At 50.7% G+C, this 57,671-nt stretch carries 41 protein-coding genes and 1 pseudogene (1 of these 42 running past the window's edge); 9 read left to right on the top strand and 33 right to left on the bottom strand.

Annotated features, from left to right (window positions below; translation table 11 throughout):
* Both BWI97_RS22275 and BWI97_RS22270 read right to left on the bottom strand, forming a co-directional pair.
* On the bottom strand, positions 1-521 hold the start of the coding sequence (locus BWI97_RS22275) for a sensor histidine kinase (protein ID WP_102202866.1). It extends 1,210 nt beyond the left edge of the window; the window shows 521 of its 1,731 coding nt (coding positions 1-521); the start codon lies at positions 519-521; the stop codon falls past the left edge of the window.
* A 42-nt stretch (positions 522-563) separates the two neighbouring features.
* On the bottom strand, positions 564-1,199 hold the full coding sequence (locus tag BWI97_RS22270) for a response regulator transcription factor (RefSeq protein ID WP_094814722.1): 636 nt from the start codon (positions 1,197-1,199) through the stop codon (positions 564-566).
* 322 nt (positions 1,200-1,521) lie between these two features.
* On the opposite strand from BWI97_RS22270, the gene BWI97_RS22265 reads away from it, so the two are divergent.
* A complete protein-coding gene (locus BWI97_RS22265) occupies positions 1,522-2,709 on the top strand; it encodes a substrate-binding domain-containing protein (protein WP_102202865.1) in 1,188 nt (395 codons plus the stop codon).
* A 335-nt stretch (positions 2,710-3,044) separates the two neighbouring features.
* Here the strand turns inward: BWI97_RS22265 and BWI97_RS22260 are convergent, their stop codons facing one another.
* The 16 genes from BWI97_RS22260 to BWI97_RS22185 form a co-directional block, all read right to left on the bottom strand.
* On the bottom strand, positions 3,045-5,003 hold the full coding sequence (locus tag BWI97_RS22260) for a sialate O-acetylesterase (protein WP_102202864.1): 1,959 nt from the start codon (positions 5,001-5,003) through the stop codon (positions 3,045-3,047).
* Positions 5,004-5,014: 11 nt separating this feature from the next.
* The gene (locus tag BWI97_RS22255; protein ID WP_102202863.1) at positions 5,015-6,373 is read right to left on the bottom strand and encodes a glycoside hydrolase family 140 protein; all 1,359 of its coding nucleotides are present in this window, start codon (positions 6,371-6,373) and stop codon (positions 5,015-5,017) included.
* A gap of 79 nt (positions 6,374-6,452) precedes the next feature.
* Complete coding sequence (locus tag BWI97_RS22250; RefSeq protein WP_102202862.1) at positions 6,453-7,349, bottom strand: sugar phosphate isomerase/epimerase; 897 nt, start codon at positions 7,347-7,349, stop codon at positions 6,453-6,455.
* An 18-nt stretch (positions 7,350-7,367) separates the two neighbouring features.
* Positions 7,368-8,261 carry a phytanoyl-CoA dioxygenase family protein gene (locus BWI97_RS22245; protein ID WP_102202861.1) on the bottom strand — a complete coding sequence of 298 codons (894 nt, stop codon included), beginning with the start codon at positions 8,259-8,261 and terminating at the stop codon, positions 7,368-7,370.
* 16 nt (positions 8,262-8,277) lie between these two features.
* The gene (locus tag BWI97_RS22240) at positions 8,278-9,438 is read right to left on the bottom strand and encodes a Gfo/Idh/MocA family protein (RefSeq protein ID WP_102202860.1); all 1,161 of its coding nucleotides are present in this window, start codon (positions 9,436-9,438) and stop codon (positions 8,278-8,280) included.
* 3 nt (positions 9,439-9,441) lie between these two features.
* Positions 9,442-10,299 (bottom strand): sugar phosphate isomerase/epimerase, encoded by an 858-nt coding sequence (locus BWI97_RS22235; protein ID WP_102202859.1) that lies wholly within the window; start codon positions 10,297-10,299, stop codon positions 9,442-9,444.
* 168 nt (positions 10,300-10,467) lie between these two features.
* Positions 10,468-11,733: a RagB/SusD family nutrient uptake outer membrane protein gene (locus tag BWI97_RS22230; protein WP_102202858.1), complete on the bottom strand. Its 1,266-nt coding sequence runs from the start codon at positions 11,731-11,733 to the stop codon at positions 10,468-10,470.
* Complete coding sequence (locus BWI97_RS22225; RefSeq protein WP_102202857.1) at positions 11,673-12,152, bottom strand: RagB/SusD family nutrient uptake outer membrane protein; 480 nt, start codon at positions 12,150-12,152, stop codon at positions 11,673-11,675. The genes BWI97_RS22230 and BWI97_RS22225 overlap by 61 nt, the downstream gene beginning before the upstream one ends.
* Positions 12,153-12,276: 124 nt before the next feature.
* Entirely contained in the window at positions 12,277-15,360 is a 3,084-nt protein-coding gene (locus BWI97_RS22220; RefSeq protein ID WP_199182061.1) for a TonB-dependent receptor, read from the bottom strand.
* A 53-nt stretch (positions 15,361-15,413) separates the two neighbouring features.
* Entirely contained in the window at positions 15,414-16,421 is a 1,008-nt protein-coding gene (locus tag BWI97_RS22215; protein WP_102202856.1) for a glycoside hydrolase family 5 protein, read from the bottom strand.
* A 417-nt stretch (positions 16,422-16,838) separates the two neighbouring features.
* Entirely contained in the window at positions 16,839-18,980 is a 2,142-nt protein-coding gene (locus tag BWI97_RS22210; protein ID WP_102202855.1) for a PQQ-binding-like beta-propeller repeat protein, read from the bottom strand.
* A 172-nt stretch (positions 18,981-19,152) separates the two neighbouring features.
* Positions 19,153-19,563, bottom strand: coding sequence for a GNAT family N-acetyltransferase (locus tag BWI97_RS22205; RefSeq protein ID WP_233207954.1), 411 nt, complete (start codon positions 19,561-19,563; stop codon positions 19,153-19,155).
* 170 nt (positions 19,564-19,733) lie between these two features.
* Positions 19,734-20,675: a bifunctional helix-turn-helix transcriptional regulator/GNAT family N-acetyltransferase gene (locus tag BWI97_RS22200; RefSeq protein WP_102202854.1), complete on the bottom strand. Its 942-nt coding sequence runs from the start codon at positions 20,673-20,675 to the stop codon at positions 19,734-19,736.
* Between the two features lie 989 nt (positions 20,676-21,664).
* Positions 21,665-22,624 carry a kelch repeat-containing protein gene (locus tag BWI97_RS22195; protein ID WP_102202853.1) on the bottom strand — a complete coding sequence of 320 codons (960 nt, stop codon included), beginning with the start codon at positions 22,622-22,624 and terminating at the stop codon, positions 21,665-21,667.
* Positions 22,625-22,657: 33 nt separating this feature from the next.
* Entirely contained in the window at positions 22,658-23,341 is a 684-nt protein-coding gene (locus BWI97_RS22190; RefSeq protein ID WP_094814166.1) for a DUF1080 domain-containing protein, read from the bottom strand.
* A 43-nt stretch (positions 23,342-23,384) separates the two neighbouring features.
* On the bottom strand, positions 23,385-24,155 hold the full coding sequence (locus BWI97_RS22185) for a DUF72 domain-containing protein (RefSeq protein ID WP_233207953.1): 771 nt from the start codon (positions 24,153-24,155) through the stop codon (positions 23,385-23,387).
* Positions 24,156-24,292: 137 nt separating this feature from the next.
* Here BWI97_RS22185 and BWI97_RS22180 point away from each other — a divergent pair, with 137 nt between their 5' ends.
* A complete protein-coding gene (locus tag BWI97_RS22180; protein WP_102202852.1) occupies positions 24,293-26,746 on the top strand; it encodes a phosphocholine-specific phospholipase C in 2,454 nt (817 codons plus the stop codon).
* Between the two features lie 310 nt (positions 26,747-27,056).
* Positions 27,057-27,881: a helix-turn-helix domain-containing protein gene (locus BWI97_RS22175; protein ID WP_102202851.1), complete on the top strand. Its 825-nt coding sequence runs from the start codon at positions 27,057-27,059 to the stop codon at positions 27,879-27,881.
* A 371-nt stretch (positions 27,882-28,252) separates the two neighbouring features.
* On the opposite strand, the gene BWI97_RS22170 is transcribed toward BWI97_RS22175, so the two are convergent.
* From BWI97_RS22170 to BWI97_RS28450, 9 genes are all read right to left on the bottom strand, one after another.
* A complete protein-coding gene (locus tag BWI97_RS22170; RefSeq protein WP_102202850.1) occupies positions 28,253-31,018 on the bottom strand; it encodes a M14 metallopeptidase family protein in 2,766 nt (921 codons plus the stop codon).
* A 69-nt stretch (positions 31,019-31,087) separates the two neighbouring features.
* Positions 31,088-31,711 carry a hypothetical protein gene (locus tag BWI97_RS22165; protein ID WP_102202849.1) on the bottom strand — a complete coding sequence of 208 codons (624 nt, stop codon included), beginning with the start codon at positions 31,709-31,711 and terminating at the stop codon, positions 31,088-31,090.
* A gap of 621 nt (positions 31,712-32,332) precedes the next feature.
* A complete protein-coding gene (locus BWI97_RS28990) occupies positions 32,333-33,247 on the bottom strand; it encodes a SusD/RagB family nutrient-binding outer membrane lipoprotein (protein WP_255403170.1) in 915 nt (304 codons plus the stop codon).
* Complete coding sequence (locus BWI97_RS28985; protein ID WP_255403169.1) at positions 33,244-33,933, bottom strand: SusD/RagB family nutrient-binding outer membrane lipoprotein; 690 nt, start codon at positions 33,931-33,933, stop codon at positions 33,244-33,246. Before BWI97_RS28985 ends, BWI97_RS28990 begins: the two co-directional genes overlap by 4 nt.
* A gap of 22 nt (positions 33,934-33,955) precedes the next feature.
* Complete coding sequence (locus BWI97_RS22150; protein ID WP_102202847.1) at positions 33,956-37,486, bottom strand: SusC/RagA family TonB-linked outer membrane protein; 3,531 nt, start codon at positions 37,484-37,486, stop codon at positions 33,956-33,958.
* Positions 37,487-37,739: 253 nt separating this feature from the next.
* On the bottom strand, positions 37,740-38,678 hold the full coding sequence (locus BWI97_RS22145; protein WP_102202846.1) for a FecR family protein: 939 nt from the start codon (positions 38,676-38,678) through the stop codon (positions 37,740-37,742).
* 117 nt (positions 38,679-38,795) lie between these two features.
* Positions 38,796-39,383 (bottom strand): RNA polymerase sigma factor, encoded by a 588-nt coding sequence (locus tag BWI97_RS22140; protein ID WP_102202845.1) that lies wholly within the window; start codon positions 39,381-39,383, stop codon positions 38,796-38,798.
* A 457-nt stretch (positions 39,384-39,840) separates the two neighbouring features.
* A complete protein-coding gene (locus tag BWI97_RS28455; protein WP_233207952.1) occupies positions 39,841-40,113 on the bottom strand; it encodes a hypothetical protein in 273 nt (90 codons plus the stop codon).
* Positions 40,113-40,268, bottom strand: coding sequence for a hypothetical protein (locus BWI97_RS28450; protein WP_233207951.1), 156 nt, complete (start codon positions 40,266-40,268; stop codon positions 40,113-40,115). The genes BWI97_RS28455 and BWI97_RS28450 overlap by 1 nt, the downstream gene beginning before the upstream one ends.
* A 216-nt stretch (positions 40,269-40,484) precedes the next feature.
* Between BWI97_RS28450 and BWI97_RS22130 the strand changes: the two genes are divergently transcribed.
* Entirely contained in the window at positions 40,485-41,465 is a 981-nt protein-coding gene (locus BWI97_RS22130; protein ID WP_102202844.1) for a GlxA family transcriptional regulator, read from the top strand.
* Between the two features lie 60 nt (positions 41,466-41,525).
* Here BWI97_RS22130 and BWI97_RS28980 read toward each other — a convergent pair whose 3' ends face one another.
* The 3 genes from BWI97_RS28980 to BWI97_RS22115 all read right to left on the bottom strand — a co-directional run bounded on the left by BWI97_RS28980 (position 41,526) and on the right by BWI97_RS22115 (position 43,755).
* Positions 41,526-42,374, bottom strand: a complete 849-nt coding sequence (locus tag BWI97_RS28980; RefSeq protein WP_255403185.1) for a carbohydrate-binding domain-containing protein — start codon at positions 42,372-42,374, stop codon at positions 41,526-41,528.
* Positions 42,375-42,411: 37 nt separating this feature from the next.
* Complete coding sequence (locus BWI97_RS28975; protein WP_102202842.1) at positions 42,412-43,053, bottom strand: carbohydrate-binding domain-containing protein; 642 nt, start codon at positions 43,051-43,053, stop codon at positions 42,412-42,414.
* A gap of 165 nt (positions 43,054-43,218) precedes the next feature.
* A complete protein-coding gene (locus tag BWI97_RS22115; protein ID WP_094814184.1) occupies positions 43,219-43,755 on the bottom strand; it encodes a pyridoxamine 5'-phosphate oxidase family protein in 537 nt (178 codons plus the stop codon).
* A gap of 847 nt (positions 43,756-44,602) precedes the next feature.
* On the opposite strand from BWI97_RS22115, the gene uvrA reads away from it, so the two are divergent.
* Positions 44,603-47,134 carry an excinuclease ABC subunit UvrA gene (uvrA, locus tag BWI97_RS22110; protein ID WP_102202841.1) on the top strand — a complete coding sequence of 844 codons (2,532 nt, stop codon included), beginning with the start codon at positions 44,603-44,605 and terminating at the stop codon, positions 47,132-47,134.
* Positions 47,135-47,796: 662 nt separating this feature from the next.
* Positions 47,797-48,704: pseudogene (locus BWI97_RS22105) on the top strand (SDR family oxidoreductase).
* 223 nt (positions 48,705-48,927) lie between these two features.
* Here BWI97_RS22105 and BWI97_RS22100 read toward each other — a convergent pair.
* Entirely contained in the window at positions 48,928-50,043 is a 1,116-nt protein-coding gene (locus BWI97_RS22100) for a hypothetical protein (protein ID WP_102202840.1), read from the bottom strand.
* 1,098 nt (positions 50,044-51,141) lie between these two features.
* Between BWI97_RS22100 and BWI97_RS22095 the strand changes: the two genes are divergently transcribed.
* Positions 51,142-51,501 (top strand): hypothetical protein, encoded by a 360-nt coding sequence (locus BWI97_RS22095; protein ID WP_102202839.1) that lies wholly within the window; start codon positions 51,142-51,144, stop codon positions 51,499-51,501.
* 610 nt (positions 51,502-52,111) lie between these two features.
* On the top strand, positions 52,112-55,879 hold the full coding sequence (locus tag BWI97_RS22090) for a DUF6055 domain-containing protein (RefSeq protein ID WP_158242818.1): 3,768 nt from the start codon (positions 52,112-52,114) through the stop codon (positions 55,877-55,879).
* Positions 55,880-55,996: 117 nt separating this feature from the next.
* Here BWI97_RS22090 and BWI97_RS22085 read toward each other — a convergent pair whose 3' ends face one another.
* Positions 55,997-56,368 carry a helix-turn-helix domain-containing protein gene (locus BWI97_RS22085; protein ID WP_102202837.1) on the bottom strand — a complete coding sequence of 124 codons (372 nt, stop codon included), beginning with the start codon at positions 56,366-56,368 and terminating at the stop codon, positions 55,997-55,999.
* A 78-nt stretch (positions 56,369-56,446) separates the two neighbouring features.
* Here BWI97_RS22085 and BWI97_RS22080 point away from each other — a divergent pair, with 78 nt between their 5' ends.
* Complete coding sequence (locus BWI97_RS22080) at positions 56,447-57,340, top strand: NAD(P)H-binding protein (RefSeq protein WP_102202836.1); 894 nt, start codon at positions 56,447-56,449, stop codon at positions 57,338-57,340.
* A gap of 133 nt (positions 57,341-57,473) precedes the next feature.
* On the opposite strand, the gene BWI97_RS22075 is transcribed toward BWI97_RS22080, so the two are convergent.
* On the bottom strand, positions 57,474-57,671 hold a 198-nt coding region (locus BWI97_RS22075; protein ID WP_146011000.1), incomplete at its 5' end, for a RagB/SusD family nutrient uptake outer membrane protein.

The raw sequence follows: 57,671 nt of genomic DNA, 5'->3' as shown, positions 1-57,671 counted from the left end.
GCTTGAAAATAGGCTTGTTTGGTTTGCTCGCTCAGTCGTTCCGTCCGGCGTAACTCGGTAAACAGTGCTTTCGGAATCGGTTCCTTATTTTGGATGATATTGGCCAAATCCAGGTGACACTCAATAATTTTGGTGATATTCTTCGTTCGCTCAAAAAAACGCAGGGCTCGTTTCAGGTACTGTTCCGCGTGATTTTGCATGAAATAATCATGCGTATAGTAATCACCGATCAAAATATGTACATTGTAATATCCTACAGAATCTCCTACCCGGTGGTAGTACTTCAGGCTGTTAAAATACGCTTCGATGGTATACTGATTGTAACCGTACTGTTGGTGGTACAAGCTCCCAATGCGTTCACTAACCTGAGCAGCAGCTTTCCAGTGTTGCCGCTCCACCAGTGCCCGAACCCGCTGGTTCAAACTGTCGATCACGGGTGTTTCGGCCAGTGCCCAGACCTTCGCTACAGGGCCTAGTAAAGTGACCCAAGCCAGTAAGAACGTTACCCGAAACGATTTCATTTGCGTTAATAAAGCGGCTTCAACACTTCTATTTTTCGTATATCAATCAATATACTGCATTTCCATCGCCGTTTTAATCAGCAACGCCGTATTGGGCACCTCAAACTTAAGCAATAAGCTACTTCGGTGAAACTCAACCGCTTTAACGCTGACAAACAGCTGGGTAGCCATTTGTTGAGTCGTCAGTCCCTGAGCAATGAGAGCCAGTACTTCCGACTCGCGGGGGGTCAGGTTCAGGCGTGCACTGCCGGCTTTTCGGGTCTTGCCGTTGGTCAGTAAAATCTGGGTAATGGTATCGTTAAAGTATTGCTTTCCCTGGTACACGCGTTCAATCGCTTCGAGCAATTCCAACTTGGTTGTGTTTTTTAAGAGGTATCCCCGGGCTCCTTTCTTGACTACTCGCTTGATCAGGCTGGCATCATCGTGCATCGTCAGTGCAATCACCTGACACGCTGGATACTGTCGCGTAATGGCTTCGCATAGACTCAGTCCGTCTTCGATTTGGGGAAAAGAAATATCCAGTAAAACCACATCCACGGCGGTCGTTTCGAGTCGCTCCAGCACTGAAGCACTGGTGTAGCACCGTTCCGTAACCTGAATGTTGGCGGAACCCGAAATCAAAGATTCAATTCCCTCAACAAATACGTTGTGATCATCCGCAATTAACACCCGTATCATTGCTTTAGTGGCCTTGGGTTGAGGTACAGGCGAAAACTCCCGGGACGGAGGCAGTGTTAAGGGCATGGGCCATTATGAAATAATTGTTTATTAGGTTAAGTTTTTCAGGGTACTATTGATAGCAAGCGTTGTTGTCACTGAGCCTCCCATCAATAGAAATTTGTTCAGCAAAATAGGATTAATTAGATATACGTCGATTAGGGAAAACCCTTTATTGGAAAAATCTAGGGTATACCCTAGGGCTGGCCTTTTGTAAAGCTTCGATTGAAGCTGGTAGTTTTATTCGAATGAAGCGGATCGAGTCTCGTACAAGAAATATTTCATGATTCTAAAACGCCTTGGTCTGCATCTGGTATCCGTATTCACAAACCTCGAAATTAATGGATTAAACCTGAAAGCTTCCCATCATCCTAAGCCAGAATGTATTAACTTTGATAAAAATCTTCAGCGTATCAAACACAAGGATAAACAGATCGGAATCAAGGATATCGCCCGGCACGCCAATGTTTCTATTGGCCCTGTTGATCGCGTACTACACAATCGCGGTGGCGTATCCCAGGAAACGCGGGAACGTATTCTCAAGGCCATTGAAGAGCTGAACTACCAGCCTAACCTGTTGGCCAGTCGCCTGAAATCTACGAAAGAATACGTGGTGGCGGTACTGCTTCCGCAGGCTACCAAAGAAATTCCTTTCTGGCATGATCACATCCTAGGCGTTGAACAGGCGGAAAAAGAAATCCGGCAACTGGAAGTCACGACCAAGGTGTTTTTTTTCGATCAGAATAGCGAAGATTCCTTTCGGGAGCGGGTTAACGAAATCATGGCCGATACGGTTGACGGCGTCTTTATGGTACCCGTATTTTACGAGGAAGCCATTCGTTTGCTCCGGCACTGTCAGAAGGGTCAGATACCCTGCCTGTTGTTTGATACGAATTTGCCGGATGAGAAAGGGGTCCGCTACATCGGACAAAACGCTTACGATAGTGGCTATCTGGCTGCCGAACTGCTTTCCTATTGCATCCCTCCCGACGGTACGATTCTGTTAGCCAATATCGTACAGGAACACGACAACCACCTGCAGTTCACCAAACGGGAAGAGGGCTTCCTGGCTTTTTTTCGGGAAACTTCCCCACAAACCGAGATCGTTAAGTTCGAATCCCGCCGCGGTATATCGGAGGAAATCGCCCAGCAATTGGCTGATGTAATCCGGCAGACGCCAAACCTGAACGGTATATTTACGATCAACGGTGTTCAACACGTGGCTCAGGTGCTTGAACAAAAAGCATTTACAGGTTACCGACTCATCGGCTACGACGTTATTCCAGAAACGATCCATTACCTGGAAAATGGTACGATTCACTTTCTGATCAGTCAGCAACCCAAAATGCAGGCTTACGAAGGAATCAAGCTTTTATCCCAAAGTATTTTGCTGAAGAAAGACTTACCGGAAAGTTATTATCTGCCGATTGATGTGGTGATGAAGTCGAATTTGAAGTATCATGTGAAGTAAGATTTCTTTCTTTTACTTCTTTTCAGTAAAGCTAGTTTTTTTAGCCTGAATTCATTCCGTAGAGAAATCTTCCAATCCTGAACCACTGATGGTTAACTCTCCTAGTTGGATCAAAATCACGTCCCGCAGGCACGGCTGGTCATTTAGTCCGTATGCATCCCATGCCGGCACGCCCGCTGCTCACCTCCTCTTGCTCAAGGCCACTGCATTGCCAAGGCGGTAGGTAGCTTGAGCCCCAGAATGGAATTCCGACATGGAATGTGATAGGACGGGTATGGTTTTATGTCGTCCGTGCCGAATTTCTAATAACCAGCAACTCAAAACAAACAACCAATCTACCGCTCATACTTTCGCTTTTCCGTCACTCCTGGCCATTGGTCGGTGCGGAAGGAGTTTAGGGGGAGGCCTTCAGTATTGAAGACGTTGGCTTCGATGGGAGCGTCGGACCAGGCGTAACGAACGGCCTGGGGTTGGGGAACGCTGGGATGAGACACTTCGATGGTATTGCCTTTGATCTGAGCCTGGGCATAGTGGAAGACCCGGTCGGTTCCGGCGATCTCGAAGCCTTTGACGTAACCGTATTTGTCTTTTACAACCAGCCCTTGATCGGCGAATTTAAAACGAAGTACGGCTTTATTTTCCTGAAACTGCACGGTATCCAGCATGGGCGAGCTGTAGGCCATCGGTTGCCCGTACTCAAAATGGAGGGCCTGTATTGCCAGTCGATGCCCTACGTCCTGCTTGTTGATGGGGTGAATGTCGGTGGCATTACCAATGTCCGTCGTAACGGCCATTCCGGTTTTCGGTAATTGTAACGTCATCGTCTGGGCTTCCCGTAGCTCTGCCCAGGCACTTCCCTGGTTGCTGCTCTGATCGGTGCCAAAGCTCGAAAGTTGTACGAAGTAGAAGGGCAACGTTTCACACCAGCGTTGCCGCCAGTCGTTGATCAGCAGGGGAAAACTCCGGCGGTACTGATACGCCCGATCGGCGTTGTTTTCACCCTGATACCACAAAACACCCCGAATACCAAACGGAATCAGCGGGGCCAGTTTGGTATTATAAACCGTCGTCGGTAAGCGGTTCAGCATGGGTACAAACCCGTGCGGTTCGGCCAGGGAAGGCATGATTTTCCAGTCGGTAACCAAACTGATTTTGTCGGTTTCACTGGCTACGTACAGGTGTTGAAGGGTACCCAGTAAGCCCAGCCCAAACCATTCGGGATTCGTCCGCTTCTGAAGTTTCATCACGAGCTGATTCGCTCCTGGTTTCCAGGCATTTGTGGGTAATTTGATTTCCCGAATGCCTTTTACAACGCCCTCCGCAATTTTTTTGCCGTTGAGGTACACTTCCGTCGGACTGTCATTATCGGCCAACACCAGCGTAGTCGGTTGACTGGCCATTGCGGCGGGTATCTGGACGATCCGGCCCATATAACCATTGCCTTTGAAAGCAAACAGTCCCCGGTAGTACCATTGTCCAATCGGATCATACAGCGGAACCCACTTCGAAAAGTCTACGTCAGAACCGAGGAATTTCTGTTCATCCGCCATCGTAGGAACGTAGGTAGCACGGCCATAAAATTTCTGCCGGAAGTTCCGTTCACTCAGCGAATCCGCTTCGGCCCAGGTAGCGGGCAGGCGTTGGGCATTTTCCCGAAGTTCCGAATCCGAAAGCAAGGCTTCCTTACTGATCCAGCCCTCGATGTCGGAACCACCCCAGGACGAATGCAAGAGCCCAATGGGTACCTTCAGCTTCTGATAAACTTCCCGAGCGAAAAAAAAGCCAACCGCCGTAAAGCCGCCCACCGTCTGGGGTGAACAGACCTGCCACTCACCCGTTTTTAAATCCGTGTGCGGCCTTAGATCCAGCTCATTGGCTACCCGGAAATGGCGAATCTGCGGGTAGTTGGCGTCTTTTCGTTCGGTTTCATACTGCTGGGCACGGTCTACCGACCATTCCATATTCGACTGCCCCGAGCAAAGCCATACTTCCCCCAGCAACACGTCGCTGATGGACGTGTTACCCGATTTGGCGGAAACGCGTAGTTCATACGGTCCGCCCGCTTCCATCGCCGGAAAGCGTACCATCCATTTGCCCTTGGCGTCTGCTTTAGCCGTTTGGGTCCTGCCCGCCAGTATCACTGTCACTTTCTCCTTCGGCTGAGCCCAGCCCCATACGGGAATGGGTTTCTGCCGTTGCAGGACTACGTGATCAGCAAACAGGCGAGCCAGCCGTACCTGACCTGAAACGGGCAGGCTTAGTAGCCCCAGTAAGCAAAGGAGAAGCTTTTTCATTCCAAATGTATTTACAAAGAACGGAACGACCGCGAAGCGTCATCCAGTACCAGCACCCAATCCTGATCATTGCCCTGACTGGGAGGGGTAAAGGTCTGAATACCGGCATTAGGCAGCGAACCCGCTTTCTGAGCCTTGCCGGTTCGGGGATTGTACCAGGACGCTTTTACTTCTTTACCGGAAATGATACCCATTTGTACCTGAAAGGGTTGTCCCGAAGAAGAATAGACAAAGGCGTAATCGCTGCCCCGCGTGGCCTGAATCCGTTTTTTGGGATCGTTGGAATTCGTACCGGGAACCAAGGTTTGATCCGGAATTCGATCCAGATACGGACGCGACTCCATCAGCTTGCGAACGTAGGGCATCGTCCGGGCAGCAGGCAGGTCGAGCGATTCGTACCAGGGCTTAGTGGGATCAATGTAGCCTTTACGACCCGGTACGTACATTTGCCAGATGTTGTTGCAACCGTAGGTAAAGCCATGAGCCCCGGCAAAGAGGCTTTGGTACGCTTTCCGGCGTACGTCGTTCGGATCGGCGTAACCGTTTTTTTTCAGGTCGAAACACACCGGAATTTCTTCGTACAAGGGTTCACCGTCCATCGTAGGCTTTACGGGTGCCAGCCGGTAATCCTGCGAAATCTGTTCCCATACCTTGCTGTCCGCACAATGTCCCGTCTGGAATAGATTGAAATCCAGCCAGTCGTCGGTGTGAAACCAGGTGGAAGAACTCGTCTGCGGATGGAACGTCATCAAGGCCTTGTCCGCCCCGCCTACGCCTTCCGTCACGCCTTTCGCCAAAGTCCGCCAGACTTCCACGTCCGCCGACCCTTTCCGGGGATTGCGGTCACCGCCGATCACCCAAATGATGTTTTTGCGATGTTTATAGCGTTCGCCGAGGTATTTGCCGTAAGCGTAGATTGATTTCTCGTTGAAAATTTCCGGCCCGATGCCCCACTTGTCTTTATGCAGTTTATCGCCCCAGGTTGGCAGCAAGGCTACGTGCAAACCCATCCGGTCCGCCTGCTTCAGGATGTAATCCACATGAGCGAAATAGGCCTCATTCGGCTGGCTCGGATCGGTATTCTGAAAAGGAACCTGTCCGTAAGCATTGGGATCCCGTAGGCCATCGTGCTCGGCCAGTACTACGGCCTGAATCACGGTAAAGCCTTTTTTCTTCCGGTTTTTCAGGTACTTTTTAGCATCCGCCCGGTCGAGTCGGTGGAACAGCTCCCAGGCTGTATCGCCCAGGTAAAAGAAGGGTTTCCCACTTTGGTACACCAGGAAACGCTTGTTGTCACTCACGCGTAAGTCCGTTTGGGCGTGAGCGAGCAGGGAGAGAAAGAAGAAGGCAAATAGAAAACGAAAACGCATAAGTCAGGATGCCGAAGCAGATGGTACTAAAACTAAAAAACTTCCCAAAACGCTAAAAGTTTCGGGAAGTTAAAAAGGCTTACTGGTAGGTTTTAAGCGTAGCGGTATCTCCCCAGGATTTAAGAATTTTCTGGAGTCCGTCCATATTCAGCCGAAGGCCCACTTCCGCATCTGGTGCCGTATCTTCATTGATGATCCCGATGGGTCCGCGGTATTTGCTTTGCTGGACGATTCGCATCATCCCGGCTTCAGCGTCGCCCTGCCCGATGGGTACGACCTTCACGGGATTTCCCTTTTTCAGTCCCGCCAGATTCAGGGCCATCAGGTGCGGAAGCATTTTCGGGAAGAAAACCGGGAACCGTTCGATGTGTTCTTCCGCGTGGTGGAAGTTATACACGATTCCGAGGTTGGGCTTTTTGAGGTACTCAATGATTTTCAACTGATTTTCGGGTTCGCCAAACCAGCCGCCGTGGTTGTACAATCCAACCGTACAGCCCAGCTCCGCGGCCCGGTCGGCAATGTACTGAACGGGCCGGGCAACGGCTTTGATCTTTTCTTCCTCGCTCATGGCGTCCAGACCTTTAATGCCGCCAATCATGCACCAGATCTGCATTTTCGCTTTCTGCCGTTTCAGGACGTCAAACACGGCCTGTAAGCCCTTGTCCTCTTCCGGATTGGGTCCGGAGTACAGCCAGAAAGCTTCAAACTTGATATTATTTTTCCGGCAGGCCTCAAACTCTTCGTCGAAGGTCGGGATGTGTTTTTCCCGCCAATCGTAGGCGAGTTTGGTAATGCCCAGCTGGTTGAGCATTTCGGCCCGTTCGACCGGACCCCGGTTTTTGGTGTCAAAAGGCACAATACACCAGGCCACCAGATTGTCGCGGGCATAGATACTTTTCGCTTTTCGCTGAGCCGTTACGGATTTAGCAGATAGAAAGAGCAGGGCCAGAAGCGGGAAGAAAAGAAAACGTTTCATAGGAAAATCAATACGCCCTTACACGGCGAGTTCATTAGGAAAATTGTATGACCACTTCCAGGTCTGACTCATGTCGGGATACTGGCGACGGCATTCGAGGTACTCTTCCATCATGCGTCGCATCGTCGGACTGAGCGTGTCGAGGTACTGGGGCGTCAGCAAATCGCCGTTGAGCAGGTAAAAATGCCAGGTCGGCGGGAAGTTTGCACTGTGGTAACCCATGTGTAAGGTCCGACGGGGAATCTTCATTTTTTCCGTGAAACCCCGGTGAATCAGGTTGTTGTTGTACAAAACCGCCTGACCCGCTTTCAAAGGCACAGGAATGCCGCCGGGCATTTCAACCCCCACGGGGGCGTAATGTTTCGATCCCCGAAAGGCTTCGTCTTCTTCCGGCGTATTGGGCCGGTTGTGACTGCCGGGTACAACCCAAAGCGAGTTTTCATCTACCAGCGGCAGGTTAATCTGTACGCTGTTGTGAAAACGTTCGGGCGAGAACAGCCAGTCTTCAATCTCGTTCTGCGGAATCTGGATGATGTCGCGGTGCCAGCCCAGCGAGTACTGCGTCCCTTCATTCGCAGCCAGAATCGAGGCGTTATTGACAATCAGATTCGGCCCGAGCAGCTCTTCCACCGTCTTCAGAATCACGGGGTGATGAAAGGCGTGGTGAATCGACTCCGTACCCGGCTTGGTAAGCAGGTGGAAGTAGTACTGCCGGGCCTCTTTGCCAAAGTCCTTGATTTCATCCCCTAAGTGCTGAAAGGATGAACTACGCTTCTCTGTATCAGCCGATTGAATTTTTGGACTGATCAAGGCATCCATCACTTCGCGGAAATCATCGATTTCCTGTGGTGTCAATACATCGACGATTACAAAGCCGTCGCGTTCAAATTTTTCTTTGTTAGAGGATTCCATAGTACTAGGGTTTGGTTTAACTGATAATCACTTGCTGGTGCCTTTCGGCGGAGGTAAGTCCGGCCTCGAGTACCCGAAGAATCTTCAGGCCATCCGAGAAATTGGGTGTAATGGTTTGTTTGGTTTCAATCGCGTCAATAAAATCCACCACGGCGTGCACGAAGGCGTGTTCGTAGCCGATGATGTGCCCGGCGGGCCACCAGTGCTGCATGTAGGGATGCGAGCCGTCGGTCGCCAGAATGGTCCGGAAACCCTGGTACCCTTCGGCGTCTTCGCGGGAGTAGTACTGCAATTCGTTCATCCGTTCCAGATCGAACAGCAGACTGCCCTTACTACCGTAGATTTCAAACGTCAGCCCGTTTTTCTTACCCGTCGCAAACCGCGTGGCTTCGAACGAACCGATGGCTCCGCTGGTAAACTGAACGAGCATCAGGGCGGCGTCTTCGACCGTCACCTCTCCCTTGGCCTCACCCTTGCTTTCGGCTTTAAGATTGCCCGAAGTCGATTCATCGGCCAGCGGACGTTCCTTGATGAAGTTGGTCGTCAGGGCCGAAACCGTCGCGATGTCGCCTACCAGAAAATGAGCCAGATCCACTGCGTGCGAGTTCAAATCCCACTGGGGTCCGGCCTGAGCGGTTTCTTTGCGGAGTTGCCAGGTGAGCGGAAAACTGGGGTCTACAATCCAGTCCTGCTGATAGGCACACCGCCAGTGAAAAATCCGGCCAATTTTGCCTTCGTCGATCATGCGTTTGGCCAGAGCAACGGCGGGCGTACGGCGGTAGTTGTGGTTGAGGTAATGGACAACTTTGTGGTCTTCGCATACCTTCAGCATCTCTTCCGCCTGCTGGCTACTCATCGCCAGCGGTTTTTCGCAGAAAATGTGTTTGCCTTCCTTCGCCGCCGCTAAAGCCACTTCGTAGTGCAGTTGCTGGGGCAGAGCAATGTCAATAATATCGATGTCGGGACGGACGACGAGTTTCTTCCAGTCCGTCTCCGTTTCCTGCCATCCCCACTGTTGGGCAAATTCCCTGAGGGAAGCTTCGTGCCGTCCGCAGGCGACTTTCAGGACCGGTTGAGCCGATACATCAAAAAATAACGGTGCTTTTTTCCAGGCGTTGCTGTGGGCCTTGCCCATGAACTTGGTACCGACGATACCGACGTTGAGTTGTTTTTCCATGCGTTAGAGCGTTTTAGTCAGTGAACGGAGAGCCTGTATGCTTTGTTTGACGACTTCTTCTTCCCGGTCGGTATAATCGGGGTGCAGAAAATCGACCTCCACTGCCAGGAAGCCCTGGTAGTTATGCTGACTTAAAAGCTCGGCGAGGCGTTCGTTCGGAATCAGGCCCTCGCCCGTGGGTACGCAGGAAAAGAAATACCACTCGTTAACGGGCACGCCTTTGACCGGTTTCAGGTCTTTGATGTGCGTGGCAAATACGTACGGGGCCAGTTTTTCCATCGCCTGGATGGGATCATCGAGCACCCGCAGGAAATTTCCGGAATCGAAATTCACGCCAAAATACGGCGAGTTCACGCCCTGAATCAGTTGCAGAATTTCGTCTGAATTGTAATCAATGTGGTTTTCAACGGCCAGTTTCACACCGTATCGCTCGGCTATTTTTGTGGCTTCGGAAAACATTCGGGTCAGCTTTTCGAGTTGCGGACCGTGCGGCTCAAAGCGGTACATCAGACTACTGCCTACGACTCGCATCACCGGGGCTCCAATCTGCTGGGCGTATTCGATGTGCTCGATCATCTCCTCAAACGCCCGCTCGTTCTTGCCGCCTTCCAGCCCGTCGGGATGTCCCCAGGCGTACACACGGTCAAGGCCCGTGCGGTCGAGATGGGCTTTTATACCCTCGAGATACGCCTTGTCGAATTTGGGGATGAAGCACGATTCGAGGGATACCCCGTCAATGCCCAGCGTTTCCGTTTTCGTCAGAAAATCTTCAAACGTCAGGATTTTGTCGGGCTGATTTTGTCCGGCGTATACTTCGCCAAACAGGCGGTGGTAACAGTAGCTGTCGATGCCAACTTTCATAGAACGTTGATTAGTGGTTTAGGTACTCTTTTTCGCAAATAGCTGAAAAAATACCAGCTCGACCCAGAGAAATCAGGAATTTGAGTAGGGCGGCGTCAACACTGGTCCGGTTGGCGGTCTTGGACCAGTCCTATTCCCGAAGGAATTACGACTCCACCCTACTGAAACTTACCAGCCCGGATTGTTTTCATTGATGGCCGTATTTCCGTTGATTTCATTCAGCGGCAGCGGCAACAACAAATGTTTCTCCTGACGACGTTTGATGATGTTATTGGCGTCAATATCAATGGCATTCATGACTTGCAGGTAGATGCCCCAGCGGCGAATATCCCAGGCCCGGTGTCCTTCCAGGGCCAGTTCGCGTTGACGTTCCTGCAGGATGAACGAACGCAGTTGCTGCTGATTGAGGTTGGCGGCATTGCTGGCTCCACTGCGACGACGTACCTTGTTGAGAGCCTCGTAGGCATCAGCCGTCGGACCGTTGACTTCGTTTTCGGCTTCGGCAAAAATTAGTAAGGTTTCGGCGTACCGCAGGAACGGAAAGGGCATATCCGAACGCTGTACCGTCCGGTCAGAGACCTGAGCGTACTTGCTCAGCTTGGCCGTATGAAACTGGTCGGCGGAATAAACGTCCGTAGGCTGGTAACCTTCCGCCGTGGGTACAGTCCCACTGTTTTTCACTTTCAGACTGTCTTTAGCGGGGTAGTAATGCCAGGCGGCGTTACTGAACATCCGCCAGCGGTGCTGTACGCCTTCGGTAATTCGCTGGTCTTTTTCCTCGAAGAGTTCGTACCAGTGGTCCGACATGGCGTACAGGGCCCCGTCGATGGAACCGTTCGCCATCAGATACCCTACGTAATGGTACGACAGGAAGTTACCGAAAATCTCCGATCCCGTGATGGCGTTCATCTGCCAGAGGTGCTCGCCCTTGTTGCGGTTGCCAATAGCCCAGGTATCCATGTACCGCGGGAACAGATCGATGGGTGAACCGGCTTTTTGCATGTCAATTACTTCCTTGGCTTTATCGCGGGCCAGTTTGAAGTACTGAGCGGCGTCAAAGGATTCGTGACCCGCTACCACGCTCTTGGTGTAGGTAGTGGCCGTCGGCTGGATGCGACGCACGACGCCGTTGACCGTCTCCCGTTGCCGACCACCGAGTACGGTGACCTGGGCTCCCTTTAGGGCTCCGGAAGCCATCGTTACGTAGACTTTGGCCAGTAAGGTTTTAGCCGCTTCCTGACTCAGCCGACCCGTTTCGTAGCGGGCGTTGGTGCGGGTGTACAGCATCGTCTCGGCCATTTTCAGGTTTTCGATGATGTGGGCGTACACGTCAGGTACGGAGGCCCGGGGCTGGTTCGTGTTTTCGCCTTCGGTTACGGATTTTTTGAAGATGGGGATGGTCCGTACGCCCGAACGAGCATATAATACGCCCATCCCTTCAGGAAGTACAACTGGCCGAGGGCGTTGTTTTTCGAAGCGTCGTCAATGGTGATCTGGCTGACTTTCGTGATGGCGAAATTACAGCGTTCGATCAGGGTATAAGGTCCACCCCAGAAGGTGTTGATGTCGGAGGTAGACTGGAAGTTCCCCGCTCCCATCGCCTGGAATGCGTAATCCTTGCCGGTTACATCGTCGGCGTCCACTTCCAGCGGACGGTTATAGACGGCATACTGAAAAAAGGAGCCGCTGTTCAAGGTATTCAGTACGCCATTGACCCAGAGCTTGGCGTCAGCTTCGGTAGTCGTTCCCACCTGATCGGGACCGACGAAATCATACGGCGTTTCTTTCAAAGCATCCTTGCAGGACGTGCTGGCCAGTACCAGGGCTACTAATGCTATATGTATCTTTTTCATAGAAAGTTCGGAGGATTAAAAGGAAGCTTTGAAGCCCAGCGTAATGGTTCGGTTGTTGGGATACGAGTTCATATCCACGCCCCGGCGGGAGGCATCGCCCCCGAAGGAGTTCACGTCGGGATCGTCACCAGCTGTACTTCGAGAAGGTCAGCAGGTTACCCAGACTGCCGTATACATTCAGTGATTCGACGTATTTCACCGGCGTCTTGAAGGTATACCCCAGGTTGACCGTTTTCAGTCGCAGGTAAGAAGCGTCCTCCAGATAGCGATCCGAGAATAACATCACCCGTACCTGCGAGGCATCGGCCCGGGGCCATTTGGCATCGGCTTTGTTGTCTTCCGTCCAGCGGGTATCGTAGGCCCACTGTGGTACGTTGCCCAACTGGTTCATCCGTACTTTCAGCAGGTTGGTGTTGACGATATTACCCCCCTGTACGCCCTGGAAGAAGATACTGAGGTTGAAGCCTTTGTAGGAAAAGTTGTTCGTAAAACCGTAGGTAAAATCCGGGTTGGTATTACCGATGATCGTACGGTCGGTACTCTCGCTGATACTGGCCGGATTGTTATCCATGTTTTTGTACTTGATCTCGCCCAGTTTCGAACGAAGCTGCGTTTCCGACCAGTTGGCAAACTGTGGATCGGCCCGTACTTCGGCAATGTCGTCGTAGTAGCCGTCCTCTACCAGTCCGTAGATCGTGCCGATGGGGTATCCATTCCGCTGGATGAAGATGTTGTCGTAGGAGTAGTACAACCGCTGAGCAAACTGGTCGGCGGGCAGATCCATGATCTTGTTCCGGTTGAAGGAAATATTGGCGTTCAAATCCCACTTGAAGGAATTCTGCTGCACCAGTGTTCCCACCGCCGTAATTTCCAAGCCTTTGTTTTCCACCGTTCCGTAATTGGTCAGCATGGTATTGAAGCCATTACTGGGAGCAATCTGGATGGTTTGGAGCAGGTCTTTCGTATGCTTCTTGTACAGATCGACGGTTACATTGAAACGGTTGTTCATGAAACCAAAATCAACGCCGAAGTCATACTGCGTGGTCGTTTCCCATTTGATGTTTGGATCAACCAGACCGCGACCGTTATCCACCGCAAAACCACTCTGTTCGGATCCACCAAAAGGTACGTTGGCAATGGTTGTGGCGTAGATGCTGCCGTAAGGACCGATCCCCTGATTACCCGTTTGTCCGACACTCGTCCGCACTTTCAGCGTCGAGAATACACCCAGGTTCCGGATGAATTCTTCTTCACCCGCGTTCCAGGCCAGAGCGAAGGAGGCAAAGTTGGCCCACTTGTTGCGGATGGCGAATTTGCTGGAACCATCGCGGCGGAAGGAAGCCGTGAAGAGGTATTTGCCGTCGTAGCTATAGTTCACCCGACCCAGTACCGACATCAGAGCGTTGTCGTTCCGACCGTTTTGCAAGGGCGAAGGACGCAGACCCGCCCGAAGGTTAAAGTTTTTGGTAAGGTCCGTCGGGAAACCCGTGGCCGACATCGTTTTGTACTCGGAAACGCCTTTTTCGTAGGTATAAGCCGCTACAGCGTTAATGTTGTGCTTCGTACCGAACGTTTTGATGTAGGTCAGAATCGACTCCATCGTCAACTGCGAGTAGTTATTATCGCTCACCATGCCGAAGCCATTGACGGGCGTGCGGCCTTCGTTCAGATCGCGTCCGTAATAAATTTCCCGCGAGTTGAGGTTGTAGTTATACCCCATCCGTTGCCGGAAATTCAGGGCGGGCGTAAAGTTCAGTTGAGCAAACGCCGTGGTGTACACGCGGGTCGAGTACGTAAAATCACGGGCCGACTGCGTGGTTTTGTACGGATTGGCCAGATTGGACGTATTGATCAGCGATTCCCGGAAGGCCGAGTTCGGATCGTTCACCGGGTACGTAGACGGGAAAAAAATCGTCGAACTGATCAAACTGGGCTGAGCTCCGGACGTATTGGTTTTTCCTAATTGATAGGTCGTGTAGGCAATGTTGTTGCTCGTACCGATCGTCAGCAACTTCCCAATTTTGCGTTCGAGGTTGAATTGCAGACTGTACCGTTTGAAACCGGAGTTGAGCAATACCCCCTGCTGATCCAGGTAATTTCCCGAAATCAGGTACGTGCCGCGATCATTTCCACCCGAAACCGACAGCGTGTAATCCTGCGTAACGGCGGGGCGGAATACTTCATCCTGCCAGTTGGTACCTTTGAAACCAGCCGGATACTGGGTGCCTTCGGGTAAACCATCCCGGTAGTCTTCCGGTCCGGGCAGGTACGTATTTTCACCCAATACCGGGTCGCGGCCAATTTTCCCCGGAAAAGGTACTTCCAACGTCGTGCCGATGTACTTACTAGCGTTGGCGTAAGCTTCGTTCTGAAACAGTGCGTACTGATAGCCATTCAGCATCGGAATGCGTTTCGATACCCGGCCCAGACTCAGGTTGGTGGTGAATTCTACGCGGTCTTTTCCGGCTTTGCCTTTCTTCGTCGTAATCAGCACAACCCCGTTGGCTCCCCGCGAACCGTAAATGGCGGTGGCGGAGGCATCCTTGAGTACTTCGATGCTCTCGATGTCCTGCGGGTTCATGTTGGCCAGTACGTTGATGGTTTGCATGGAACCTTCGGCTCCGGCGGGCGTAGCGGCGGAGGTGAACGGAATACCGTCGATGACGTACAGCGGTTCGCTACCCGTGAAAGAGTTGGCTCCGCGAATGGTCATGCTGATGCCACCACCCGGAGCACCGTCGCCTTTATTGACGTTCACGCCCGCAATTTGTCCCTGTAAACTTTGGTTGACGCTTACGGGAATGTTGCGTAACAAATCCTGTCCTTTTACGGTCGATACCGAACCGGTAAGGTCCCGGCGGTTCACTTGCCCGTAGCCAATAACAACGACTTCATTGAGTTTTTTGTCGTCTGATTCCAACTCAACGTCCAGTGTTGTACGTCCCGCCAGAGCTATTTCCTGCGGCGTGTAGCCAACAAAAGAAAAAATCAGTGTAGCGTTGGCATCGGGTACGGAGATGCTGTACACCCCCACGGCATTGGTGACCGTTCCCGAGGTCGTTCCTTTGACCAGGATACTGACGCCCGGAAGTACTTCGCCCGTGTCTTTGGCCCGAGCCACGCCTTTGACGGTGGTAGTCTGAGTCCAGCCTTCTGAGGTCACCGCCAGGCACAAGAAAGCTAGCAACAATAGATAGTATTGTTTCATAGATATTAGGTTTAAAATGAACGGGTAACAAGTAGTATGCGTGGGAGTCAGAATTAAAGCGTTGGGTATTTTTCCAGTATTTTCATTTGTGGGCGATCGGCACCCTGCCGGGGGCTTACGGCGAGCGTGTAGTCTCCCCACCAGGGGCCTGCGGCCCAGTAGGTACCGCTCACCTGGTTTTCGCGGAGATACGCCAGGAACTGATCGAGGGTTTCGAGCCAGCGAGGGTCCGTATCCGGCACGCCGTATTCACCGACAAGTCCCTGAAAGTGATTCGCTTTCAGCCAGTTGACAAAGGGTTTTACCCGCTCGATTCCTTTCTGAGCCGAAGCTTCTTCTGTTGGGTAATCGTGTTTGTACGTTCCCGAACCGTCTTTATCGAAATACACGTGAGCTTCGAAAATCAGGTGTCGGGAAGGATCTTTCAGGTACTTGAGCGTATCACTGGCCCGTAACCAGCGTTCGCCCGAACTCCACTGATCGCCACCCACGAGAATGGCGGTTTTGGTATCCGTTTTCCGAATCTGCGTAATGCAGTGCTGGGCGATGGAAAACCAGGGCGTATCCGCTCGCAGATCGTGCGGTTCGTTCATCAGACCATAACCCCAAATGTTTGAGTATGACCGACAGGCCTTAGCCAGTTTTTGCCAGAGATCGCCGATGTGTTGGATAGAAACTCTTTCAGAACCAATCAGATATTCAGTCCCATCCATCTGCCGGCGACCGTAATTATGCAAATCCAGAATAACCCAGAGTTTTCGTTGCTGGGCCTGCTTGATGACCTGTTTGATACGGGAAAGCTCCCGGGCATCGAGTGGTCCGTTTAACTTGGGCTGAATTCGCTCCCATTTAAACGGTAACCGAATCAGGGTCAATCCTTTGGCTTTGAAATAATCCAGCTCGGAAGGCCGGGGGTACGTATAGGTTTTGTCGAATTCTCCCGGCATCGTGGACCCAAAATCCGCTCCGGCCAAATTCACACCATACGCTACGGGTTTTTTCTGACTGTACGCAGACCAGCTAGCCAACGCCAAACACACGCCTAGTAAAGCTTTACGCATACGAGGTTTATTGAATGAAATAGATTTAGAGGTAGTGTACTACACTTAATAACTTTATTGTCTATACGTCATCATTTTACAGGCTTTAATCGAAGGCTGTGAAGGGATCGTACATCCGGAATTCTCGAAAATATCGGTTTGAGGTACGGAGGAAGTTACCGTATTTGCTCGTTAAAAAATTCAGGTAAAATCCTTGCCGTTCCACTCCGTAAGAGCTTAGCTTTTCATCTTTCTCTGGTATGGAATGGCTGAATCTGGTTTGACTAAGTACGCTGGTGTTGTGAAATAGTGTACGTTAACTATCTTATTCAAAAGTACTTTCCATTTCTGAATCTACCAACAAAATGTATACTTATTTATTTAAAAAATTGGATCAAAAGAGGTCGAAGGCGAACGATACTCATTACTTCTGTAAAATCACTCCAGGGCAAAGGCGACATACGCATCGCCCGTCTTGGTACCCAACTTCCCGCCACCCGTAGCCGCGATCACGACGTACTGTTTGCCATTGACCACATAGGTACTCGGGGTGGCGTAACCACCGAAGGGTAAGGTCGTTTCCCACAGTAGTTCACCCGTGTCTTTATCGAAAGCCCGGAATTTCTCATCACCCGTAGCGGCAATGAACACGAGTCCGCCTTTCGTGACGATACAGCCGCCGAAGTTCTCGCGTCCGGTTACCGGAATACCCTTCGCCGTTAGTTCGGGGTATTCACCCAGCGGTTTTTTCCAGACAAGTTGACCCGTATGCAGGTTAATGGCATTAAGCGTACCCCAGGGGGCTTTGGTAGCGGGATAATTTTCCTTATCCAGAAATTTGGTATAATTCATCGCCCGGTATACGGGTTTCTGATTGCTTTGCTTCACGGCCGTCTGGCTTTCCATATCCAGGAGAAACTCCGCCAGAGCCTGTACTTCGTCTTCCGAAATCTGGGAAAAAGCGGGCATGGCACCCCGTCCATTTTTCACAATCTGAACTACATCCGGCTTTTTATACTTCTTAGAAAGGCTCGTTAAAGCCGGAATACCGCCATTCCCCTGTCGCTCGGAGCCGTGGCAACCGACGCAACCCTTCTCCAGATACACCCGCCGACCCGGATGCTGGGCAAAAGCTTCAGCCGATTTTTCCTTGGCGTTAATGTCGATCATCGTAATGTGCCAGGCCAGCTCATTGGCGTTCACGTACAAATTTCCGGTGGTCGGATCGTAAGCTCCGCCGCTCCATTCCGCCCCGCCGTGAATGCCGTAGTAAATCACGCCTTTCTGGGTTGGTGGTACGTACCAGCCCGTGTCCGCCTTTTCAAAACGGGCGAGGGCATCGGCGTGAGCCTCGGGCGTACGGTCCGTCAAATCATTTCGCGTAACCACCTGTTTGGAAAAAGGCTGCGGCCAGCGAACGTACGGCTGCGTCGGGTAGGCCTGTTCGTCGAGTAAGGTAGATGGGGGTACGGGCCGCTCTTCTACGTCCGACAACAATTCTCCCGTTAATCGATTGAACAGAAACACATTCCCCGTTTTGGTTAACTGTACCACGCCGGGTACGGGTTTGCCTTTGTAGTTAAAATCGGCCAGAATGGGAGCACAGGGTAAATCGAGATCCCACAAATCGCGGTGAATGACCTGATAATGCCAGGCATGCTGGCCCGTGTTGGCATTCAGGGCAACAATGCAGTTGCCGTACAGTTGCGAGCCTTCTTTACCCGGACGGTAAAAATCATTTTTCGGCTGACCCGTCGCAAAATAGACCATGCCATTTTTGGGGTCCACTGACAAGCCGCCCCAGACGTTCACGCCTGCCCCATCCTTCCAGAAATCCGGGTCACCCCAGCTCTCGTAGCCGAGTTGGCCGGGTTGGGGTATGGTGTAGAACGTCCAGCGTTTTTTGCCCGTACGCACGTCAAAACCGCTGACGTTGGCCGGAGCACTCCAGCTCATCGAACCCACGATCACCAGATCTTTATAAATGACGGGCGAAGCCGGAGCCGTAATTTTCATATCCGACGCGGGTCGCATGTGACCCTCGTTCAAATCCAGGCGACCGCCCGTTCCGAAGCTTTCAATGGTTTTTCCGGTTCGGGCGTCAATGGCCAGCAGGTAATGATTGGCGGTAAATAGAATCCGTTGTTCGTTTCCTTCGTTCCAGTAAGCAATGCCCCGGTTGATACCGCCGAATTTTTCACCCGCCCGGGCTGGATTATGCCGCCAAATTTCCTGACCGTTGGTGGCATTCACTGCAATGATTTCCTGAGCGGGCGTTGTTACGTACATTACGCCGTCTACAATTAATGGATTGCCCTGAATGTTACCTGCCTTGTTGCCCGAGTGATACGTCCAGGCTACTTTCAGCCGGGATACGTTTTGTTTCGTGATCTGATCTGCCGCCGCAAAACGGGTTACGCCGGGATCACCACCCGTGATGGGCCAGTCCAGCGAAGCCGAGGTGGTCTGCGTCATACGTTTACAGGCAACCACGCCCGCTACGAGGCTTATACTCACCAAAACAAACCACCGGGATGTTACCGGCAAACGGGAAAGGATCAGGGGGCGAACCTTTTTCATACAGAGGCGTGCGTATCAATGGGTCGTCACTTCATGCGTTGTTACAACCTGATGAAACAGGAAACACAAAATGCAATAGTGTACGTACACCAAAGGTATAAAGAATAATTTATCCGGGAATTAATTTCATTAAAATTTGATGGAATATGCCTTTTTTTAGAACCATTATAAGCTAGTTCCTGGTTAGTCGCTTTTCAAAACCGACAAAGCGTAGATTGGGCCGAAAACCCAGCGAGAGTTCGCCGGCATAGCGGTAGCCTAATTTGGGAAAGAGTCGCTGCGTAGCCTGGTTATGGGTGTTAGTATCCACCCGTAATACTTCAATGTTCCGTTCGATGGCTAGTTGTTCGGCCTGTTCCAGTAATCGTTGGGCAATCCCTTTTCCTTGGAAATCGGGGTGTACCGCCAGTCGGTGCGTGACGATGGCGGGCTCGGACAAATCCCAGCCCAGTTGGGCATACTCGGCATCCTGGTCAGTTGTCAGGGCCGCTACGCCCGCGATACTACCTTCGTACTCGGCCACCCAGAGCTGGCCCTGACGAATGTCTTCGCGAAATACCTCGGCATTGGGGTACGGATTCATCCCATTGCCGATTGCCGGAAGCCTGCATAAGGGGAACCACGCGTTGGAGTAAGGCTACCAGAGCGGGCAGGTCGGATTCGGTGGCGAGACGGATAAGCATTTTTTAGTTATTGGTTAATTGTTGTTGGGGGTGATACTGCCCATGGGCTGAGCAGGTTGGTGCATAAGCTTTACAGATCGCATTGCATGCGGATGTCGGCTCGTTCGTAGGGGGTGGCGGTCATGGCGACTTTGTAGAAGCCTAGTTTTTTGTAAAGTTCGATAGCTGGCACCAATCGCGTATTCGATTCCAGCCATACCTGGGCGGCTCCGGCTTCGCGGGCTTTCTGTAAAATGGCCTGCCCCAGCTTTTTGCCAATTTGCCGTCCCTGTACTTGGGGTGAAACGGCCATTTTGACTATTTCGAAATCGCCGGGTTTCTCCTGTACCAGAGCTACGGTACCCACAATTTCCTGCTGGTAACGGGCAAAGAGAATGACGCCCCCCTTTTGCAAAATTTCTTCGGGATGATCGAGCTGTTCGAGATCGTGGGGTTCAAGCCGGAAGTATTGCTCGATCCAGGCCTGATTTAGAGATTTGAAGTACGGAGCATAGGCCGGATCGTAGTCCAGAATTTCCACTTCTTCCAGCTGCTGCGTTTTCAGATAGTCTTTATAGATGCTGAGATAGTCCTGCTGGACGAGTACGCCTTCGATTTCCTCTACCGCCCAAAGCAGGTTGTGACGCCGCTCGGCAATTAGTCCGGTATTGACGGCCTGAATATGAGTCCATACTTTCTGAAATTCGGGACGCAAGGCCTCTCCTTTCTCAGATAGCTTCAGGATTCGTTTCCGTTTATCCGTGTCTGATTTCCCGGATACAATGAGTCCGTCCTGTTCCAGTTGTTTGGCCAATTGAATAACACCTGGATGAGAAAAGCCAATGTATTCCGCTAGCTCGCTAATACCCAAGGGACCTACTTCACAAAGCGTCCAGAATACGGGAAAACACTTGGGATCAAAATCCAGTCCGTATTGTTGGTAAACCGCCCGGGCGTGCAGGTTCACGGATTCGGCCAGTCGCCGCATCCGGCTGACGAAGGCTAAAGGTCCCAGTTGTGAAATGATGTCCATGTTTAATAAATTACGTAATTAGTTACGCAATTTATTACAGGAATGCGATTGAATCCAAATTTATGGTAAGAAAGGTATCTGAACTCGGGGTTAACCCGGGGTTACACCCCGGGCTATTTACAATGGAACTCCTTTGGAGTTTGTTTTAGTTAACAGGGGACGGGCGGGATTTAACTCAAGCTATGAAATCGAACGCTTCTACAGCGTTTTTTAATAACCCATTGCGTGTTTGCCGTTTTAATTTTACTGCTCGCATATTAGATCAATTTTACTGATTCTTTGAAACAATTCGGGAGTTTAATTCCAATAGTCTCGCATGCTTTCAGGATACCATCCAGCCCGGTAGGCACAGCCTACCAACTACTGCGTACGTAGCGAATGCTACGGACAACCCGCCCCGTTGATGCGATCGATTTTCTATAATGATTCTTGCTTGGGAAGCTAGCGTTGAAATTTGACATAGGATGAATACAGGTTTGGAAACCTGCACCCGTATAATCAATCACACGCTCAAACCCCGAAGGGGTTCAACGTGAATAGCCCCGTATGAACATGCGGGGATACCATCAGCCCGGCAGGCTCAGCCTACTAATTAAAAAAGTCCGTAGCGGATGCTACGGACAACCCGTACCGCTTACACTTTCGAGTTTCAAAAGTAATTACCCTTGGAAACAGAAAGTTGGAAACAGCCAAGAAATAGACACAAGTCTTGAACTTGCACCTATCCCCTCCCTCATTTGTCGAACCTCCCAACCCCGAAGGGGTTCAATCTGAATAGCCCCGTATGCAATACGGGGATACGATCAACCCGGCAGGCACAGCATACCCCGGAAGAGGTTTAACTTGAATAGCACCGTATGAAATGCAGGTAACAAACCGTATTACTACTGAAACTATACTCGCCAACCCATAACTCCGTACGGAACCCAAACTACCCAGGCATTCCCCTATCAAACATCAAACCACTTCAAACACAGTTCTTCAAACCTTCACTTCAACACTTCCAGATCATTCAGCTCCGGACCACCGCCGTGATTGGCCGAACCCGCTCCGATGTAAATTTTGCCCTTATAAACCACCGCCTGCGTCGCATGACGTCCTTTTTTTAATGTAGGACCTTTCGTCCAGGTATTGGTTTTGGGATCCAGAATTTCGGCTTCATTATGAGCCAGTAGCTGTGGACTTTCACCGCCGATCACCCAAACCTTGCCCTGGTACGTTACGGCCGTACCACCCGCCCGTTGTGTGGGAATGTTGGAGGTAGCGGGTAGGGTCTCCCACGTACCTTTTTTGAAATCGTATACATCCACTTCGGCAATGGTCGTTTCCAGAACCTTGTTGATCCGGGCCGTGGAATTCCGACCGCCCGCCAGATACATCTTGTCTCCCACGACCGCCGCCGCAATGTGGTCGCGGGTACGGGGGGCATCGGCGAGTTTTTTCCAGGTATCCGTCTTGGGATCGTACTCATCCAGCCAGGCTACGTGTCCGTCGTAATGTCCATCCATGATGCCGCAGCTCAGGTAGATTTTATTTCGGTATACCACCACGCCCGTCGAACCCCGTAGCCGATCCTTGGGAATCGCCGGCCCTTTTCGCCACTCCCCTTTCGTAGGGTTGTAGATATAGATGTTGGGGATGGGCGTCTCGTGGGGAAATTTCCCTTCAAAGGCTCCCATCACGTAGATTTCACCGTTGTAGGTGATTGCCTGAAAATGATGCATCTCCAGGGGTGGTGACGGCAGGCGTTGCCAGATTAGCGTATTTAGGTTAAGGGCCTCCAGGGGTCGCGTCCCGCGGCCACCGATGGCGTACAAACTATCCCCAATCAGCGTTGCCGCACTTTCGTGACGCGTTGCACACGTGTTTTGCGTGGGTACGGACTGCCATTCCTGTGCCTGAGCCGCCAGTCCCAGCAGGATCAAAGCTCCACTGTATAGCATTTTCATAGGTAGATCCATGAAGAGTGTGAACCGAAAAGACTACAAACGCCGAATCTTAATATCCCGTAACCAGACTTTTTGCCCGTGGTGCTGAAACATGAGTAGTCCGTCGGTAGAGGTGGCAAACTTGGGGTTACTCGAAAACTTGCTCTTCCGGATCAGCTCCTGTAAATCCTTCGAGCCGATTTCGTAGGTCACCACTTTTTCACCATTCAGCCAGTGCTCCACGTGATTTTTATTGACAATGAGCCGGGCGTCGTTATACGTTCCTACGGGTCGAAGCTTTTTGTTCGTAGGCGTAATCAGATCGTACAGAGAACCCGCCGAGCGTTTGGGCTCTTTATCGTTGAAATTGATGTCGTCGAGAATCTGCATTTCGAAATTATCCAGCCAGTTTGGACTGTTGCCATTTCCGGCCTGACTCGCGGCATCTTCTTTCATGTAGTAAAAAACGCCGCTGTTACCCGCTTCCGACACTTTCCACTGAAAGGCCAGCTCGAAATCCTTGAATGATTCTTTGGTCACCAGATCAATGTTCGGTACGCCCGTTTGCGTTACCAGGGCCCCTTCTTCCACTTTCCAGGCATCCGTTGGGAAGGTTTGCATCCGGTATCCCCGCAGAGCCGCGGTTGATTTGCCGTCGAACAAATAGATCCAGGTGGGCTTGGGCTTGGAAGCCGTACATACAGCCAGCATGAGCAGGCTAAGGATTACTTTTTTCATGCGTTAAAACAGGATTTAGAGTGTGATTCAAAGGTACTCGCTTCTAGGGTTCTTCGTTCAGGATTTGCTGAAAAGTCTGGGCGTCTTCGACCATGTGTCTATTATTGAAAAAGACATAGGCCGGTCCTTCTTCGGGCAGCAATTCCTTCAGTTCACGTAGTTCCTGCTCCTCGTACTGGTACCGCCAGCCCTCCCGTCCGTGCAAGCGAAAGTAAGCGGTTTCGGGCGTTATGGTCTGCTGAACAAAAGGATCAACTGCGTGCCAAAGGTGCAGATCCTCGCACAAGCCTTCCACTACGTCCCATTCCCAGTCACCCCGGGGTTCCCAGGCCAGATGTAGTGTACCCCGATCCAGTTCCGAAAAAAAGCGTTGCAGCTGATGCACGTTTTCCGGCGTTTGTCGAAAGCTGGCCGGGCATTGAAACAGCACCACGCGAGCCCCCAGGGCCTCCGCACAGGCACGGGTCGTTTGCCAGGCCTCTTCGACAATAGCCGTGGGCCGAAAGCCACCCGCCTCCTGCTTCTCCTGATCCGTGAGTTTTCGCTTGAGTCGTTTGTAGGTCGGACTTTTCGCTTCGTGCGTAATAAGCTGCCAGGCTTTTAGCGTAAATTCGAAAGGGGCGGGTACTTCCTGCCGCCAGCGTTCGAGCGTACGCAGCTGCGGAGGCTGATAAAACGTATGTTGAACTTCCACACAGGAAAGCTTCTCAACGTATTCGGTTTTGGTACCGTTAAAACCGCAGGTACCCACGTGAACGTTTTTCATAATCATCCATACAGTCAACGTATAGGGTAGTAACGAAAAACGTTCCATTCGGTTTTAATTCAGTCGTGCCACCTGGTAACAAAAAAATAATTTGGCCCGTTAGCCACGTGTCGCCAGTTTTGTGGGCATTCTTTCGTTACCAGCGTTCGAAAATTCGTTTCCCATTTTACCTGCCTGATTGATCCATGGATTCCAGAAGAGATTTTCTAAAAAAAGCAGCCTTATTATCCAGTGCAGCCGGACTGGCAGGATTGCTCCCCGCTTCCATTCAGAAAGCTTTTGCCATCGATCCCGAAGCCGGTACTACGTTTCTGGATGCCGAGCACGTGGTGATTCTCATGCAGGAAAACCGTTCGTTTGACCATACCTACGGTACGCTTCAAGGCGTACGGGGTTTCAACGATCCACGGGCGATGGAACAGCCCAATCGTAAAAAAGTTTGGTTTCAAACGAACGCGAAGGGGGAAACGTACGCTCCGTTCCGGCTAAACATGAAAGATACCAGGGCCACCTGGATGAGTTCGCTGCCGCATTCCTGGGAAAATCAGGTGGATGCGTTTCATGGGGGTCGCATGGATGGTTGGCTGGAAGCCAAGAAATCAGGGCACAAGGATTACGCCGATATGCCCCTCACGCTCGGCTATTACAATCGCGAGGATTTACCCTTTTATTACGCTTTGGCCGATGCCTTTACGGTTTGTGATCAGAATTTCTGTTCGTCGCTGACGGGTACTACACCCAACCGCTTGTACCTCTGGACGGGCACCCTTCGCGATCCCCGCAACCCGAAAGCCCAGGCCAATGTTCGGAACGAGAACGTTGATTACGAGGATGAAGTAAGCTGGAAAACCTTTCCCGAACGTCTGGAGGATGAAGGGATTTCCTGGAAAGTATACCAGAATGAGATTAGCCTTTCGACGGGCCTGGAAGGCGAGGAAGATAGCTGGCTGGCCAATTTCACCGACAATCCGCTGGAGTGGTTTTCGCAATTCCGCGTACGTTTTCATCCGGCCTACCGCACCTATATTCAAAAACAGGTAACGGTTTTACCGGAGAAAATAAAGACACTGGAAGAAAGTCTGCGTAAACTGGAAACGAGCGATCCCACCTACGAAAAGACGAAACGTACGCTGGATTCTTATAAGAAATGGCTGCAAACGTTTCAGTCTGACCTGAAGACCTATACGCCCGAGGCCTTTACCAAGCTTTCAGCGAAAGAAAAAAATCTGCATCAGCGGGCGTATACCACGAATGTTAACGATCCGGACTACCACCAACTGACGACACTGAGCTACGAAGAAGCAGGGCAGCAACGTAATGTCCGCGTACCAAAGGGCGATGTTCTGCATCAGTTTCGCAGCGATGTCAAGAACAAAACGCTGCCTACGGTTTCCTGGGTAGTGGCTCCGGAAAACTTCTCCGATCACCCGAGTGCTCCCTGGTACGGGGCCTGGTACCTCTCGGAAATGCTCGACATTCTGACGCAGGACCCGGAAGTCTGGAAGAAAACCATTTTCATCCTGGCGTATGACGAAAACGACGGCTACTTCGATCACGTACCGCCCTTCATTCCCGCCCATCCCGATCAACCCGAAAGTGGCCGGACGAGTGCGGGTATTGATACCCGACTGGAATTCGTGACAGCCGAGCAGGAAGCCTCCCGCAAGGAGCACGGTCGGACGGGCCCGATTGGCCTGGGTTTCCGCGTGCCCCTGGTGATTGCTTCGCCCTGGAGCCGGGGCGGTTACGTGTGTTCGGAGGTATTCGATCATACGTCCGTCGTACAGTTCCTGGAAAAATTTGTGAGTCATAAACGCGGCAAAACGCTTAGGGAAACGAATATCAGCGACTGGCGACGGACCGTATGCGGGGATCTGACCTCAGCGTTCCGTCCGTACGCGGGAGAAAAAATGACGCTTCCCACCTTCGTATCCCGCGATCCGTTCGTTCAATCCATCCATCAGGCTCAGTTCAAGCCGTTGCCTACGGGGTATAAAGCCTTGTCTACGGAAGACCTTCGTCAACCTGCGACCGTCTTACCCCAGCAGGAAAAAGGGGTACGCCCTTCGTGTGCTCTGCCCTACGAGCTTTACGCCGATGTAGTGCCTTCGAAGCAGGGCCTTGAGCTCATTCTTTCGGCAAAAAACGAATTGAAAGGGTCTATGGGTGCTCCTTTTCAGGTGCATGAACAAAGCGAAGGTGCTCTGAAAATCCGCTCGTACACGGTAGCGGCGGGTGATACCTTACGGGATTCCTTTCCGACTACGGCTCAGCTTAAGATATATGGTCCGAACGGTTTTTACCGGGAATTCAGCGGGGAGTCGTCGATTCAGGTTTCCTGCGACTACCAGCGAAACCGGCAGAAGCAGTATACAGGCCAACTCGTGCTACGTATTCAAAATCTCAACCCTACGGAAGATTGCCCCGTAAGCATTACCGATGAGTCGTACGGAAATCAGGCTATTTCGAAAACACTGGCTCGGGCCGGACAACCGGGTGATCGAACGGAACTGGTGATTGATTTACAGAAAAGTCATCACTGGTATGATCTTAGCGTAAAAGGTGGTGATTCGGTGTATCGGTACGCGGGCCGGGTGGAAACGGGGAAGGCGGGGTATACGGATCCTTTGCTGGGTTAAATAGCTCGACCCAATCTATTTTCCCCGCATGGGATGCGGGGCTATTCAGGTTAAACCCCTCCGGGGTTGGGGGGTGTTTAGTTGAGAAAGGGGGAGGCCACTGGTGCAAGTTTCCAAACCTCTACCCACCATTGGGCGGTTTCCAACTGCCACCGCTCCGGCATTCCCCGCATGGCATGCGGGGCTAATTACATTAAACCCCTTCGGGGTTGTTTAGCAATAGACACACACAAGAGCAATTATTACGCGAGAAATCCAGTAAATGAAGTGATGCGATTTCTCCGTACATTCGGGTTCTATACATGCTCGAATGATGGAATCGATCGGACGCCGCATTACTGCTGCCCCTGAACTGACCGACCTGATCGGTCATTACTACGAAATTCAGACGCCATCGGGGTTTGATCCGCAGGTCTACCATCTGTCTCCGTCGCTGGAAATGATGCTGGCGTTCAATTTCGGTCCACCGATACGATTTTCGTTTGGTAGCCAGTTGGATCGATCCATTCAGAAAATTTTCATTCTGGGTCCGTTACGTCATATGCTGACATATGAGCTGAGTGCCAACGCCGATCTTCTGATTGTTAATTTTACCCATAACGGTTTTTATCGGCTCCTGTCTCAATCGATGCAAAACCTGAATCTGGAAGAATGGTCTGAATCAAAGCTTCTGGCCCAAACCCAGCAACTCGAAGAGCTTTGGCAGACCCTAGCTTCGTTTCCCGACACGCATCAGCGGACTGAATACCTCAATTCTTATTTAGTTGCACGCCTGACACCCGACGAAGCCGAAGCGGTGCCTTTACTCACGCACGCGGCGGCTTTTCATTCGCCCGTGGTAAGTCCGGTAAAAATCATCGCCGCAGAAACGAACCGCACTGAGCGTACCGTACAGTTACGTTTCAAAAAATACGTGGGTTATTCGCCGAAAGAACTGCTGCGGTTTCTTCGTTTTAAGGAAGTCCTGCATACGCTGACGAACCGATCAGAGGCCTCAGTGAACTGGTTTGAATTGATTGAACAGTACGGCTATCACGATCAAAGTCATCTCATCAAAGATTTCCAGTACTACACGGGTGTTTCGCCCCGGCAATTTCTGAAACTCAGCGATGCGTTTTGTAGCAGTAGGGATTAGAAATATTTTACAGGTTGTTTATTGGCCAAGCCTGGAAACCTGCACCCGTTCCCTTCTCTTCAAGCATACCTCCTAACCCCGAAGGGGTTCAACGTGATTAGCCCCGTATGCAATACGGGGAATGCCGGAGCGGTGGCAGTTGGAAAGGGCCCAATGGTGGGTACAGGTTTGGAAACCTGCACCAGTTACCTCCCTCTTTCTCAACTAAACACCCCCCAACCCCGGAGGGGTTTAACCTGAATAACCCCGTATGAAATGCGGGGAAACGACACACGCATTACCTCCTGTCACGATGCTTCCAACAGAATGAACCCAATAAAAAAGGCTCTAACCCTTGCGGAATTGAAGCCTTTTGATAGTAAAAACGGTGTTTAGTATAATTGATTAAATAACCATTTGAAGGTTCCGTGCGACTGAGCCCGGAACGTGATTTCTGGTCCGAAGGCGTACAGTTTTCCCTGGCCCACTTTGGCTTCAAACGCGGCTACGCCATCCTGCAGATAGGCTTCTCCCCAGGCCCATCCACTGCGTAAAGGTTTATTGTTGGGAAACCACGCTAACGGCGTCAATTGACCTTTGGCAACGGCTTCCGAACTCAGATGAAAGACAGGGCTATTGTCAAAATACACATCGGCCTGACCGGGCAATCCCCAGCTGGCTTTCGCTGAAGAATCGACACTGACCCGCAGAATACTGCCGGGTACGTAGTATTTTCCACTAGGTAATTCACGTTCTTCACCCGTAGCGGTCAGCTCGGACAAGGCACTGCGTACCGGTAACCCGAGGTGATAGGCCAGGTTCGTGCTCGAACCAATTGTGACTACTTTTCCGCCTGCTTCGAGGAACGCTTTCAGTGGAGCGATGGATTGGTTAGCCGTAATCCGTCCCATGGTGGCATGAAACTCAGACGGAATCTCCTCTTCTTTCGTTTCCGTCCGGAAAGCGGCGTAGGGGTCATTATCCGCTCCGCGATACACTGGAATGGCCCGGGTTACGAATACGATGACGTCATACTTGTTCTTCAAATTACCCGCGTCAATCTCCTTCGAATAAACGACGTTACAGGGAAAATGATACTGCTCCATCAACCAGCGTACCCAGCCCGAGGGCATTGAGCCGCCGTACGTATCCCACAAGGCAACGCGTAGGGGTTTTACTTTTTCCATTGCCTGCGTCGGTTTTTTGGAAAGCCCCGTCACTCGCAGTCCAGCACTTTGAGCAACCTGATCCAGTGTCGCCTTGGCTTTGGCACTGGCGGGTACGTAAAAATTACCCATCTCCGATCCTTGTGTAATCCGGAATACTTCCACACCCGCTTTCTGAAGATCATTCACGGCCAGGAACGCGTCATTCATTTTCGTACTCAGCACGTACCCCCCGGAACCCGCGGCTACTTGGGCTGAAATCGTTTGTAATTCTCCGTAGGGCAGGCGTTGGAACGGTCCGTCGAAACCTTCCAGCATGCGGTCAAAGGTGACGCCCATCTGATACGCCAGCGTCCATCCGGCGGCATCGTACGGACGAATTGGAGGACCACCGGGATACTGGAAGTCGTTGGGGTAGTTTTGGGGTTCAAACATGTCAATGATGTGCGGGCGGAAGGCCTGAGCCGTTTTCACGATGAACGAACCCGCTGGATACTTTTTCCCGGCAACGGTGAAATCTGCCGTTGCTTTTTCTACACCAATACCGGTACGGATGAGGGCATTGACGAATTTGGTTGCCGTAGCAAAATCGGCCTGGTTGGCAGGAATAATGTATCCCCGCGGATCGCGTAAGAGCGGATCCCGCATGACGCTTTCATAAAATTTAAGCGGCATACCCGCACTCCGCGACCCCCAACCCATGGGGTCTGCGGCAGCGGCCGCTACACCACCCCCGCGAGCCCCACGGGTTTTGGCCTGGTCGGCTTGGTAAGCCGTGTTAATCGCTTCAATACGTTTAGGGTAGGGCGTCCAGTAATCGGAGCTGCCCCGCTCGATGGAGTTTTTACCCATCGAATAAATGTTATACAGCAGGTGATCGCTGTTGCGGGCGGCGTAATCCAGCACGGCGAAGTTCAGCGAAACCGAATAGTCAATCGACTGCTTGAAATGCCACTTCTGCGGCGTAACCGGATTGGGCGTATTATTGTTGGGAATCAGTCGGCTAGGTACTAGCGGTACCTCTTCGGGCGTTGGACCGCCGATGATTTCCGTCAGCAAACCAATCATGTTGTGGAAGTGTGTTGTCGTGCGTAATCCACCGTTGTACCAGGTTGAAAAGCTTGATCCATTCAGGCGGGTGAAGCCGGGCTTTTTCTCGGCGTTCAGGCGGTTGTACATCGCCGCACCGAGGGCATCAATACCCGTTACCATCATCGGATCAAAGACGTAGTTGAAGGGATCGCGGTACGGTGGACCCGCTAAAACCGACCCCGCCGGCCCCCGCTGGTGGTGGTTGTACATGATTTGCGGAATCCACTCTACGAATAACTGCCGACCTACGTTTTGCGATTCTTTCATGTTGAGCATGAAATAATCGCGGTTGTTGTCGTGACCGATGTACTTATGGTACAGCCGGGGAATGGTTTCCATTTTGCGTTTTGTTGGATCTTTTTCCCGCATGTACCAATTGGCCACCAGTTCCTGCCCGTCGGGATTGATGTGCGTAAAGAGAATCACCACATTATCCAGAATTCGCTTGGTTTCGGCATCGGTACGCGTTGTGACCTGATACAATGTTTCGATGAGCTGATGCGTAGCGACCATTTCCGTCGAGTGAATGCCGCCGTCGATCCAGACAATGGCTTTTCCTTCCGCGGCCATCGCTCGGGCCTGCTCCTCACTCAGTCCTTCGGCACGAGCCATCTTCGTAGAGATTTCCTTGTACCGATCCAGCTTTTTATGGTTGTCTGCGGACGTTACAATCATCATGATCTGATCGCGGCCTTCTTCAGTCTTGCCAATAACCTGTAGCTTCACCAGATTGGGTACGGCCTGAGCCACTTTCTTGAAATACGCCTCCGTTTGCGTGTAATTGGCCAGGTGATAATCATCGCCAATGGCAAAACCAAAATGTTCTTTAGGCGTCGGCACCTGAGCCCTGCTCACGTGCACGCTTACGCAAACCAGGATGAAAATCAGACGTTTAAACATAGGCTAGTGATCAATTAGATGCGTTGATTGTTTAGCGTTTGGTACAAGCTTTGAAGAATAGGTACTCATTTACTGGTTTTTGAAGCGTACGCCGATCCGACAGTCGCAGGGTTCCCCCCGGGATTCGTCGCAGGCGTTGTCCTGAAACTGGACGATGCGTTTTCCATTCTGCATCGTCAGAATGAACTTGAAAAGGAAATAATCATTAACGGCCACCTTACTCAGGTCGGTCTTAGTGATCTGGGCCAGTTGCGTCGGGGTGAAGCGGTAGGTCTTGGGAAACTGCGTAACCGATTCGTACAAAATATCCGTTTTGGCCACCGTACTCGGTAAGGGAAACTGCCGTTCCGTGGGCTGTACGCCCGCCAGGGATAGCGTAATGGGATACGCCGGCGGGCTTGATTCTTTCTTATTGAAGCTCACGTATACATCAATGGACTGTACCGGGCTATCCCCAATGTTATTCGCATCCAGGGTCCATTCGAATACTTGACTGGTAGCGAAGTTGGGATCCTTCAGGTTGAAAAAGGAAACCTTGGCCGTCTGCACCGTCGGCAAAGCGGATGTTTGCAGATTCAGCGTAGCCTTGGGCGTGGCCGTAGTCGTATAGTTTTCCCAATCGTAATCGACGGTTTTGCAGGAAGCCAAAGCCGCGAGCGTCGTCAGGATTGCGTAAATCAGGTATTTGTTCATAGGATATGGTTTCTTCATTTACTATTGTATTTGAAATTCCTAGCTGCTCACAGGATGGTTTACTTATGTCGCCTTGAATAGACTGCGTTTCGTCCTTTCACGACTGCTGAGTGAATAGGCAATGAGCCTCTATATGGTTAAGAAAGTGTTGTTTTTATTGAGCTTCGTTATTCACCTAGACTGAGTTTGGTCCCGCAGATACTGCCGACTAGTAGCCAGTGAGCCTCTCCACGACTAACGACAGCCTGCTACATTCCACCGCATTGCTGCTGCCGTAGGTCGTTCCGTTGCTCACTAGCGGGAAAGAATTCCATCTCTTGGCAGTAGCTTCTTTTGAAGCAATCGCCTTCATAGACGACATACAACCTAACCCCGTCCTATCCCATTCCATGGCGGCCACCATGGAATGGCCCCCATGGAATGGTTTCATCCGCAAAGCGTTGGCCTAGAGCAGGATGAAAAGAGCGGTGAGCGTGCCGGCATGGGATGCCCCGCATGCGATGCCCGGCATGGAATGCATACGGACTAAAAAACCAGCCGTGTCTGCGGGACGAAAACGGTCTTAGTTATTAGAGAAAACCATCATTTTTTTCATCCTATCCCCATAAGCCTTGTTAGACCCTACTTATTCCAAAACACCGGCGTTAGCTGCTGAGCCCGTTGCACGGCATCCCGATTGGCGACCACCGAAGCATTGGAGGTCATTTCTGTTTCGGAATAGTAGAAGCGGAAGGGGAACGTATCCAGGGGCGACACCAGATCTTCGAGCTGCGGCAGACCCGTCCGGCGGTAATCGTTGTAAGCTTCAACGCCGTTGCCGTACAGGGCAATCCATTTTTGCATCATCAGTAATTGCATCTTCCCCGCGGCATCAGCGGCATCGTACTGCTGACCCAAGCGGGTAATAAAGCCAATGATGGTAGTGGCCGGAATGGCGTTTCCTTTGTTACTGGCCGAAAGCGTACTGACGCTCGTGAGTTGAGCCGTTACGGCATCAAGCAACAGTTTGCGGGCATCTTCGCCCGTATTCAGCGTCAGGGCCGCTTCCGCCCGGATGAAGTTGACCATGGCATTGGTAATCAGCGGCAGAATACCCGCCCCCGTTCCATCGCCCGACGTAAACAAGGCAATCCGGAAAGAATTGGCCGTTGTACCAGCACTGGCTCCTTCGTTGTTCAACAACTGATTGGCGGAAGTCAATGTCGCAATGGTCCCGTTGTCGTACAAACCTGCGGCGGGATAAATGCCGGAAATAGCCCGCGTACTGTGGTCGGCGGGGGAAGCCGCACCGTCGCCCGGATACCGTCCGTAGTACCCATCGCCGTTGGTGGCGTTGGCCAGACCGGCGTTTGACCGCATCCGGAATACGTAATACCGCAAACGAGGATCATCCTGCTGCTTGAGGCGGTTAATTAAGGTCATACTCATATAACCACTCCGACTGGTATTGTACGAATTGATGTACCAGGGATGGCGGGAGTTGGGTGTCACGTTGCTACCGTAGCGAAAGGTGAAATCATGAGCATTCTCCGTCATGAGCGGGACACCGCTGCTGAGCAGCATCCGAATGCCTGCCCGCCCGGCGGGTCAACCAGACGAATCTGATTGAACATTTTCAGTTTCAGCGAGTAAGCCATGCGTTGCCAGCGTTCCTTCGAGCCCTGGTAAAACAAATCGGCACTGCTCGTAACCGTAAAGCCTTTTTCCATGTCAGCCAGGGCCTCGTCAATCAGCGTGAAGAGGCTGTTGTAAATATCCTGTCCCTTATCAAAAACCGGATCGGTATAGCTTCCACCCGCCTGCGTATAGGGAATGTCGCCCCATACGTCCACCATGATGCTGTAGAGATAGGCTTTCTGTAGTTTCGCGATGCTGACGTAGCCCCACTGCTGCTGCTCAGTACCGGTTTTAATGATCGTTTCCAAATCGGGAATGGCCCCGGTGTAGAAGCCGGACCAGGACGAAGAAAAGGTGCCCCCCGACTGATCCCAGCGGTTCAGGTTTCCCGAGCCCCAGTGCTGAACCACGGCCGAACCCCCACTGTTGATGCCCGTAAAATTGCCCGCTATTGATACCTGCGTACCCGATAATAACAGGCTCAGGTTTGGTTCCGTCGGGTTATTAGGGTCGCCATTAATGTCAACAAATTTCTTGCAGGCACTCGTCGTGAGGATCAATACAAAAGCGACTAAAAACGAGATAGGACGATGCGTTCCGTTCATGATACCTGTGGTTTGCATTACGTTAAAAACTGGCTCTCAGGTTAACACCGAATCGGCGGGTGGTGGGTACGCCGAGTGAATCGAAACCCGCGTTATTGGCCGCTCCCGTACTTACTTCCGGATCGTAATTCATGTACTTCGGGGTGTTAGGAGCCTTGTACCAGAGATTTCGGCCGCTCAGGGAAATGGAGACGGAACCAAAGGGCGTTTTTTGCAGGATATTGGAGGGCAGCTGATAGCCCAGCGACAGCTCCCGCAACCGAAACACGGTCGCGTCGAACACGTAGCCCTCGCCAATTCCTCCCGGACCGTAGCCACCACTGAAGAAGTAGTCGATGACCGTCAGGGCTGTGTTGTTGGGAATTTTGTTGCCGCTTTCATCCAGGATGGGTTCCAGCGTATTTACGTTGCCCAGTACACCTGGTCCGACCCAGAGCGTTTCGCGGTTTTCCGTATCGCGGGTTACGCCCCGCGACAGGGCATTCCCGATGTTGGTCGAGTAAATCGCTCCACCCTGTTTCCAGTCAAAGAGTACATCAAACGTGATGCGTTTGTACGAAAAGCTGTTGTTCAGGCCCACAATGAATTTGGGATTGGGATTACCAATGGGTCCGCTCGTGGCCGCCGCAATGGGCTTGGCCGTCTGGGGATTCACCAAAATGTTCCCCTCGTTATCGCGGGCGTATCGACTGCCGTATATCTGCCCATAGGGTTGCCCGGCGATGTGAATATTGTTGCCGTATACCAACTGAGCAAAGCCGCCCAGATCATCCACGTTATTCCGGTTACGGGTGAAGTTGGCGTTGATATTCCAGCGGAAACCCGAAGCCAGCGATACGGGCGTTGCACTGATTCCCAGTTCAATTCCCTTGTTGGAGGTTTGCCCGAGATTAATGATGCGATCCGTGAAACCCGTCGATGGAGCTGACTTTACGGTAAAAATCTGCGAGGTACTACGTTTGTGGTAATACGTCAAGTCAATGGAAAGGCGGTTGTTAAAGAACTGTAGCTCGGTACCGGCTTCAAATTCCGTGATGAACTCCGGCTTCAATCGGGCGTTGGATAATACGTCACCCAGCGTCATCGTACTCACATTGGATTGGACCGGATTGGAAAAGGGAGCGTCCAGATCCCCCGCACTCGCGTTGGCGTTAAACACATTTACGGTCTGGTACGGCTGGGCTTCATTCCCCACCTGCGTATAGCCCACGCGAACTTTACCAAAATTCAAAATGGGACTATTGAGTCCGAAGGCTTCGGTAAAGATGAATGAACCGTTTATACCTCCATACAGGTAGCTGCGATTTTCCGGCGGCAACGTGGAGGATACGTCATTCCGCCCCACAATATTCAGCGAAGCAAAGCCCTTGTAATCCAGCGTAATATCCGTAAAGAACGCGTAAAACCGCTGCCGGATCATCGCCCGGTTATTAGGCAGGCTTCCCAGGGTAATCGTCGAGGTATTGTTGATGTTATTGATCCCAGCCGTGATGATATTGGTACCGACAAAGGCCGAGCGGTCGGTCATCCGCTGGTTGATATTATTGCCGAAAATGGCCCGTAGTGAAAAATCCTGTTTGATAGTTTTCGTGATCGTCACCAGTAAGGTATTGTCCAGTTCCTGCCGGTAAATATGATCCGTATTGATGGTACCGTTGGCGTATACCGACGAGCCCTTGCCCAGTACACTTACCCGGCGATCCGTGTAGGCGTTGAAACCCGCCGTATTCTGAATGTTCAGCCAGCTTAAGGGGTCGAAACCGAGTACAAAGTTTCCGTAGTACCGGTCCACGTTACTGGTCGCCGGACTGTGTCGGATGGACCAGTAGGGATTGTCAACCCCCGCGTAATCGTACACATTGGCTCCAGTGTTGGGATTTTCGTAGGGGTAACCCGTCAGATCATAGCTCGTCGGCAAATAATACATCGTGCTCATAATGGAACCGCTACCCCCAATTGGGGGCGATTTCTGATCCGTCATGACGTAATTGATGGTTCCACGCACGTAAAATTTGTTATCCAGCCGGGCATTTCCACCAACGTTGATGGACGTACGGGCAATCTCATTACCCGGAACAATACCCTGGTTGGTCGTACGGCTCAGGCCCACCGTGAAGTTTCCTTTTTCGCTACCGCTGTTTACCGTCAATGCATTTTCGTAGACGGAGCCGGTACGGAAGAAATCCCGCTGGTTTTTTCCCGCGTACGAACGGTAGGGTACCTGGACGGGAGTCACCCCGTCAGCTTCATAAAACTGCGGAAAATCGGCGGCTGAAAAACCAGCCCGGGCCAGTGGATGCGGAATCGTCGCCCGCGTACTGTAAGCCGATCCCGAAGAACCATACACGGCACTTCGGTAATCGCCGTTGGTTCCCTGCCCGTACAATTGCTGATACTCGGGCAATCCGGCGATCGTTTCGGCGGAATAAGAGGTGTTGTACGTGATTTCTGTACCCTTCCGGCTCTTTTTGGCCGAAGCTTTCGTGGTAATGATGATGGCCCCGTTCGCCGCCCGCGATCCGTAGAGGGCCGCCGCGGCTGCTCCTTTGAGTACGGTCATACTCTGGATATTATTGGGGTCAATGTCGAAGGCCCGACTGGCCGTACTCTGGTTGCTCTGCGTTTGGTTGTTGCCGGTTACCGGGGCAAACGTCGAATTATCGAAGGGTACCCCATCGACGACGTACAGCGGCTGGTTATTATTTCCCAGCGACGAATTTCCCCGAATCGTAATATTCGTAGCTCCGCCCGCCACGCCGCCCCCACCCTGGACATTTACACCGGCAACTTTTCCGGCCAGGGCCCGTACGGGATCGGGTTCGTTTTTCTGGGCCAGATCGGTCGTACTGAGCGTACTGACCGAGTAGCCTAGAGCGTTGGCCTTCCGTTCGATACCAGCGGCCGTCACCACTACTTCCGTCAATTGTTTGGTCTCATTTTCCAGAACGACATCAATAGTGGTTTTTCCCGCTATGTCCAATTCCTGACTGGCATAACCAATAAACGAAAACACCAGAACGCTGGTCTCGCTGGGGGCCGTAATCAGGTATTCGCCCTGGGCATTGGTCACGGCTCCGATGCCCGTTCCTTTCACCCGCACGTTTACGCCGGGCAATTCGGTACCATCTTTGGCGGTTACTTTTCCTTTTACCTTGATTTCGGCTTTCGAAGATTTTTTAGGCGTTACCGATTCCCGAAGCCGCTCCGAAATGATGTAGGTCTCGCCAATTTTTTCGTACGTCAGGTTCAGGGGTGAGAGTACTTGCTGCAAATTTTCTTCCAGACTACGTTTGGAATCACCAACCGTTGCCTGTATACGTTTGTCCTGCACCAGCTTCTTCTGATAGGCAAACTGCACGCGGTACTTCTTTTCCAATTGCTGAAAAACTTCCGTTAGCCCTTTCGTAGCCGGGGTGGCGGGCCGGGGCCGCTCTTCCCTTTCGGCCTCCGCTCGGGCAAAGTACGCCGGGGTTTGTCCCGCAGCCGAACAAACGATTCCGGTTATCAGTAATCCGACTAATCCGCTGCTCTTCCTTCGTAGTAGTAATCCCATAGGTAGCCATTGGTTTGCGAAATGAGAATGGTCGTACTTCAGCGGTAAGACAAGCGTACCCCAGGACTAAGGTCCCCCTGCCATTAAAGATTTTTCATTTTATTTAATAGGTTATACTCTTTGTTTATATAATACAAATTTTGATAAAATACAAAAATGCAAAATATTATTTCGAAAGACCGTTTGTAGTCATTACAGAAAAAGGCCGTTGCAGCGTAGTACTGCAACGGCCTTTTTGATCCCTAGACGTTTTTTATTCAGTCGGAACGGCCATCCCACTGGCTTCGCGAATGGTCACCAACCCTTTTCGCTGGATAATCTCCACATCGAGCGTACGGGCCAGAATTTTTAGTACCTGCCCCAGATCCTTTTGCGAAAGTTTGCCGGTGAATTTAAGATGATCGAGATGATCCTGAATCACGACATGGATGTCATAATATGCCTCCAGTACACGGGCAATTTCGGTAAGCGTAGCATCGTCAAACACGAACAGTTCATTCTTCCAGGCCAGCCATACGTCTCCTTTCGCGGACTGAACGGTAAGATGTTGCTGGTCATAGGTGGCTAATTGTCCGGGGGAAAGTTCGGCGACTTGCTGTTCTTTCTTGAGGGCCACTTTTCCTTCTTCAAGAAAAATACGGGTACTGCCCTTTTGCGTGCGTATATTGAATTGCGTGCCTTTTACCTCGACCGTCAGTTGATCGGGCGTTCGGACAATGAACCGGGGATGTTTTTTATTCTTGGCCACCTGAAAATACGCTTCTCCGGTCTGCATTTGCACTTCACGGGTATCACCCTGCCAGGGATCAGCGTATCGCAAGCTACTGTTTCGATTCAACCAGATCACTGAGCCATCCGACAGACTGACTTTCCGGATTCCCTGGCTCTGCGTGTGTACCTGCGTATAATGGACCGGTACGGGCGAGCGAAAGTACGGGCGGGCGTAGAAGACTCCCCCACTGATCAGGGCCAGCGTAAGACAGGCGGCCCAAAGTGTTTTTACTCGCGTGTGTTTCGAACGGAAGGCGACGGGCTCGCTGTCTTCAATCTGCTGTTCGAGGTATGCATCCAGCACCTGTTCCAGCTCGCCTTGTTTATAGAGTTCGATGAAGGTTTCCAGTTCCGGCAAACTGGCTTTCGACTGGATGTATCGCTCGACAAGCTTCTGGCGTAAGACCTTGTTTTCTTCCATGAATTAGTAATAAGAGGGTTGATCTCCGCTTCGGAGGTTGAGGTTGCGGGGGTAAGACAAGTGAGAGCACCCGGAAGGTCCCCTTACCCGTTAAAATAATTGGGATACCGTTCCTTTTTATCCTTCGAAAAGAACCGTTGCCAGCACGCTGAATGTGATGCCCAGGTCTTTTTCGACGGCGATTTTCAATACTTTCATCGAACGTACCATGTGTTTTTTGATGATGTTGCGGGAAACGCCCAGTTCTGCGGCGACTTCTTCGTAGGAAAGCCCCTGTTGACGGCACAGTTCAAAAACCCGCCGACTCTGATTCGGTAAGGTGGCGAGTACCGATTGAATAAACCGCTGGTATTCAATCGTCTGCCATTCATCATCTACGGATGATGAGGTTTGTTCATACGTTTTAACGAAGGAGCTGAGATTTTTTTCTTCCGATAAGACTTTTTTCAGAACGTTGAGACTCAGGTTTTTACCGGCCGTCATCAGATACGATTTGAAGGCACTGATTTCCGGTAGCCGACCCCGATCTTCCCAAATCCGCAGAAATACTTCCTGACAAATGTCTTTCGTTACATCCGACGATTTCACAATGGAATACACAAAGCGGTACAGAAGCGGCCGGTAGCGGTCGTGCAATTCCGCAAAGGCTTTCGCGTGGCCTTCGGAGGCGAGCTGCAGCAGTACTTCTTCAGTCAGGAGACGCATAAGTAGAAGTATTGGTTAAGTAAGTCGTTGCAATCGGAACTAGACAACTGCCATAGCCTAGATCCTCTGAAAAGGAACTAGACTACGTTTGCTCGTACGTATACACGGGAGTCGCCTACGCTTGGGAAGGATTTTCGACGGACTCCGGTAACGTAAGGAATTAAGGTACTGAATGCGTACGATTCCAAAGGAAAGCTGCGGCTCTTGCCTGAGGGGAAGAGCTAATTAAGCAAGGAATTTGTAGAAATCAAAGGATTATATCCGAAACGATTTTAAGCGTATGTTCTATTTTATCGGGCGTATTGAAGCAGACGAGAGCAGGACCACTGCTTCGTTCGGCTCATTCGGCTTATCCTATTTTTTCCGGTATTGTCAAATCATTAGCTTCCGTAGCCGTAATAAAAACAGCCCAGAAGACCTAATGGGCGTCTTCTGGGCTATGGCATTTTAAATATGATCAGGATTGCGGTGTATAGTCGATCATCCATTGAATGCCGTAGGCGTCCGTCAGCATGCCAAAGACTGTACCCCAAGATGAAGGTTCTAGCGGTACGTTTACCTTACCTCCCCTGGAAAGCCCCTCGAACAATCGCTGGGCTTCGGCCTGGCTGTCCGGCGTGAGCGTAAGGGAAATCTGGTTACCCGGAATCAGGGTATGACACATGGAATCGGGCACATTCGTACCCATCAGAATTACGCCACCCTTGCCCAGCGGCAAGGCGATGTGCATCAACTTATGCTGCTCATTTTCGGGGCATTTGTGGCTTCAGTCGTGTCTTTGAAGCGTAGTAACGTCAGAAATTCGCCACCAAATACACTTTTGTAAAAGCGAAAGGCTTCTTCGGTAGTACCGGGAAAGTTGAGATAGGGATGTGCCGTCAACATACGTAAGAAACGTTGAATAAGTAAAGGAATTTAATTTAGACTAACTGGGGAATGGAGCCTTGTATCGCCAAAGAGCAAATCATCCAACGAGTAACGTTAATTACTTTTCCCGAGCAGTTCCTGGGCAAAAGTAGGGTCTCTTCCACCGACGAGCGAGGGTAAATCCGACCATCTGCAGGGTTGATTGCTACCAGTTTTTTCCCTAGTTTTACTCACATGAAGCACATCTCTATTCTGGTGCCGCAGGGAGCTATTTTAGGAAGTCTGGAAGGCTCCCGTCAACTGTTAACGCAGGTAAACTCGTTCGTAAAAATGCAGGGACAGTCGCCCCTGTTCAAGGTACAGCTGGTCGGTCTCTGCCGGGAAACACTAGTGAGTGGCGGCCTTTTTACCGTCCACGCCGATCACTTGCTGGAGGAAATCACGCATACGGATCTCATCATCATTCCGGCGGTAGATGGCAATATTGAAGAGGCGGTAGAAAAAAATAAACGCTTCATTCCCTGGATTACGCAGCAGTATCAGCAGGGGGCGGAGGTGGCCAGTTTGTGTATGGGAGCGTTCATCCTGGCTTCGACGGGCTTGTTACGGGGGCGTAAGTGTGCCACGCACTGGATGGCGGCCAACGATTTCCGCCGCATGTTCCCGGATGTCGAGCTGTTAACCGAAAAAATTATTACGGACGAACAGGGCATTTACTCCAGCGGTGGGGCCTTTTCGTACCAGAACCTGATTTTACACCTGATTGAAAAGTACGCGGGTCGCGAACTGGCTATTCTTTCGGCCAAAGTTTTTGCGATTGAAATTGACCGGATCAGTCAGTCTTCGTTCATGATGTTTCAGGGACAGAAAGATCATGAGGATGCACTGGTACGCAAGGCTCAGGACTTTATCGAATCTAATTTTACGGAACGAATCACCGTCGAACAATTATCGGATCAGTTAGCCATCAACCGCCGCAGTCTGGAACGACGCTTCAAAAAGGCGACGGGTAATACCGTCAATGAATACATGCAGCGGGTCAAAATCGAAGCCGCCAAGAAGAGTTTTGAAGTGAGCCGTAAAAACATCAATGAAGTGATGTACGACGTAGGCTACTCGGATACGAAAGCCTTTCGGGTGATTTTCAAGAAGACAACGGGCATGACGCCCCTCGATTACCGCAACAAATACAACAAACAGGCGGCGGCTTTGTAAGTAGATTCGTCTGCTTATGGTCCCCTTGAACTTCGTAAAAGACCAAGGGGACTTGCGTTGCTACCGTCCCGTGTTTCCGCCAGCATTCGTTACCATTGTACTCGCCGTAAAACTGCCGGATTGGGTTCCCGCTGTATACGTTCCGCTCGTATAAAGCCCATTAAAAGTAGTGCTCGCGTTTACACTGCCTCCGCTATATACCCGGTACGACTGACCCGTTTTAAGCTTTGGACTGGAAAACAACAGCGTTGTGAAGGTTTTGGGAAGTTGAAGTGTCAGTACCTCTGCTCCCTCATTCGATTCAATATGCAACAGTTGATTAGCTGAACCGCCGCTCATAATGACAGAAGGCTGCGTACTGACGGAAGCCGTGGGCGTACTCGTCGCTCCGCCCATACCGACCAGAATGCCGCCAGTGATTTTAAACGTATTTCGGTCGCAATCAAAACCTTCTTCGGGGGCGGCGGCTCCAATGGATACTACTTTTCCACCCGTTACGGTCAGCTTGCCGTTGGAATCAATTCCATCGTTCGACGAACTGTTCGCATAAACGGTCCCACCATTAATGTAAATGAAGGTACCTGCGTTCAATCCATCATCGAAGGTTTTAACCGAAATGTTGCCACTATTGATGGTTAGTACGCTTTTGCTTTCAATACCCTCCCCCGCCGTTGAAGTGATGTTGATCGTTCCCCCATTGATCGTCAGGTACGGGTCGATGCTGGTATCGGTATCATAAGACGCCGCAATTCCCTTGTCGGCCACGTTGATAGTAAAAGTCCCGTCGTTAATGACGACGTAGCCCTCTTCACACTGAATCCCGTCACCCTTCGTCGTCATGGTTACGGTCCCTCCGTCGGCAATAAACGCTTCATTGGTGTGAATGCCATCCGATACTGCACTGGGTATGGAGAGGGTTCCACTGATAATGCGGACATAATCATCACTACAAATGGCGTGTTTGTAACTTTCCCTGCACGCTCAAGCTTCCCTGGCCACTGAAGATCAACTGTCCTTCACTAAACAGAGTAGCTTTTTGATCTTCCGTAGCGTTGGCGGCGTACGTTGCACCATCGGTCAGGATATTGGTAGTTTGATCGGCCAGTTCAATAAACGCTCGTTTGCTGGATTGGATATTCAAGGCCGGACCATCCGTATTCGTTAGCGTCAGGCCATTCAGGGTAAGTTTGAATTTTTTATCGCTGTAAATTTTCACTGAACCATTGTTACTGACACCACTCAGTATGTAAGCCACTTCTGCAACGGTAGAGGTGATGATCACATCGCCGTTACTTTCTGTGATCGCTACCCCCTTCCCCGCCAACGGATTAGAGATAGTAACACTCGATCCAAATGCAATGCTAACTGTCGAGGAAAAAGTGGCATTAGCCAGCAGATCCTCTGCATTGACGGCCCGGTCGGTGTTGCCTTCGGGACTAGTGGAAATGGTAGCGACACTGTCGATGGGTACTGCGTTACCAGCGTTCGTTGTGATCTCGGTGTTGTCCTTGGAACACGCCATCGTCAGCGTACTGAAGATCAAAAATGGGAGCCGACCCGCCCACGAGCGGCCAAAAATAAGGTTCATACGATTACGTTCCGTTTGGTGTTGCTCTCTCCGAGCTTTTCTGTAACCTTTACGCAGTACGGAACAGGCGTGTTGCAAACCTCATTATGAATAGTAGTTATTTTAAACAAGAAACGTCCGACAAGAAGCTCTTGCCGGACGTTTCTCGGGTATATTATCCAATTATTAAACTTTCAATTTTCCTTCGATCGAATCATCCAGTGTTTTACCCACCAGAGCTCCCACGGCCGTTTTAACCATAGCTACGGCATTACCATGTTTATTGTCCCAGTAATAACCTTCCTCAGCGGATACCTGAATAACTGTGATGCGGGGATCGTCTTCACCTTCGGTAAACCAGGCTTTTAAAATAGGATTCCAGAGTTCTTTGATTTTTTCCTTGTCTTTGGAAATGGTTGCCCGCCCGTATACGCTCAGGAAATCAGAATGAGCAGAGCCCTGGAATAACAGGTGAACGTAGGGATCTGCCTGAATATCCGCGTTTTTGTTACTGTCATCAGAACTCAGGAACCAGAAATTGCCTGATTCATCGACTTCCTGCACGGACATAGGTCGTACCTTTAGTGGCTGACCAGTCGTTATTCGGGTACAAAAATGACAGGTGCTGTTTTTTTCGGCCAGTTCGTTGATTTTCTTTCCGGCCTCATTCCCTGCTAAATCTTCCTTGTTCTTTTCAGGTTGCTGTTGATTGATACTGTCCATGATGTTAGCGTTTTATCTGTTCGCATAACCTTACAAAGACTGTTCCAGTACCTTACCGAATGAATCGCCGGGTCAGGGAGAACTGATCCATCAACCGGGCCATCAAATGATTTATGCCCAAAAACCGAAAGGACCACCCTCAGCGTGTGTAGCATCGGTTGCAATGATCCCATACCAACCCAAAGGTCGTAGGATATATCCACAACAATGAAATGCACAAGTACATCCCAAAGGTCAGATACGCCTGACGCGACTATCTGGCGGAAGGCGGAAGGCCTGGCTTCTGCTTTCTTAACAAAGCAAAATACGGGGAACGCCATCAGGAAAGCGTTGTTACCGGCGAGATACGACACGATTTCCAGATAGACGTAATTGCCGGGCAAGGACTTTGCATGAGCACCTACCTCCCAGCTGTGGTGGTATTAGCCGATTAGAAACATGGGTCTACTCACACCCAGGATACGTTTCCAGTCCAAAGGAGGATAGGGTTTCAACCCTATCCTACCAGATGGATCGAGCCTATGGTTGTTCTTTGAGCTTCTGCTATGAACTTTCTTTTTTTGATAGTAGGATTGGGTGCTTCGTTCACCTCAAGTACGGGCAGTCGTGCTACCCTCTCTAGAAAAACCGTATAGTAGATTCTCATGAAGTACCAGCGTTCATTCGAACCCGAGCAGTTACCTGCATGGTTTAGTATTCATTTGCCCTTAGGAACTGGCAATTTCAGTGGCCCGACCTTTTCATGCAATGTTATTCGCCCTATTTCATAAACAGAGCGTGTACATACGCTCCTGTAACCATCTACGTAGGGAGCGATAGACTTTACCGAAATATAAATTAGAACCGCATGCATAAGTCTAGTCGAGAAGCAACGAAAGCGTTTTCTGGCTTTATAGAGGTAAAAGGAGCCTCCGAACATAACCTCAAGGCCGTAAACGTAACCATTCCCCGCGATGCATTAGTCGTCTTTACCGGGATCTCAGGATCGGGCAAATCTTCGCTGGCGTTTGGCACTTTATACGCAGAAGCCCAGCGGCGGTATCTGGATTCCGTATCGCCCTATGCCCGACGACTTTTCAATCAGCTATCAGTTCCCAGGGTGGAACAGATCGAAGGCTTGCCGCCGGCCGTCGCTTTACAACAACAGCGGGGGGCGGTCAGTACCCGCTCCTCGGTGGGTAGTATCACGACGATTTCGAACCTCATCCGCATGCTTTATTCCCGGACTGGGGATTACCCTTCTGGACAATCGATCATTTACGCCGAAGGTTTTTCCCCCAATACGCCCGAAGGAGCCTGTCCGCACTGCCACGGCCTGGGAAGAGTCTATGAAGTAACGGAACGATCCATGGTGCCGGATGACTCCCTGACCATCCGCGAACGGGCCGTTGCGGCCTGGCCTTCGGCCTGGCAGGGCCAAAATCAACGGGACATCTTAACCACTTTAGGGTATGACATTGATGTACCCTGGAAAGATCTTCCGCAAAAGACCCGCGATTGGATACTCTTTACGGAGGAACAGCCCGTTGTGCCGGTTTATGCCAATCGTAGTCGGGAAGCAGTCAAAGAAGCGATAGCGAAGAAGCTCACGCCTGACTACATGGGCACCTTCACCAGTGTGCAGCGTTACGTCATGCAGACCTTTGCTACCACTCAAAGCCCCCTGATGAAAAAGCGGGTGGCTCAGTATATGTTGAGCAGTGTGTGTAAAGTATGCCATGGAAAACGGCTCAAAAAAGAGTCGCTGACGGTAACCTTTGCTGGCCTGGACATTGCCGAAATGGCTCGCCTGACTATGGAAGAAATGGCTCAGCTGTTTGCTACATTTCTTCAGAAAAAGAAAGACCCGGAATGGGAGTCGGCACACCCGGAAAAGATTCTGGTGGCGGATCGTATTGTCGAAGATGTACTGGCCCGGCTTCAGGTAGTTTTGGATTTAGGGTTGGGTTATCTCACGCTTGAACGGACCACGCCAACGCTTTCACCCGGCGAATTGCAAAGACTTCGCCTGGCTACTCAGGTGTATTCCAATTTGTTTGGCGTTGTGTATGTACTCGATGAACCATCGGCGGGACTTCATCCGGCCGATACGCAGGCCTTACTCCGAACCCTGGATAAGCTCAAAGCCGCGGGTAACTCCCTGTTCGTCGTCGAGCACGAACCGGAAGTAATCCAGCATGCCGACTGGATTGTAGATGTAGGGCCAGCCGCGGGGGAATTGGGCGGACAGGTCTTGTACAGTGGTCCTTTGGAAGGCTTACAAAAGGTAGACGCCTCCGTTACTGGAAAATACATCTTCGGTAAGGTCCGTTTCCCTAATCAAAAACGTCAACCCGCAGGCTGGCTTAAGGTAGCGGATGTCACCCGGAATAACCTGAACCAATTAGCTGTGGATTTTCCTTTAGGCGTATTTACCTGCGTTACCGGCGTATCGGGCTCTGGCAAAAGTAGCCTCGTCAGTCAGGTACTGGTGGAGCTGGCAGGCAAAGCTCTGGGAACCACCTTGCCCGAAGCCACGGAGGTGGAGGACGAAAACCCTTTGGAACAACAAACGGTCGAGACTTTAGCAGGAACGATTACTGCAGGAATGGAATTCATCAAACGGCTCATCGTCGTGGATCAGAAACCCATTGGCCGAACACCCCGATCCAATCTGGCTACCTATACCGGCCTTTTTGATAACATTCGTAAGTTGTTTGCGGCTACTAGAATGGCTAAGGCCCGAAAGTACGATGCGGGCCGATTCTCGTTCAATGTCACCAAGGGCCGGTGTCCGCACTGCCAGGGGGAAGGTTCCGTTATGGTAGAGTTACTGTTCTTACCGAGCGTTTATTCCCCCTGCCCTACCTGTCAAGGGAAAAGATATAATCCCGAGACGCTGGAGGTTACCTACAGGGACAAGGACATTGCCGAAGTACTCGCCCTATCCGTCGATGAAGCGTTTGCGTTTTTCAAAGAAGATAAAACCGTCGCTCATACGCTTCAGGTGATCCGGGAGGTTGGGCTAGGCTACCTGCGACTGGGACAACCCGCTACGGAGCTTTCCGGAGGGGAGGCTCAACGGATTAAACTGGCTACCGAACTGCAACGGCAGCAGCAAGGCAGTACGCTTTATATTTTAGATGAACCCACTACGGGCCTGCACCCTTCGGATGTTGAAAAGCTCATGACTCAATTGCAGGGGCTTGTAGAAGCAGGCAATACCGTAATTGTCATTGAACATGATATGGCTGTGGCGGCCGCCAGTGACTATGTCATTGATATGGGGCCAGGGGCGGGCAGCAAGGGAGGAAACGTGGTGGCTCAGGGCATTCCTACGCTGGTAGCCCAAAGTTCTGAAAGTCGCACCGCTCCCTATTTAGCTCCTTATCTCTCGTAAGCCATCTGGATTGGCTTTCTTCCTGCGAAACGTACGTAGCATACCAGGTGGACGGCAGGTGTATCGAATAAAAAATGGGCTCATCAGGTGATACAACGGCAGGGTGAGCCCATGCTCAAAATATCTGTTTGGTACAAGTTGTTGTATGGATTCATCCTCGAAACAGGATAGGAAACCAGCTAGAGGAGCTGGCTCTCAAGCACTACTGGACTATTCATTTGGAAGCCAGCCATTACGTGTGCAGCGTACAACCAGCCAGGTTTTCTCGCTCGCTCCTGAAAGACGGTACTGGCAAAAACTTCCTGAACTCACTTTGGTAAACGGGGTAGGTTTGACAATTAACCCCATAAAGGGTCAGTTTTTATTGGCCAGATTTTTTTAAATACCCAGGGGTCTCAACTCTTGAAAAGTCAGCGTTACATCAACGCCGGGGCTGCTCCAGGTACTATAGATTCAGACGCGTAAAACGGTTTAATCATACCAGGTAAAGAATTGAGATAGAGCTAGATCATTAACGGTTAGCTTTTACTACTACAATGTTTCATACAACAGGTATTTAACCCATGAAAGTAACCAATATCTCAAGACGCAATCTTGTAAAAGGACTGGGAGCTACGGTATCAACCCTGGCCATCAGTGCTCCACTTAGTGCAAAAAATACAATGACAAACGCCAATGGTAACGAGCTGAACGCTCTGGAAGATCCCCGGGGAAAATACCCCCAACCACCCTACAAAAAACAAAATCAGCCGCATCCGGGCTTAGCTTCCCGAATGGATCCCCTACCCGATCATGGCGAAAAGTCCTATAAAGGTAATAATAGACTCGCAGGACGTAAGGCCCTCATCACCGGTGGCGATTCGGGCATTGGCAGAGCGGCGGCCATTGCTTATGCCCGGGAAGGAGCCGATGTAGCCATCAACTATTTGCCTGCGGAAGAAAGTGACGCCAAAGAAGTGGTTGCTCTGATTCGTGCGGAAGGAAGAAAAGCGGTTGCGGTGCCCGGAGATATTACGGATAAGGAATTCTGTAAAAAGCTGGTTGACGAGGCCGTTAAACAACTGGGCGGTTTGGATATTCTGGTCAACAATGCAGGGTATCAGAAAAGTAATTTATCCATTATGGATATTAGCGACGAGAGTTTTGATGCTACGATGAAAACGAACATCTACGCGTTGTTCTGGATTACGAAAGCGGCTCTCTCGCATCTAAACCCGGTTCCTGTATCATCGCTACCACTTCGGTGCAGGCCTATGATCCTTCAGAAAACCTTTTTGATTACGCCCAGACGAAAGCGGCGAACGTAGCTTACGTTAAGTCGCTGGCCAAACAGCTGGGACCCAAAGGCATCCGGGTCAATGGCGTGGCTCCGGGACCCGTTTGGACACCCCTCCAGGTTTGTGGTGGACAAGAACAGGAAAAGCTGGTCAAGTTTGGCGGCGATACTCCGCTGGGTCGGGCGGGCCAGCCAGCCGAACTAGCCTCTATCTTCGTCCAATTAGCGGACAATACGGGTAGTTATTCAACCGGTCAGGTCTTTGGAGCTGCTGGTGGGGGTGGACATCCTTAATCAATCAAAGTAAGCGGCCCAGATTTCCCGATAGTATGATAGAAATCAATTCAGTGATCAAAGGGAGTTCGCTACACAAAACAGTAGGAACAGCTTCATAGAAGCAGTCGTCGATAACGAACGGAGCCCGATTGAATAATCGGGCTCCGTTCGTTATCATTCAGCCAAGCTACTACAAGTTATACAGACTTGCTACTTACGGAGCTTTTTAAAACTGAATGGGTCAACGTACTCGCACCAGTTGCATATCCAGCGTATCCTGAAGCATAACACCTCTGAGTCGTATGGTTTTGGCCGTATAATCACTGACCGTGGCCTGAAACGTTTCGTTTGAAGAATAAAAGGACACGCTGAGGGTGTTTTTCAACGAATCAAAGGTATAGCTTCCGTGAAAACTTTCACTCGGGTCGTAGCGATAGAGATTCGGACTAAAAACGCACCCATCATTCCCGGAAAAATAGATTCGGCTCCAGGCGGTAGGGGTCGTTAGCCAATCCGTGGGGTATTGAATCCTGCCGTTGCGAGTTAACTGTTCCACTTTCCAGGTTCCCCGAAGCGTCTGCTCCTGCGGGTGCAGAGCCATCAGGGCCTTAAGTGCTACAAAAGCGATGACAACCGGCACCAATCGCAGGCCATATTTAAGCCAGCTCCCTAGTGATGGTACTGAAGAAAGAAGCTGAACCCCTGAGGCAAAGACCTCCTGGATCATTTTGGGTGGAATCAAAAACAGAAGACCGAGTACAAAAACAGCCGAGTTGAAGAAGGCACCCGGACTAATTGAGAAAAAAGCGTTGATCAAAACGATCGTTACCATCACGGGTAAGAGGATGAACACCCCCAGTAGAGTGGTTCTGCGGTAGAGTAGCAGTATCGACCCTCCGATTTGGAAAAGGCCCAGAATAACAGCAAACGCATAGGAGTAGCCAAAGTAGTACCAGGTCAGGGAAAAGCCATCGACTGCCTGTAGAGGCAGGTCCAAAACGTGTTCGGGAGTAGTAAACTGTGTTTTCAGAAGTTTAGCAAAGCCATAACTTGAGATCGACAGAGCCAGCCAGAAACGGATGATGGACTGCAAGCGGGCATGACGTTTATCGCTTGTAGTATGTTGACTTTTTTCCTGCGTCTGCCATCGCCAGGCAAATACCAGACTAGCCAGTAAAGCGACTCCGACCGTACCCGCTAACAAGTGGGGAAAATAAGAGCCATACGCCTCCAGCAGGGAATGGGGTAAAAATTCCAGTGGGAACAGTAGTAACTGGAGCAGAGCAGTGGCTGCTAACAAAGATGCCACAAATTGATACAACCTGGAAGAAGTAACGCGAACAGGGGCTGAGGTCATAGAGGTAAAGCTAGCGAGTAAATCCGTAGGGGTTTGAGCACGTTCGATGATGAAACCATTATTTTTTCATCATCCGGCAGATGCGTATCCAGGCGGAGTTGTTGCATCAGACCTTGTTATTTCCAGAGCTATCGGGCCAAGGCAGCGTCACCGATTGCGAAAGGTTGCTCTTGCCTACACCCTTTTCTTACCCGTATGAATCTGTCTTCTGAAAACCACAGGTAAATCAGATTCGTACAGTGACTTTTATGGGTTTCAACTATTTACTGAAAACGGACTTAGGGACTATTGTTCCTCCTTTTTCAGATCGGTTAGTAATGCTTATCAATAAATTAAAGTGACCCTTCCTAAATACCGTTTAACCAAGGCCTTATACTGCTTTACTTGAAATTCAATCAAATCCATCTATTTAAACGTATAGTCCATTCATTTTAACAGTTGCAAAAAGGCTGTTAATTCAAACCTCTATTTTACTACTATTTCCAAATAACGTACTCAAATAAACGTCTACTCAGATGTATACGATTAGCTTATTTATCTAGTCTTATCGGCCTAACTACGCAAGCATTCTCCCTTACTTCTGTATTCATTTTGTCATCTTTTAGGTTTAAATCAAGAGGGTATGATTGTACCAAATGTGATGATAAATCTACATAAAGTGTAAAAATAGAACCTCTATCTTTGACCAGCCTTAACGTGTCCAATGCTAGTCATTCTATGCGTTAGCCTCTATACAAAAGTGCATTCAGTTCTTTTTAAACAGTTGAAAACCTGTTATTTATCAGTGCATTAACAGTTGTTTTGATCGATTAACCGTTTGGGTTTACTGACGGTATCTTCTGTTTTCCCTGAATTATTTATCCATCTCTTTACAATCAATGCTTACCGAATGCATGACTCGCTATTCCTACTCATTTATAGCAGGAATAAATCATCTTAACGCATTCATCCTGGATTGACATCAGGCATTGGGTTCGTCCCTGATCTAATAACCGCCAAGACCGAACATCTGTACAGTATCCACTCCTCTTTTTTTATCAACGTATGCAAGCTGCAAACGGCTTGAAGCGTCTGATAGCTTGTCACTTAAACAATTCTATGAAAAAAAGTTTACGCATTTTTTATGCCTTTGTACTGGTGTTGTGGTATGGCTTTCCCGGTTTGGCCCAGTATGTTCCCGGAGATACGGTTACGCACAACGGAAAAAAATTCAAAATAGTAAGTACAAATTTGATTCCAAATCCTGGATTCGAAAACGGCTTCAGCGATTGGACGGACGCTACGTCTGCCGCAGCTCCGCTCCAATCCAGTAAATTTACGGTTATGACTATGGGTGGGGTAAACCACTCCAAATACCTGGTCGGAACAACCAATGAAGGTTCTAGTTCTTCGGGTTCACTGGGTACAGGCCGGGCTATTCAGGCGGGAAAAATCTATTACATTTCTTTTCAGACCTAGTATCAGAATGCCAGTACGGCAGCAGGTTCAGAGGGTTACTCCAGCGTCTCACGAACCAACAAGCGAACGGCCTCAGCAGAACCGTTGCTGGTACTGAATGCGACCCAGGTCAATGGAGATGGGCAGTGGACGGCCAATAGGTCGTTTCTACGAATACTTCCTCCTATGCTTACGTAGTGGCCCCTTTCCGGTGGTTAGCGGGTCGGGTGGGTTATGACGACTTTTTCCTCCATGAAGTCACGGAGCTCACTAATACGGCCGACTTGCAGGCTACCATTCAGGCAGCTAACGCCCTTTATCATAGAATAGATAAAGCCTTGATAGTAATACAAATCATTTGATAAGCTTCCGGAAACAGTGAAATGTCCCATTTTACTGAAATGACCCTCTTTTTTGATGAAAAAGGGCTCGGTAGGTGTGCCTTTTCTGTTCTAAAATTGCACAATGTTTATTCCAAGTTTACTTATTCAAATAAAAGGAGCAATACGTTTCTGCTTCTAAACAAACCTCTTCATTTATGATGCACTTTAGACCTGCCCTTCTTTTTAATCTATTGGTTAGCCTATGTAGCTCTACAGGCCTGGCTGAGCCCCCTAAGCCACCTGCCCAGATGATTCCCGGCAAGACTCTACTAGCCACAAATTCTTACCCAAACCGAATTGATAAGGTACACGTCTCAAAAGTCCATGTAAACGATGCTCCTAAAGCCAACCCAGTTGACGTAACGGCTCGAATCGTCAACCCCAGTTTCGAGTCTTCCTTTACAGGGTGGACTAACCAGGGCCTCTATACACAAACCAACGCGGATTTTAACCCTCAGAAAGCCGGCAATACCTACGCCGAGCGTTGGGTAGGCGGCCCGCCCCTGCCCAACGTAAGCCTTTCTCAGAAAATTACCGGTTTGCCCAACGGGCAATATACACTAGTAGTAGGAGCCCAAAACATTACTCAAAACCCAGATACGGGCCAGCCGGGCGGTTTCGTCTTTGCCAATAACGCTCAAACCGAAGTTGGAGCAAGGGGAGAATACTCGGTTGATTTTCTGGTTATCGACAGCACCGCCGTTATTGGCTTTAAAACGGAAAATTCCCGCGGTAACTGGATGGCCTGCGATAATTTTCGACTCCACTATAAAGGGGCTGCTACGGAACTAATGAATGCAAGGCTACAGACGCTGTTGGATTCAGCCACCACGGTGCTGGGTAAAAAGATGCAGAACGCCCGTCGTACGGCTCTTGAAAGTGCGGTTTCCGCTGCTCAGCAAAGTCTGTCGCAAAATGCAGCTGGAGGTGAACTGGCGAATCGAATTGTACAGATGCAAACCACGTTAGCCCCGGCCCGCGTATCGGCTGAGGCCTACCGCCAGCTACAAGTCGCTATTGACTCGGCAATGATTGTGTATGGCAATGGTACAGGCAAGCAAGCGGCTGCGTTCCTGGCGGTTATTGACCAGAATAAAGCTCTCGCGGCTAATCTAAATGCGGAGTTAAGTGAGGTTGAGAAAGCTCCTAAAGCAATCTACGCGGCAACCTTGGCCTTTCGCTATGCGAATGCCTCCAGTACGGCTCCGCTGGACATGACCAAATATATCGTCAATCCGGGCTTTGATAACAACAACGCAGAAGGCTGGAAAGGCGGGGGTACGGTTGGGTATCATGCGGTTGAGTTTTACCAGCGAACCTTTAACTTCAACCAAAGCATCGCTGGGCTTCCTGCCGGAAAGTATGTGCTCAAAGCACAGGCCTTTGAACGTCCCAAACACAACGATGCCGGGGCTGCCTATACCGCTGGTACCGAAACGATTCATGCCCGACTCTATGCCCAAAGCAATCAATTCTCGGAGAAAAACATACCTTTTCCCTCGTTGTACAAGCATCCCTATTCGGGCAGTGGCTCTGATAAGGGCTACATCAACACCATGGCCAGTGCGGAAGTAATGTTCACGGGTTCGAATCGTTCCAACTATCAGGTAGCCTTGACAAACATCCTTTTGGACGAAAATGACGTGCTTACCATTGGAGCCAAAAGCACCTTTCAACAAGGCGGCTACTGGGCCCTGATGGATCATTTCCGACTCGAATACCTGGGTGGTCTGGACGATGCCGACTACGTTGCCCTAATTAACGACCGGATTGTCAGAGCCCAGCAGCTCCTGGCGGAACGAATTCAGTCTTCGGCCCGGCAATCCCTGCGATCCGCCATCTCCGGTGGTCAGCAGGCCGTCGGAGCCAGTCCCCGGGTAACGGGCGATCTGGTACAGGCTAAACAGACGCTTAATGCCAGCATTGCCGCAGCCCTGGGATCGAAGAGTACGTACGATAGTCTGCAGCGTACGATTGCCTATGCTACTAAAGTGTTGGGCTGGTACACCAGCATTCCCGCTAAAAAAGATACACTGCAGCCAGCGATAAGCAGAGCTACGGCGGCTCTGAACGATTCGACGCTGACCGGAGAGCAGCTGCGGCAGGCTTCGCTCGACCTACGAAACGTCACCCGATACGTCGACAAGAAAACCTATATGGCCGGATGGATGATGGGAGACATGAACAATCCCGATAACAACTGGAGCTATACGCGAAGCGTAGAATCGAAAGACTGGATCATAGTCTGGGAAAAGGGTTTTAATACTACTAATCCGGATAGTCTCTATTATGGCAGCACCAGGTGTGATGTAAATCAGGCTTTCGAAGTCGCTCAGCGAAGTTTTGACTTGTATGCAGACTCGCTCAAGTTCATCACCCGGGGTAATTCCAAATCAGATACGTACAAGATGGTCATCCGGCTTCGGTACGCCGCAGGTTGGGAAGCCAACGGCTCCGGCGTAGACGACATGATTGGCTTACTGACGTTAAGTCCCTGGGCTTTCACTTCGGCAGAGACCATCGCTCACGAAGCCGGTCACTGCTTTCAGTATCAGACACACTGTGACAACTACGACTGGAATGGATGGCTGTATGGTTTTGGGCCTGATGCTTCCGGTGGAAACGCTTGGTGGGAACAATGTGCCCAGTGGCAGGCGTACAAGGTGTTTCCAGAGCTGCAATTTAATAACAGATCTTTTTGGGCTTATTTAAATACGGTTCACAAGCATCTCCTTCACGAAGCACCCCGGTATGATAACTTTTTCATTCAGGACTATTGGGTCAGTCGGCACGGACTCGACATCATTGGCCGCCTGTGGAACCAGTCCATCAAGCCGGAAGATCCCGTTGAAGCCTACCAGCGGATTACGGGTATCAGCCAGAAGCAATTCAACGACGAAATGTATGACTGTGCCGCCAAGTTTGCCAGCTGGGACCTTAGCCGCATCCGGTCCTACGGTGCCAGTGTCATTGCCTCCCGTCCACAGCCCAAACTTAATGATGCAGGCGGCAACTACTGGCGAATCGATCCCTCCGTGTGTCTGGAAAATTACGGTCATAACATCATTCAGCTTAATGTACCCACGGCGGTAGCGGGCGGCCGGACCAAAGCGGATGCCTTCACGACCGTTCGGGCTTCGTTTCAGGGCTTAGCGGGCACGAGTGGCTACCGGGCTAATTACGTATCGGAAGCTGGCTGGCGGTACGGTTTCGTGGCGTTGCTCAGTGACGGTACCCGCCTCTACAGTCCCATGCAATCGGTGGACATGACCACGAATGCGGGCGTAGATTCCCTGAGTTTCCAGGTTCCCACTACGGCTACCCGATTGTGGCTGATCGTTTCGGGGGCTCCTAAATCGCACTGGCGACATGCCTGGGATGACAACGATAGCAACGACGAACAATGGCCCTATCAGGTACGATTCGCGTATACGAATCTGCTCAATGAGCCCAATGTGATTCCAGCCGAACAGCCGACACCCGTCAGTCTGGTCAGTTTCGCAGCCGAAGTTCAAACCAATAAAACGGTGGAAGTCAGTTGGAAAACCGCTGGCGAGCTTCACAACAAAGCCTTTATCGTGGAACGTAGCCTGGATCTGAGCACGTTCGAGAAAGTAGCCGAAGTATACGAGGTGGCCGGCACCAGTACGCAGCAGCATACCTACCGAATCGTCGATGAGAAACCGTATCAGGGCACGAGCTATTACCGGCTCATTCAGGTGGACCGGGATGGTACGCCCCACCCGTACCGACCGAAGTCTGTACTCATCGATGGCTCCTATCTGGTCTACCCCAACCCCGTTCAGGGTTCCAGCTTCCGGGTATCGCTGGATGAGCCGTTGAAAGCAAACGTATCGCTGTCCACCGTAGAAGGACGAGGAATCCCTCTGAAGCGAACGGTCGAAACGGATCGTAGTTTGCTTTTAAAGGCAGAAGGTCATCTCAGTCCGGGCGTATACCTGCTGAAGGTGGAAGAACGAGCCCACGTACGAACGCATAAGATTGTAGTTAAGTAATGAAGCAAGTAGGCAGAAAGCAGGGGATCAAATGTTCCCCTGCTTTTTCTATTGTATGTAGAGGTACTGTTTCGGGGAAGAAAACAAAAGTCGTTTCCGTAAAACTCTCCCACGTTACTAGCGGAGCCTGGCCCCGCATCGCTCCTTATCTTTGACGGCCCACTCGGCCATTGCATTGATAACGCCTCTTAATTCCTGCCCCGCTTCGGTTAGCGTATACGTAACCACGGGCGGAACCACGGCCTGAGCAGTCCGAATGAGCAGCCCATCCGCTTCCAGTTGTTTTAAATGCTGAATGAGCATTTTTTCAGTGATATGCGGCATGGCCTTTCGGATTTCGCTGTACCGCTTGCTCCCTTCCAGCAGGTGATACAGGATGACTGGTTTCCAGTGTCCGCCAATTTTATTCATCACATACGTAACCGGACATTCCTGCAAAACAATTTCCCGATTGGCATTATACGTCGAAGCTTCCTTGATCTGGGTCATGGGTACATACTTTAGGGTAAGTACTTGTCAAAAAGTAAGTACAAAGATACCTTTGCTCTTACTAAAAACAAACGCACAATGAACTATATAATCACGGGTTCACTCGGCCACATCAGCCGACCCCTCACCCAGAATCTAGTCAAAGCCGGACATCACGTTACCGTTATCAGCAGCAATCCCGACAAAAAATCTGCTATTGAAGAACTTGGAGCTACGGCCGCTATCGGTTCCGTTGCCGACGAAGCGTTTCTACAGGCCACCTTTCAGGGAGCCAATGCCGTGTATTTAATGGTACCGAGTGATTTTTCGATAGCGGATTATCCCAGCTATCAGCAAACGGTAGCGGATGTATACGTGAAAGTTTTGGCGGCCAGTTCGGTTACGCACGTGGTACTGCTGAGCAGCATTGGAGCAGATTTACGCCACGGAGCCGGCCCCATTGACGGCATCGCTTACCTGGAGGAAAAGCTGGAAGCCCTTTCCCAACTAAACTTGAAAGTGTTACGGCCTTCGTACTTTTTCTATAACCTGTTTAGCCAGATTGATCTGATTCGTAACGCCGGTATCGCGGGCAATAACTTCGGTAATACCGACGAAAAGCTAGTACTCACCCATACCGATGACATCGCGGCAGTAGCTACGCAACAACTGCTGAATCTTTCGTTCACCGGTTACAGCATTCAGTACATCGCCAGCGATGAACGCCATCCGACTGAAATTGCGAAAGTATTGGGCAAGGCCGTTGGTAAGGAGTCAACGCCCTGGGTGCCGTTTAGCGACGAAGATTCCAAGCAAGGTATGATTAGTGCTGGCTTACCCGAAGGTTTCGCGGATTTGTACGTGCAAATGGGCAAAGCCATTCGGGAAGGAAAATTACAGAAAGATTACTGGCAAAACCGCCCGGCTACTCTGGGAGCCGTGAAACTGGAAGACTTCGCCAAAGAATTTGCGGGGGCTTATCAGCAAGGATAGGTTTTTACGAGTTATTAGTTATCAAGGGTTGAGCTTATTGAAAATAACATCCGTTTATCGAAACCTTTGATTTAGATACGCAAAAACCCCGTAAGTGAAAGCTTACGGGGTTTTTGCCTCAAAAAAGCTTTACTTATTGGGGATTCTGTACGACAACCCCGTTGGAGTTGTTGATCTCATCCTGCGGAATCAGAAACTGCCAGCGAATGTCTCCGGCGGGCACCTCGAATACGCCGTTGTTATAAGCCGCATTGTGGTTTCCACCGTTCCGGTTCAGGGGAGCATTGGTGCGTTTCAAATCGTAAAAACGGAAGCCTTCCCCCCAAAGCTC

This window comes from Siphonobacter sp. BAB-5405 (assembly GCF_002872335.1).
Classification (GTDB): domain Bacteria; phylum Bacteroidota; class Bacteroidia; order Cytophagales; family Spirosomataceae; genus Siphonobacter.
This window is presented reverse-complemented; position numbering and strand designations above follow the sequence as displayed.

Bases quoted from the DNA above. Each gene is read 5' to 3' on its own strand.
- BWI97_RS22230 (WP_102202858.1), bottom strand. From the start codon at position 11,733: ATGGGCGTATTATATGCTCGTTCGGGCGTACGGACCATCCCCATCTTC.
- BWI97_RS22145 (WP_102202846.1), bottom strand. From the start codon at position 38,678: ATGGAAGAAAACAAGGTCTTACGCCAGAAGCTTGTCGAGCGATACATC.
- BWI97_RS22215 (WP_102202856.1), bottom strand. From the start codon at position 16,421: ATGCGTAAAGCTTTACTAGGCGTGTGTTTGGCGTTGGCTAGCTGGTCT.
- BWI97_RS22140 (WP_102202845.1), bottom strand. From the start codon at position 39,383: ATGCGTCTCCTGACTGAAGAAGTACTGCTGCAGCTCGCCTCCGAAGGC.
- BWI97_RS22185 (WP_233207953.1), bottom strand. From the start codon at position 24,155: ATGGAACGTTTTTCGTTACTACCCTATACGTTGACTGTATGGATGATT.
- BWI97_RS22080 (WP_102202836.1), top strand. From the start codon at position 56,447: ATGAACTATATAATCACGGGTTCACTCGGCCACATCAGCCGACCCCTC.
- BWI97_RS22115 (WP_094814184.1), bottom strand. From the start codon at position 43,755: ATGGACAGTATCAATCAACAGCAACCTGAAAAGAACAAGGAAGATTTA.
- BWI97_RS22260 (WP_102202864.1), bottom strand. From the start codon at position 5,003: ATGAAAAAGCTTCTCCTTTGCTTACTGGGGCTACTAAGCCTGCCCGTT.
- BWI97_RS22250 (WP_102202862.1), bottom strand. From the start codon at position 7,349: ATGAAACGTTTTCTTTTCTTCCCGCTTCTGGCCCTGCTCTTTCTATCT.
- BWI97_RS28985 (WP_255403169.1), bottom strand. From the start codon at position 33,933: ATGAACGGAACGCATCGTCCTATCTCGTTTTTAGTCGCTTTTGTATTG.
- BWI97_RS22235 (WP_102202859.1), bottom strand. From the start codon at position 10,299: ATGAAAGTTGGCATCGACAGCTACTGTTACCACCGCCTGTTTGGCGAA.
- BWI97_RS22090 (WP_158242818.1), top strand. From the start codon at position 52,112: ATGATTCCCGGCAAGACTCTACTAGCCACAAATTCTTACCCAAACCGA.
- BWI97_RS22255 (WP_102202863.1), bottom strand. From the start codon at position 6,373: ATGCGTTTTCGTTTTCTATTTGCCTTCTTCTTTCTCTCCCTGCTCGCT.
- BWI97_RS22150 (WP_102202847.1), bottom strand. From the start codon at position 37,486: ATGGGATTACTACTACGAAGGAAGAGCAGCGGATTAGTCGGATTACTG.
- BWI97_RS28450 (WP_233207951.1), bottom strand. From the start codon at position 40,268: ATGTTGACGGCACATCCCTATCTCAACTTTCCCGGTACTACCGAAGAA.
- BWI97_RS22245 (WP_102202861.1), bottom strand. From the start codon at position 8,261: ATGGAATCCTCTAACAAAGAAAAATTTGAACGCGACGGCTTTGTAATC.
- BWI97_RS22210 (WP_102202855.1), bottom strand. From the start codon at position 18,980: ATGAAAAAGGTTCGCCCCCTGATCCTTTCCCGTTTGCCGGTAACATCC.
- BWI97_RS28975 (WP_102202842.1), bottom strand. From the start codon at position 43,053: ATGAACCTTATTTTTGGCCGCTCGTGGGCGGGTCGGCTCCCATTTTTG.
- BWI97_RS22190 (WP_094814166.1), bottom strand. From the start codon at position 23,341: ATGAAAAAAGTAATCCTTAGCCTGCTCATGCTGGCTGTATGTACGGCT.
- BWI97_RS22175 (WP_102202851.1), top strand. From the start codon at position 27,057: ATGATGGAATCGATCGGACGCCGCATTACTGCTGCCCCTGAACTGACC.
- BWI97_RS22180 (WP_102202852.1), top strand. From the start codon at position 24,293: ATGGATTCCAGAAGAGATTTTCTAAAAAAAGCAGCCTTATTATCCAGT.
- BWI97_RS22195 (WP_102202853.1), bottom strand. From the start codon at position 22,624: ATGAAAATGCTATACAGTGGAGCTTTGATCCTGCTGGGACTGGCGGCT.
- BWI97_RS22240 (WP_102202860.1), bottom strand. From the start codon at position 9,438: ATGGAAAAACAACTCAACGTCGGTATCGTCGGTACCAAGTTCATGGGC.
- BWI97_RS22270 (WP_094814722.1), bottom strand. From the start codon at position 1,199: ATGATACGGGTGTTAATTGCGGATGATCACAACGTATTTGTTGAGGGA.
- BWI97_RS22085 (WP_102202837.1), bottom strand. From the start codon at position 56,368: ATGACCCAGATCAAGGAAGCTTCGACGTATAATGCCAATCGGGAAATT.
- BWI97_RS22220 (WP_199182061.1), bottom strand. From the start codon at position 15,360: ATGAAACAATACTATCTATTGTTGCTAGCTTTCTTGTGCCTGGCGGTG.
- BWI97_RS22100 (WP_102202840.1), bottom strand. From the start codon at position 50,043: ATGACCTCAGCCCCTGTTCGCGTTACTTCTTCCAGGTTGTATCAATTT.
- BWI97_RS22205 (WP_233207954.1), bottom strand. From the start codon at position 19,563: ATGAATCCGTACCCCAATGCCGAGGTATTTCGCGAAGACATTCGTCAG.
- BWI97_RS22165 (WP_102202849.1), bottom strand. From the start codon at position 31,711: ATGAACAAATACCTGATTTACGCAATCCTGACGACGCTCGCGGCTTTG.
- uvrA (WP_102202841.1), top strand. From the start codon at position 44,603: ATGCATAAGTCTAGTCGAGAAGCAACGAAAGCGTTTTCTGGCTTTATA.
- BWI97_RS22170 (WP_102202850.1), bottom strand. From the start codon at position 31,018: ATGTTTAAACGTCTGATTTTCATCCTGGTTTGCGTAAGCGTGCACGTG.
- BWI97_RS22130 (WP_102202844.1), top strand. From the start codon at position 40,485: ATGAAGCACATCTCTATTCTGGTGCCGCAGGGAGCTATTTTAGGAAGT.
- BWI97_RS28990 (WP_255403170.1), bottom strand. From the start codon at position 33,247: ATGACGGAGAATGCTCATGATTTCACCTTTCGCTACGGTAGCAACGTG.
- BWI97_RS22265 (WP_102202865.1), top strand. From the start codon at position 1,522: ATGATTCTAAAACGCCTTGGTCTGCATCTGGTATCCGTATTCACAAAC.
- BWI97_RS22095 (WP_102202839.1), top strand. From the start codon at position 51,142: ATGAAAAAAAGTTTACGCATTTTTTATGCCTTTGTACTGGTGTTGTGG.
- BWI97_RS22225 (WP_102202857.1), bottom strand. From the start codon at position 12,152: ATGAAAAAGATACATATAGCATTAGTAGCCCTGGTACTGGCCAGCACG.
- BWI97_RS22200 (WP_102202854.1), bottom strand. From the start codon at position 20,675: ATGGACATCATTTCACAACTGGGACCTTTAGCCTTCGTCAGCCGGATG.
- BWI97_RS28455 (WP_233207952.1), bottom strand. From the start codon at position 40,113: ATGCACATCGCCTTGCCGCTGGGCAAGGGTGGCGTAATTCTGATGGGT.